The following is a 57671-nucleotide window of genomic DNA, read 5'->3' on the forward strand; positions in this document are numbered from 1 at the left end:
TATATAGCTCTGTTGTTGTTCCGTCAATGTAGTGATGTACTGTGATATTTGCGGCGTTCTTTCTTCTGTAGTAGTAATTTACCACCTGATTTCCCGCATTGTATGTCACTGTAGTATCACCGTTTGCATTCGGTGTGCTTGCACCGCTTGCTCCTGAAACATTTACATTCACAAACTCGTAGTTATCAATATCTGCAGCCTTATTTGTAAGACTCTCAGTCAGTCCAAGCTTTCCTGTTCCGTTAAAGTTTTCGGCAGCAGGTGTTGTACTTCCTGTCGGCTTATAAAGCTGAGTTGTTGTTCCTACTTCGTAGTGATTTACTGTAATGTTTCCTGCATTCTTTCTTCTGTATCTGTAAGTGATTGTCTGAGTTCCGGTCTGATATGTGACGGTTGTAGCTCCTGTTGTGCTTGGAGAAGTTGCACCGTTAGCTCCGGTTACATCGACACTTACATACTCATAGTTATCAATATCTGCAGCCTTGTTTGTAATATTCTCTGTCAGTCCAAGCTTTGCTGTTCCGTCATAGTTTTCTGCAGCAACCGTAGCAGATCCTGTCGGCTTGTAAAGCTGTGTACTTCCTCCCACTTCATAGTGGTTTACGACAATATTTCCTGCGTTGTTTCTCTTATAATAGTAGTAAACATGCTGTGTTCCGGCAGCAAATGTACCGTTTTGATTACTTGGCATTGCTACCAAAGTATAGTTAGGGATACTCAGACTGTTTGTATTATATGGCAATCCAAGTTTATTTGTACCGTTTAAAGGAATATCTGTTACCAACGGTGTGTTTGTACCCTGCTCATAGTGATGTACTATTACATCTCCCGCGTTCTTTCTTCTATATCTATAGATTACAGTCTGCGGAGTATTCTTATGTGTAAGTGTTGTATCACCTGTAGCAGTCGGTGTTGTTGCGCTGTCCGCTCCTGTCACATCTGTACTTACATACTCGAAGTTGGCGATGTCCGCTTCTTTATTTGTAAGGTTTACAGTTGTTCCAAGTTTTCCGGCACCCGGTATGGTTTGGGCACTTGGTGTTGTGCTTCCGGTTGGAGTATATAACTCTGTGCTTCCTCCCACTTCATAGTGGTGCACTGTTATATCCGCAGCGTCTTTTCTCTTGTATCTGTAGGTTACTGTCTGCGGTGCAGTCTGATATGTAACTGTTGTGTCACCTGTAGCACTTGGCGATGTCGCTGAAGGTGCTCCTGTTACATCTGTACTTACATACTCGAAGTTGGCGATGTCCGCTTCTCTATTTGTAAGGTTCTCAGATAGTCCCAGTTTTTCTGTTCCTACATATGTTTCCGCACTTGGCGATGTTGCTCCTGAAGGAGTATACAGCTGTGTGCTTCCACCTACTTCGAAGTGGTTTACAGTTATATTTCCTGCAGTTTTTCTCTTGTACTTTAATATTACGACATTCTGTCCCGGATTTAATGTTCCGCTAAGCGGTCTGCCGTTTGTAAGATCAGGCTCCGCATACTCATAATTAGCCACACCTGTAAGTGTTGTAGGCGGTGTTACCGTATATGGATCTCTAAAACCGTGAACGCTGTCCGTATCGGCCACATTTCCGCTACCGTCATCAAGAGGTATAGGATTGCCTGCCATATCTACATATTTTACTTTCAATGTAGAGTTGCTTGCTTCAAGTGCCGCATTGGTTGTCTTCTTATCGTCACTTGGAGTCAATGTAACACTTGATTCAAATACAGGGCTTGCACCTGAAGTGTTATTTGTAAAATCGTTTCCTATTATAAGTGATGTGGATGTTACGCTTATAGGACTTAGAGTATCTCCGAATCCCGGTGTTACCACAACTTTATATGTACCTGCCTTTGATATATTGTCAAAAGCGAAATTACCGTTTGAATCTGCGGTTGTGACTACCGGATTGCCTGATGCGTCAAGCACAGGATTTCCGCTTGCATCAAACAGTGATACAGTTCTTCCTGCTGCCGGTACGTCGTCGTCTGTAGTAAGGAATTTACCGTTTCCGCTGCCGCCTGCCGGTGGAACATCATAGTAAATCTTACCGCTTATCTTGTATTTCTTCGGTATTACAACATTGCTGAGTGCCTCAAATGCACCTGTGTAGCTGTCTCCTGAAAATCCCGCAAAGGTATTTACAGCCTTATCCGTTGTATCAAGCGGCACTGTATCAGGCATCTTCGCTCTGAATGTAATATCATCCGCCGCTCCGCTTGCCAGCGTATATCCCGATTTCATCTTCATTCTGAACATTGTAACAGCTGACCAATCCGATACCGATGAGCTCCAAGTTGCGCCTGCATAGTTGGCTGCGATGTTTCCTTCTGTAACAGGTGTTGTACTGTACTCATATGTATAATTAGGATTAGGATCAAGCGGTCCTGTAAGTTCAAGTCTGTATGTTGAACCTCTGTCCGCATAATTACCCTGCTGATCAGGTGCTATTGACTTATCACCCACATGCGGCAGGATATCAAAGAATGTAAATCCGCTAACTCCGTTTATAGAGTTATTAAAGATGTTCAGCTTATAGTCTACTATCTGTTCGCTGTCAGGTGTTGTAAGCGATGAATACTGAGCAACATTCGAATCCGCTCTCTTTGATCTCTTTGTAAGGATCAACTCAAGCGGCGGTGAGTAAAGATATGTAGCCTTTTTGCTACTGAACTTCTCTGTGGTGTTTCCGTCATTATCAAGGTCAAGTACATCGTCGTACTTACCAAGTACTTCATTAGAAGCAGCTTCTTCATTGTTGTCCCATGACAAATATGTGTCTATGCTGTTTTGACCGCCTGCCATATTTCTTGTGGTCTTAAATTTCGGACTGAAATACACATACTTATAGCTGTCATTTCCCTCCGGAATATTCAAATCCGGAAGATCCCAGATATAAGCTGTCTTTCCGGTATTCTTAAAGTTATATTCCACTCTGTAGTTACTCATAACGGCAGGTGTAAGTTCAGGATTCTGTCCTATACTCGTCTGAATACCCTTAAACTCAAGACCCGGATCTATAAGCAAGAAGAACTTAGGATTCTTTATTTTTCTGCCGCCCGGCGGTAAGAAGTAATGGAATCTTATATTGTCGGTCATACTGAACTCTTCGTTCAAATACTTGGTTCCGAGGTTTTGATTCTGTGTATCATGCTCATACTCCGCAGCAAATGCCTTTGTCCAGGTAACGTAGTCACTACCGCTGCCTGTCCATGTTCTTCCGGCACCGTTATCTCCGTTTACTGTAACAACATTTCTTGTCTGAACATTACTGCTTGCATTGTTCGGCTTTGATGCCAACTGTGCTTTTGCAGTATTATATGCATTTTCTTCAAAACGGAATCTGTATCTTACATCTATTATTCTTCCTGTAGGCGCCTGAATTTCTATAGGATTTGTAAACCTAAGCTCTATTTTCTTGTAGAATTTAGGAGTCGGAAGCCTTACTTCATCCGCATTACTTGTAATTTGAACATTTGTAGCAATTACTTCCTCACTACCATCATCCTTTACACCCACAAGCTTGTTGTTTGAAAGAGCTGCAAGCTGTGTATTATCAAGAGCCGGTATATTCTGTATATTTCCCGATGTATCTTGAACCTTACCTGTAGGATTAAGAGATCTTATCTGATATCCCACAAGTTCCATATCTGTAGTCGGTGTATCTACCAAGGAGCTTACTCTCGTATGATATGTTCCTATGGTCGGATACTCTTCAGGATTACCGGCATACCAATACCAGCTGAATCCCATGTTATAAACATGCTCTGTTTTATCTCTGTCTGTAAATGTAAATCTCCAAGGACTTGCAGTCTTACTTGCTGTCAAACCTCTGTCGGCTGCAGGAATCCTAGGGAAGGACCAGTATCTTACAGAACTCTTTGACTTCTCAAGCGATGAAGTGTCAAGTGAACCGTCATCGTTTACATACTGCCATGTGATAGGAAATTCCACAGTTACAGGAGACGCCTGTGTACCTACAGTCTGATTGTTATATCTGATATTGAAAGTTGTAGTAGTATAGTTTAGATTACTTTGGTACTCTATATCCTTACTTATAGTATGGTTTGCCGCATTGTACGTCCAAGAAGTATTTAAAGAATCGGTGGTGTCAAAGTTTTCGTTTGCCGGAAGCTGTACTGTGACTCTTGTCTTTCTTCTGTCTCCACCTACAATCTTTGTCTCGGTACCGTGGTATGTACCTGATGCCGGCCAATTGGTTCTTCTTGTATTGAACTGAACAGTGGTAGCCAAATCATTTGCCAGAGTTGTATTGTTTTGCAAACTGCTTGTACCCTGTGCATAATAGTAATCTCTTCTGACGTTGTTGTTCTCATCCGTATAACCTACAGGGTAGGTCTTTGCTGTAAATGTGTTATTTGAACTCTCAAGCAAAGTGTCATTGGCATCATATACCTGATATGGGATTACATAGGTTTCATTGTTTGCCAATGAACGATCCCTCAGTGTTCCCTTAAAAGGTACCGTCTGTGTAGTACCTCCACCCAGGCTGTTGAATTTGAGTGTCACTATATTAAACTCACTGTTTGATGAACTGTCTATAGACAGATAGTTGCTTGCCGGTCTGTTAATCCAAGTAGAGATATTACTTGCACTAACATATGGGAAAACCTTTTTCGGCAAATAAAGTTTTCCGTATGCACCGGGAATACTTCTCGTGGTTGACGATATCGTTATATTTGCATAAAACGGTACTTCCTCACCTACGTAGAAATCGCTGTTTCCCCCTTGCATTTACCGCATTTCTGTCATATGTAACTTCCGCCAATATATCAGGATCGTCCACTAATGCAGGCGGACCTGCGTAAGCCGGAAAAACATCTGCCATTGACAAAAATACCATCACAAATGATAAAATTGCGGCCAATAAGCGCTTCTTTAATTGTTTCATTAAACCTCCTTAATCTTATTATTTAGTAAAGTATCTATAAAACCCTTTTAGGAGTCATCTAAACGATCACTCCGAACTTAGCCTATATTTAATACCTTACCATTCATGTGCAGTATTGTACACGAATTTAATCTTCATGCTCCCCTCCTTATCACTCTTTATCTGCACGATAATATCATAAAGATTCTTTTTATAAAACAGTCTATTTGATTTTGTAAAATTATTTTAATAAAAATTTAATTTCACTTACATCTCTAAGACCGCTAAAAATATCTTTATTAACATATGATTATTATCTTGCAAAGTCACTCGCAGAACATATCATATTTTTCAAAAAAAGTCAGTAACCTTTGTGCCATGTATTTAAAAAATACAAAAAAAGTCGGAATATCATCCCGACTCCATTTTTACAGTATACTTACTACTACTGCTCTCTTTTACTACTCTCACGCTTTTTGTATTTTTATTGTTTTTTACACTGACTGCTCTCACATTTCATTCCGATTTTTGACCTGATTTTGACTACTCTCACGCAAGTCTTAATTTGTGCATTTTTACTTCAAACTACTCTCACACATACTCACGCACAGCTCTAAAACTACTCTCACATCGGCAATAATGTATAAAATTATAACACTTTATAATTATAACCTTTTCAATTTGTCAGTCATCAATGTATAGACGTCTATATTCTTGTCAAATGTATTCTTTATAATACCTGCTATCTCATCCGTATATCCCGGTGCTAATATCACTATCGCTTCAAGCTTTCTTTTTCTTGCATCATCAGGTGAAATGATCTCAATATGTGATGCCGGTGCAAATCTTCCCTGCTTAAAAGGTGCCGAATCTATGATGCAGTCCACATACTTTGCAATACCTATTGTGGAGCAAAGTGTAAATCCTTGGTGTGACGCTCCCCATATTGCTATCTTTGAATAGCCCTTTACCGTATCAAGTACTTCTTTTGCGATATCCGTCTTCTTTGAAATAATACCGCTTATATCAGGAAACTTTCTCTTTTTCACTATCACTTCAATAGTATCTCTGTTGACCGTCCTTGACTCAAGCACTTCAAATCCGCTTATATTTAAAAGATGTGTAAGACTGTCAAAATTGTAGTAAGCGATATGGTCCGGGATTATCTCATAGAAACTGTTCTGCTCCAAGATATACTCAAAACTCGGTACCGTAATAAGTCCATAGCCTTCATCACATAGATTATTATATATTGCTTTTAAGTATGTCCTCGGATGAGGCTGATGCTCCAAAAAATTAAATGACATAAAGGCGTCAAAAGGTCCGTTCTTAAATACATGGTCTTCGCTCTCCGGAAAATCCTCATCCACTCTCAGTCCCGCACCTTTTGCAATTTCTACAAGTTCCTTTTTATGCTCCGTACCGTAGCCTTCCACAGGAAAACCTTTAAGCATACCTAAGAATTCTCCTCTGCCGCAGCCGACTTCTATTATCTTCTTACCTTCAAGTGAAGCAAACTCAATGAAATGTTTGTATTCGCTCTTTCTTAAGTCTTCCATTGTAGTGGAATATCCGCCGGCTCTTATAACATCTCTGTAATAATACACCGCATCATTTTTTAACTGCACCAGATTACAGTCTTCACAAACACAAAGCGATACCTCTATGCCACTATCTTTATCAAGCTCACCTTCACTTGGAATATCCTGTGCACTTGCAGGCATATTTTCAATTTTCATAAGTTCATGTAATGAACCTTTACAACTGATACATCTTTTCAAAACCTTCTCCTAAACTTTATATACAATCTTTTATTCCTTTTTCAAATCCGTAGCTTTCAACAAAGCCTATTCTCTTTAGACGTTCAATATTGGGATTCAGAAAAGGTAATCCCTCACTTGCCGCTTCCTTTTTCTCCACTACTATGTCGCCGGTACTGTTTAACAACTTCTTTATATCTTTTACATAGTCCATCAGTATACGGTTATTCTCTCCGGCTACATTGAATACAAACTCACCTTGCAGGTCTTTTTTGGAAAGCAAGTATACCGCTTCACATAGGTCTTTAATATATATATAATTCCAAGACTGTATACACTCTCCTATATGTACATCTTTATTCTCTTTGAAATTCCTTATACAAGTGGATATAAGCGATGTCTCATGGTCACCGCTTCCAAACACCGAAAAGATACGCATATGTACATACTCTATTCCAAGGCTGTCTCCAAGATTTTTTAGTTTACTCTTCAGCTCCAATTTGGCTTTGCCGTATTCGGACTTAGGGTTTGTAGGCGATTTTTCACTTTGCTTAGGTATGTTGTTTATATCAAAGTCTTTTCCGTACTTTACTTCTATATCTGAAAGAGTCTGCCCGTATTCCGCCTGTGAACCTGCAAACAGAAATCTTTTTGCACCTCTCTCCTTGCAGACTCTCATAAGCTTTACGGCAGCATCTATATTCTCTCTTTGGATATTTTCATCCATTCTTCCTTCTTTGCCGATGCCTCCCCACGCCAGATGTATACATACATCAAATTCCGTATCCAGTCTTTCTATATCTTTCATATCAAGGACTATAAGCTTGAATTTATTATTTGCTTCATACTTTAAAAGCTCATCCCTACCTCTTGCATTTTCTCTTACCAAAGCAAGCACTTCTTCCTCCTTTGAGAGAAAGTATTCCACCAGGTGTCTGCCTAGGAATGATGCGGCCCCTGTAATAAGTATTCTCATATTATTCAACAATCCTCGGTATTATCATATTCTCTTCCATCTCCTCATCCGATAGGAAAGGTGTCAAATCCTCCAGAGGAGGGCTTACCATTCTACCGTCTGCAAGCTGCTTTCCTGATGACTTAGGTTCAAAGTTTTGCTCCTTCGTCACAAATGCCTCACAGATAACAGGGCCGACTGCCTTAAATGTCTTAGATACCGCATCTTCAAGTTCGCTGTTTGTCTTTGCACAAAAATATGTAATACCGTACGCACCTGCAAGTTTTTCCATATCCGGGAATGAGAGATCACCGCTGTCAGGTCCGATACCTACCAGAGGCTCATCTTCAAAGTACTTTGACTGTGTCTGTCTGATACTGTGGTAACCGTCATTGTTTATAAGGAAGATCTTTATATCCATCTTGTGGTGAACTATGGTCTGAAGCTCCTGAAGATTCATCTGTATACTTCCGTCACCGGTTATAAGTATCAATTCTTTTTCATATACCTTACCGTCAAGGTTTGCCATATACGCACCTATTGCGGCAGGTAAATCATATCCCATAGATGCCACTGCGGAGTTTGATATAAATCTCTGGCCTTTTTTAATAATATAGGAATGTCCTCCTACAACACAGGCGGAACCGTTACCCACAACCGTGATTTGATTTTCTCTTGCACTGTCACCGATATCTTTTATAAAGGCGTAGACATTGGCTTTTTTACTGTCGTCATTTTCAAGGAACTCAGGTCTGCATACAGGGTATTTTTTCAGCCAATACTTAACAGTCTCATTCCAGCTCATACCTTTAAGTCCTTCACCGCCTTCAAATACCGGTGTTTTTTCTTTCTTTAACATATCTATAAGCTGTCTCATAAATACCTTACAATCCGCATGAACGGGAATATCTATATGCACGGTAGGCTTTTTCAACTCTTCCTTGTCTATATCGTTTACTATTGTAAAGGCTTCTCTTGCCCATCCCTTGCAGTTAAATCCTACCTGCCTGAGGCTGAGTCTTGAACCTACAGACAACACAAGGTCCGAGTTTTGCACTGTAAAGTTTCCCGGTCTGTCTCCGAAATTTCCCGGTCTGCCTGCATACAGCGGATGGTCTACCCACAGGCAGTCCTCAGAGTTCCAACCTACAACCACAGGAATATTTAAGAGTTCTATAAGTTCCAAAAACTCCTTATGCGCATTTCCTATTCTGATACCGTTACCGGCGTTAAATACAGGTCTTTTTGAACTTTTAATCTTTTCGATTATTTCTTTTAACACTTCATCCGGTACAGGTTCAACTATATCTTTTAAATTAAGCTTTGTTTTTTCATCTATATCAGTCTTGTACGGTGAGTCTGAAGCCCAACCGTCCCCGCCTGCCTCATAACTTTCTTTATCAAAACCTATAAGTTCATTCTCTTCAATATATGCGCCTTGAACATCCAGAGGAATATCAAGCCATACCGGCCCCGGTCTTCCGTTCATAGCAAGGTACATACATTTTTCTATAAGATATCTGATTCTCATAGGCTCTATAACCATTTCACTGTACTTAGTCATACATTCTATAGACTTGCAGATATCAAACTCCTGATCTCCCATAGCTCTGATTCCTACATTTGAATATCTGGCAGTCCAGTCGTATCTTACCTGTCCTGAGAGTATGAACATCGGTATGGAATCAAGCCATCCGCCAAGTACTCCGGTAATTGCATTTGTTCCTCCGGGTCCTGTAGTCACACAAACCACCGCAATTTGATTGTTTATTCTGGCATAAGCTTCCGCAGCCATTGCACAGGCCTGCTCATGGTGATTATAAGTCATTGTAAGTCCGTCTTGGTGACCGAGTCCGTTGTTTAAATGCATTGCACCTCCACCCGTTACGCTAAAGCCCCGGTTTATACCAAGCTCCACAAGTTTCTTTGCAATATAATTGCTCAATTTTATTTTCATAAATTTCTCCCTGATTAAGTACATAAATTTTTATATTAAGCCGGTACTCCGACCGAATTTTCAAAAAACATCAATACTTTGATTATACCATAAGATTAAGAAGTATAATACTTCTTTTATCTTTGCCCTAAAATCTCTTTCTTTTTTCTTACAGTTTCTTACCATTATATATATTCCCTTTTCAAGGGAAAAAAAGTTGTTATAATGTAGTTACAGACTATAAGTTTAGTTTGAATTTTTTGATGGAAAATGAGGTCAGTTATGTTTATTAAAAAATTTATGTCTATGCTATTACTTACTGCCACTATTTCCATGACTGTTGCTGTACCCGGCCATGCTGCCATGAAGATTACAGATGCGAACTCCTACAAGTGGAGTAAGACAGGCAGTGAATGGAAAGTTGTTGACGGTTCAGGCAATCCTGCTTCAGGCTTTATAAGCTACAATGATCAGACTTACTATGTTGACAAAAACGGCATCATGAAGACCGGTTGGATCAAGTCATCGGGTTCTTGGTATTACCTCAATAACAACGGAACATTGGCTCAGGACCAGTGGATTGACAATTACTATGTCGATAGCACCGGTAAAATGACCAAAATACAGTAGGATAACTATAAAGTGGGGCATTGATTATTCAATGCCCCTAGTGGTTTTTATAGACTCTTTTATATTTTTATTAAGCTTATTTCATCTTTTTCATTCTCCAAAGAACTTACCAGTGCTTTTGCCGTATCTGTTGAGGTCAGTACATTCACACCGGTTTCTATCGCATTTCTTCTTATTATAAATCCGTCTTTGCTTCCGGCTATTCCTCTCATAGGAACATCAATTACAATATCTATCTCATGACTGAGTATCAGGTCAAGAATATTCGGTCCCTCTTCTTCAAGTTTTCTTATTACAATCGCATTCACTCCGTTATCATTTAATACTTTTGCAGTTCCCTTTGTAGAGTATATAATATACCCCAAAGCTTGAAACCTCTTTGCGATATCTATGACCTTACTCTTTTCACTGTCTCTGACTGTTATTATCATCTTTTTGTGCTTAGGCAACCTTATACCGGCACCCACAAACGCCTTATATAATGCCTCATTGAAGTTTTTACCGATTCCCAGACACTCACCGGTTGACTTCATCTCAGGTCCGAGCGAAATATCCGCTCCCTTTATCTTTTCAAATGAGAATACCGGCATCTTGACAGCTACCAAATCCGGTTCTCTTAAAATCCCTGTTCCAAATCCCATATCTTTTATGCTCTCCCCACAGATTGCTCTTGTTGCAAGTGATATTATAGGAACACCGGTCACTTTACTGATATACGGAACCGTCCTTGACGACCTCGGATTTACTTCTATTACGTATACATCCTCTCCGTCCGCTATGAACTGTATGTTTATCATTCCCTTTATATGTAGAGCCTTTGCAAGCCTTTTTGTATATTCTACAATCTTAGACTTTACCGTATCACTTAAAGACTGAACAGGATATACACTTATAGAATCTCCGGAATGTACACCCGCTCTTTCTATATGCTCCATAATACCTGGAATAAGTATATCTTTACCGTCACATACCGCATCCACCTCTATTTCTTTACCGAGTATATACTTGTCTACCAGTATAGGGTGTTCCTGTGCAATCCTGTTTATTATCTCCATGAAGCCGTCTATATCATTATCATTTGTCGCAATCTGCATTCCCTGACCTCCCAGTACATAGGAAGGTCTTACAAGTACGGGATATCCGAGCCTGTTTGCCGCTTCTTTTGCCTCCTTTGCCTTGTATACGGTCTCGCCCCTAGGTCTTGGAATCTTACATTCTTCAAGGATTTTATCAAAAAGTTCTCTGTCCTCCGCCGCATCAACATCTTTTGCATCTGTACCGAGTATAGGAACTCCCATCTTCATAAGGCTCTGTGTCAACTTGATTGCTGTCTGTCCGCCAAACTGTACTACGGCTCCGTCAGGTTTTTCTATATCTACAATACTTTCCACATCTTCAGGGGTAAGCGGTTCAAAATAAAGCTTATCCGCTATATCAAAATCTGTACTGACAGTTTCCGGATTGTTATTGATTATAACGGTTTCATATCCAAGTCTTTTAAATTCCCAAGTTGAATGTACGCTGCAAAAGTCAAATTCAATACCTTGTCCGATTCTTATAGGTCCCGAACCGAGTACCAAAACCTTCTTTCTATAAGACCTTTTTGCTTCATTACTTCCGCCATAACATGAATAAAAGTACGGTGTCTGTGCTTTGAATTCTCCGGCGCAGGTATCTACCATCTTATATACCGCCCTTATATCGAGCCTGTATCTTAATGTCTTTATCTCTTCTTCACCTTTATTTGACAGCTTTGCGATAAGACTGTCGGGGAATTCAATTCTCTTTGCTTCTTTTAAGAGCTCTTCGTCCAATATCTCACTTGAGAGTCTGTTTTCCGTCTTTACAATATTTGCAATCTTAGAGATAAACCAAATATCAATTTTTGTTATCTTATGTATCTCTTCAAATGAAATACCTTTTCTGATTGCCTCGGCAATTACCCATATTCTTCTGTCATCAACTCTTTGAAGCTCACTCTTTAAGCTCTCTGTATCAAGCTTACTGTAGTCATAGTCAAGCAGGCTGTTTACATGCTGTTCAAGTGAGCGTATCGCCTTCATAAGTCCGCCTTCAAAGTTATTACAAATACTCATCACCTCACCTGTAGCCTTCATCTGAGTACCGAGTTCTCTCTTTGCGCTGATAAATTTATCAAAAGGAAGCCTCGGCATCTTTATTACCACATAGTCAAGCATAGGTTCAAATGCCGCATAAGTTTTCTTTGTCACGGCATTTTTTATCTCATCCAATGTATAGCCCAGTGCAATCTTTGCAGCCACCTTGGCAATCGGGTAACCTGTAGCCTTGCTTGCAAGTGCCGACGACCTTGATACCCTAGGATTTACCTCTATTACACAGTATTCAAAGCTGTCGGGATTTAGTGCATACTGTACATTGCAACCTCCTGTGATATTAAGCTCTGTGATAATGTTAAGTGCGGAGCTTCTAAGCATCTGATATTCCTTATCCCCCAAAGTTTGACTTGGTGCAACCACTATGGAATCACCCGTATGTACACCCACAGGGTCAATGTTTTCCATATTGCAGACTGTAATCACATTGCCTATGCCGTCACGCATCACTTCATATTCTATTTCCTTCCAACCTGCAATACATCTCTCCACCAAGACCTGACCTACTCTTGAAAGCCTGAGTCCGTTCTCAAGTGTCTCAATAAGTTCTTTTTCATTGTATACAATACCGCCTCCTGAACCTCCAAGGGTATATGCAGGACGAAGTACTACAGGATAGCCTAGAGTTTTGGCGTACTCTACACCGTCTTTTACATTCTCAACCACTTTGGATGCCGCAATAGGCTCAACTATTTTTTCCATAGTCTGCTTGAATGTATCTCTGTCCTCGGCTTTCTTTATAGTAAGTGATGTAGTTCCTATCAATCTTACATTCTCTTTTTTAAGGAATCCCTCTTCAAAAAGCTCCATAGCCAGATTAAGCCCCGCCTGACCGCCAAGTGTCGGCAACAAAGAATCAGGTTTTTCTTTTTTTATTACCTTTTTGACAAATTCGGCTGTCAAAGGCTCTATATACACTTCATCCGCAATATCTTTATCAGTCATTATTGTAGCCGGATTTGAATTGATAAGTACGACCTCTACACCTTCTTCTCTGAGAGCAAGGCAACCCTGTGTACCTGCATAGTCAAACTCCGCCGCCTGCCCTATAACTATCGGTCCCGAACCTATTACTAATACTTTCTTTATATCATTATTCCTTGGCATTTAGTCCTCCATCATCTTTATAAACTTATCAAACAAATATGAACTGTCACGAGGTCCCGGGCAGGCCTCAGGGTGATACTGCACCGTAAAAATCTTTTTGTTTATATATCTTAATCCCTCATTTGTACCGTCATTTACATTTACAAAGGCAGGCACACATATATTCTTATCCAATGTACTTTCATCTACAGCATATCCGTGATTTTGTGATGAAATATATGTTCTGCCGGTTTCAAGATCCTTTACCGGATGGTTACCTCCTCTGTGACCGTACCTTAACTTATAGGTGTTCGCGCCTGTAGCCAATGCTATAAGCTGATGTCCAAGGCATATCGCAAATATCGGTATATCTGTATCGTAAAGCTTTTTTATTTCCTCTATTATATCCACATTCTCCTTCGGATCTCCGGGACCGTTGCTTAACATAATGCCGTCAGGCTTAAGCTTTAAAATTTCTTTTGCCTTTGTATCACATGGCACAACTATCACCTCACAGCCTCTTTTTTGCAGCTGCCTTGCAATATTTTTCTTAGCTCCAAAGTCAATCAGCACCACTCTTTTACCTTTTCCCGGTAAACTGTAAGCCTCTTTTGTGCTTGTTCTTTTTACTACACCTTTTACACTGTACTCCTTTATCCTTTGCAGTATTTTTTCTACAACAAAAGAACTGTCAACAGTTATAAAACCGTTCATAGTACCGTGTTCTCTCAATCTTTTTGTTAAATCGCGGGTATCAATACCGCAAATACAGGGGATATTATTTTTTATCAAGAAATTTTGTATACTGTCTTCATTTCGAAAATTAGATGCGACTTCAGATAATTCACGCACAATCAAGCCGTCTATCCACGGCCTGTCAGACTCCATATCCTCATGGCAAATTCCGTAATTTCCTATCAGAGGATATGTCATCACAACCGCCTGCCCCGCATAAGACGGGTCGGTCATCACTTCAAGATAACCTGTCATTGAAGTGTTAAAAACAATTTCACTTACCGCTTCCCTACTAGCTCCTACATTTTCACCCTCATAAACGCTGCCATCTTCCAAAATAAGATATGCTTTCATCTTAATCCCTTTCTATAAATATTTGGGGTCAAGTCGTTGCCCCCAAGTTACAATCAGTTATTTAAATAACCTCTTATTCTTTCCTGTAACATAGGAACAACTTCTTCCTCAAACCAAGGATTCTTCTTTAACCATATCAAATTTCTCGGTGACGGATGTACAAGCGGCAAAAGCTTCGGCAAATACTCCTTATAAGCCTTGACCGTTTCAGTCAGATTCTTCTTCTCTTTATCACCTAAATAATACTTTTGTGCATACTGACCTATCAGAATAATAAGCTCAATATTAGGCAACTCTTTTAACAGTCTTGGATGCCACTTAGGAGCAAAATCTTTTCTTGGTGGAAGATCACCGCTCTTACCTTTTCCCGGATAATAAAAATCCATAGGAATGATGGCAAAAATATCTGAATTGTAGAATGTATCCGCATCAACGCCAAGCCACTCTCTAAGTCTGTCACCGCTCTTATCAAACCAGTACTTTCCGGCTTCCTGCGCCTTAATGCCCGGTGCCTGACCTACAATCATCACTTTGGCATTTTGCGGAGCTGAAAACAGAGGCTTAATACCTGCATCGGTAAACTCCTTATTCTCCTTGTCCGCCATGATTTCATCGAAAATCTTTTGAACATTTTCTGAAAACATAAAAACTCACACTTCTTTCCTGTGGAGAAACCACAAACTTTTCTCTCTATGATAAACCAAAGCAAAAAAGTTTTCAAACTGAAAAACTTTTCGGTATACTCAAAAAAATATAGCATATTGATTTTTTCCTTGACAATTATCTGCCTTAAGAGTATACTTCTACAGGTATGCGGGTGTGGTGAAATTGGCAGACACGCAAGATTTAGGTTCTTGTGGGAGACCGTGCAGGTTCGATTCCTGTCACCCGCATTTAGCTGTCACAATTGGTGACAGTTTTTTTATTTCTTATAATTTTCTTTATATATATCAAAGTATTTGACTAAACTCCCTATTATTCATTATAATTAAATAAAAATATGACGAGGTTTGAGCCTCAAACGGGAGTTTCTTATGGCATTTTTTAGGGATTACAAAGCCACCGGAACATTAACTTATAAGCAGAGATTTTTATTTATCTCTACGGTCCCCATTTATTTTATGATATTTGCACTGATATTTTCACCTATCAAGGAAATATTGCCCGGACTTTGGCAAATAATCATACAGCCCGACCTTCTTATTACCGACTATATAGTAGTCGGCGGTATCGGTGCAGCCTTTTTCAATGCAGGAATACTTACACTCATCCTGCTGTTTTTGCTGTATCACTTCAAGGTAGAATTTGACAGACATATAGTGGTAAGCTCATATCTTATATTCGGATTTTCACTTTTCGGAAAGAATGTAGTTAATATATGGCTTATACTTATAGGCTTCTTTGTGTATGCCAGACTGCACGGCTACTCACTGAAGAAATATATCTACTACGGTCTGTATGGTACAAGCCTCTCACCTGCCATTACACTTGTAATGCAAATAGGGCACAAAAGCACTGTTTGGCAGTTGCTGCTTGCAACAGTAACAGGACTTATCATAGGATATGTGCTTCTTCCTATATCACTCCATGTAAAATCCGCACACAAGGGCTATTCACTCTACAATGTAGGATTTTCATCAGGTATTATAGCTACCGTACTTGTATCCATATTTAAATCATTCGGTGTAGATATAGAGACCAGACTTATTTGGGACAGTTCACATACAATATTATTTGCCGTTGCACTGTTTGTACTTTTCGGCTATATGGTTGTGGTCGCTCTTATACTGGACGGCAAAGATCTTTTCCCGTCATATATGAGGCTACTTCGCGAAACCGGAGTACACGGTACATACAAACACAATTATTCGGATGCAGTATATATCTTTAATATGTCTATAAACGGTATAATAGCTACAGCATTTGTACTGGCAGCAAAAGGTGACTTAAACGGACCTACCATAGGATCAATTTTTACAATAGTAGGCTTTTCTCCTGCCGGCAAGCATATGAGAAATATACTTCCCGTAATGGTCGGAGTATGTATATCGGCATTTATGAAGCAATGGTATATAAATGAGCCTGCACCTATACTTACGCTTTTATTATCCACCACTTTAGCACCTATTGCAGGTGAGTTCGGAGTATTGGCAGGTCTTATAGCCGGGTTCTTACATTCATCTGTAGCCCTTAATGTAGGTATTGTATACAAAGGCCTGAACCTTTATAATAACGGATTTGCAGGCGGTATAGTCGCCATATTTATGGTGCCCGTTATAGAGGCAATCATAGAAAAAAGAAATAAAATAAAGAACTCGAGGATATTGATGGAAAATATTACAGACAATATGATAAAGAATGAAACTCCTTGGAATGACGGTATCCAAAACGGAGATACGCTAAAGAGAGTCGGTGATTCAAGATGTGAGCAAACCTATCAGGTCAGCGCCAGATACCTAAACGCTTCAGGCAGACTGTTTGGCGGCGATTTGCTTTCATGGATTGATCTTATCGGCGGTATTGCTGCCAAGAGACATTGTAATATGCCTGTTTCCACTGTAGCAATTGACAATATACATTTTTCAAAACCTATGTATACCGGTGATATTGCAGTTTTGGTTGCCAATCTGACTCATGTAGGCAACTCAACGATGGAAGTAAGAGTAAACAGCTATGTGGAAGATCTGGCTACAGGAAAAAGATTCCTTGTAAATACCGCATACCTGGTATACGTTGCACTACAGGATGATAAGCCGCACAGAGTTCCGAGGCTCATCCCTGAGACCGACATTGAGAAGCGTGAATGGTTTGCCGGTGAAACTCGCAACGAAATACGCAAATCTCGTAGAAAAGAGGGAATCTAAAATTGCAAAACTATATTAGAAGCATCGGCTTTTCAATGTACAAGAAGAAAAATGAAGTAAAAGAATTGCTTGATAAAATTCAAAGAGAAAATATCGCCTCGGCAAGAATCAGTGTGACTACAGAAAAGGAAAGACTTTGGGAGATACGTAAAAATCTCTCGGAGTCTGTGGGGCTATGTATATACGGATATCTTGAGAATCTCGGTGTATTTATAAGAGAAGGTTATTTCCCATATGTGAAAGATACTTCTGTAAGCTCCGTCTCAAAATGCAGTATCGAAAAACATATAGACGACTCGGTATTCTCAGGTATGCTTGATGACAACAGGCTTGGAATGTCTTTGATATTCAGACTTTCAAACCCTCTTGACTACGATACAGGTAAGAAGATATCATCTGTCAATCTATTCGGTTTTTGCTCGGACGGCAAGGTCTTATTACCGATAAAAAAGACCTTGGTGGAAATTGAAAGTTCAAAGCAGAGGTCACAGGATCGAACTTTGCTTATAGAAGCCGCCAAGCGAGGTGATGAAAATGCTATAGACACTCTGACTACAGATGAAGCATTGCTGTATTCCACTCTCAATGACAGGATACAGACCGAGGATGTATACAGTATCGTTGATACACTGTTTATGCCTTACGGTATGGAAAATGATATATACAGTATTGTAGGAAATATCTTGGATATAAAAGAAGAAGAAAATATACTCACTAATGAACGACTGTTGATACTTAAAATAGAATGCAGCGATATAGAACTCAGTATAGCCATAAAGAAAGAGGATTTGCAGGGTGAACCTATGGTCGGCAGAAGGTTCAAAGGCAATATTTGGCTTCACGGTAAAATAAATCAGGAATAAAACAAGACTCCCAATTTTGGGAGTCCGTTTTTTATACGAAGGTATTATAGATTACCTAGCATCAAAAGACACATCACTGTATAACCGATATAATACCCTTTATTGTTATAATCAAAGATTACTCGATGATAGATGCAACTCTACCTGAACCTACTGTTCTACCACCCTCACGGATAGCGAATCTAAGACCCTGCTCACAAGCAACAGGATGGATAAGCTCGATAGTCATCTCTACGTTATCACCAGGCATACACATCTCTGTTCCTGCAGGAAGGTTGCAAACACCTGTGATATCTGTTGTTCTGAAGTAGAACTGTGGACGATAGTTGTTGAAGAAAGGTGTATGACGTCCACCCTCGTCCTTTGTAAGAACGTAAACCTGAGCTGTAAACTTCTTATGGCATGTTACTGAACCCGGCTTAGCAAGAACCTGTCCTCTTTCGATCTCTGTTCTCTGAACACCTCTAAGAAGAGCACCGATGTTATCACCTGCCTGAGCCTGATCAAGAAGCTTTCTGAACATCTCGATACCTGTAACAACAGTTGACTTCTTATCCTCATGGATACCAAGAATCTCTACTGTATCGTTAAGGTTAAGTGTACCTCTCTCTACTCTACCTGTAGCAACTGTACCACGACCTGTGATTGTAAATACGTCCTCGATAGGCATAAGGAAAGGCTTATCTGTATCTCTCTCAGGATCAGGAATGTAGCTGTCAACAGCATCCATAAGATCCATGATCTTGTCACCCCAAGGTCCCATCGGATCCTCAAGAGCCTTAAGAGCTGAACCCTGAATAATAGGTGTATCATCGCCAGGGAACTCATACTCGTTAAGAAGATCTCTGATCTCCATCTCTACAAGCTCAAGAAGCTCCTCATCGTCAACCATATCACACTTGTTCATGAATACAACGATATATGGAACACCTACCTGTCTTGAAAGAAGGATATGCTCTCTTGTCTGAGCCATAACACCGTCAGTAGCAGCAACAACAAGGATAGCACCATCCATCTGTGCAGCACCTGTGATCATGTTCTTTACATAATCGGCATGTCCAGGACAGTCAACGTGTGCATAGTGTCTCTTAGCTGTCTCATACTCGATATGAGCTGTTGAGATTGTGATACCTCTTTCCTTCTCCTCGGGAGCCTTATCAATCTTATCGAAGTCTACAATCTTGTTTGTCTCTGAAGGGAATCTTGTTGCAAGAACCTTAGAGATAGCTGCTGTAAGAGTTGTCTTACCGTGATCTACGTGTCCGATTGTACCAATGTTAGCATGAGGCTTTGTTCTATCAAATTTTGCTTTTGCCATTGTTAATTCCTCCTTGAATTAAACCCTAAATTAATAGTAAATTTTGTTATATTATATAGTATTAGCCGAGATTTATCAAGTTAATAAACCGGCTCAACCCGTTTTTTTAAGTTTTTATAATGAAAAACTTTTATAATTAAGCTTTCTTATCGTTAAGTACTTTTTCCTGAACAGACTTCGGAACCTGCTCATATTTTTCAAAGAACATTGAGTAGTTTCCACGACCCTGTGTTCTTGAACGAAGGTCTGTTGAGTAACCGAACATCTCTGAAAGCGGAACGAATGCATTTACCTGCTTACCGCTTGGGATATCCTCCATACCCTCTATACGACCTCTTCTTGAGTTGATATCACCGATAACATCACCCATATATTCCTCAGGCATTGTAACTTCTACCTTCATGATAGGCTCAAGAAGTACAGGGCCCGCCTTGCTCATAGCATCCTTGAATGCCATAGAACCTGCGATATGGAATGCCATCTCTGATGAATCGACTTCATGGTATGAACCGTCATATACATTTGCATGTACACCAAGTACCGGGAATCCGCCAAGAATACCTGACTTTGTAGCTTCCTCGATACCCTCGCCGACAGCAGGTATATATTCCTTAGGAATAGCACCGCCGACAACGGTTGATTCGAACTTGAATGTCTCTTCTCCGTTCGGATCCATCGGTTCGAACTTAACTTTACAGTGACCGTACTGACCACGACCACCTGACTGTCTTGCATACTTGGAATCAACGTCAACAGCCTTAGTAAATGTCTCTTTGTAAGCAACCTGTGGTGCACCTACATTTGCTTCTACATTGAACTCTCTAAGGAGTCTGTCTACGATAATCTCAAGGTGAAGCTCACCCATACCTGATATAATGGTCTGTCCAGTTTCTGTATCTGTCTTAACTCTGAATGTAGGATCCTCTTCAGCAAGTTTTGCAAGAGCATCTATCATCTTTGTCTGACCTGCCTTGGTCTTAGGCTCGATAGCAATATCGATAACCGGCTCAGGGAATTCCATTGATTCAAGTATTACAGGATGCTGCTCGTCACAGATTGTATCACCGGTTGTTGTAACCTTAAATCCAACTGCGGCTGCGATATCTCCTGAGTAAACCTTGTCAATCTCTGTTCTCTTATTTGCGTGCATCTGAAGGATACGACCGACTCTCTCCTTCTTACTCTTTGTAGCGTTAAGCACATATGAACCGCCGTTAAGTGTTCCTGAGTAAACTCTGAAATATGCAAGCTTTCCTACGAAAGGATCTGTCATAATCTTAAATGCCAAAGCTGAGAAAGGCTCTTCATCTGAAGCATGTCTCTCAACTTCATTTCCGTCAAGGTCAACACCCTTTATTGAAGGGATATCAAGCGGTGAAGGCATGAACTCAACGATAGCATCGATAAGCTTCTGCACACCCTTGTTACGATAAGCTGTACCGCAGCAAACAGGAATAGCCCTGTTCTCACAAGTTCCCTTTCTAAGTGCCGCCTTAAGCTGCTCAACTGACGGCTCCTCGCCCTCAAGATACATCATTGTAAGGTCATCATCAAGCTCACAAATCTTCTCAACAAGCTCGCCATGATATAATTCAGCCTCGTCCTTTACCTCGTCAGGTATATCAACGATTGAAATATCATCACCCTTGTCATCATTGTAGATGTAAGCTTTCATCTCAAAGAGATCAACAATTCCCTTGAAATCATCTTCTTTTCCGATCGGAATCTGAAGCATGATTGTATTTTTTCCAAGTCTTGTATGAATCTGCTCAACAGCTGCATAATAGTCTGCACCCATAACGTCCATCTTGTTGATGAATGCCATTCTCGGTACATGATATGTATCAGCCTGTCTCCATACGTTCTCAGACTGCGGCTCAACGCCTTCTTTTGCAGAGAACACACCTACAGCACCGTCAAGTACACGAAGTGATCTCTCTACCTCTACTGTAAAGTCAACGTGTCCCGGAGTATCGATAATATTTATACGATTTTCCTTCTCACCCGGCTTTACTTTGTTAAATTCCTGTAATGTCCAGTGGCAAGTTGTAGCAGCTGAAGTAATTGTAATACCTCTCTCTGCTTCCTGCTCCATCCAGTCCATTGTAGCGGTACCCTCATGGGTATCACCGATTTTATAATTTACACCAGTATAATATAGGATACGCTCAGTAAGTGTGGTTTTACCGGCATCTATATGAGCCATGATACCAATATTTCTGGTTCTCTCTAAAGGATATTCTCTTCCAGCCAATTGGTTTCCTCCTATTAGAATCTATAATGAGCAAATGCCTTATTAGCCTCTGCCATCTTATGCATATCTTCTTTTCTCTTCACTGCAGCACCTGTGTTGTTTGCCGCATCCATTATCTCGTTTGCAAGACGGTCAACCTGTGTCTTCTCGCCTCTTTTTCTTGAAAAGAATGTAAGCCATCTAAGAGCAAGAGCTTGTCTTCTCTCAGGTCTTACCTCGATAGGAACCTGATATGTAGCTCCACCGATTCTTCTCGCTTTTACCTCAAGTACAGGCATGATGTTGTTCATAGCTTCCTCGAAAACCTCTACAGGATCCTTTCCTGTCTTATCGGAAACCTTGTCAAATGCTCCGTACACAATCTTCTGTGCAACACCCTTTTTACCGTCTAACATGATAGTATTTACAAGCTTTGTAACTACCTTGTTATTGTATAAAGGATCTGCTAATACATCTCTTTTTAGTGTATGTCCTTTACGTGGCACGTTTCTTCCCTCCTTAATATTCACTTAGATCTTAGGTACTCGCTTTTTGCGTCCTCGTGCCTATATTTTTTGCAACCAACAAAAAATCGGCACTATCTAATCATGAAAGCTTTGCTTTCGCTAAAGAATTATATTTTGTATCTTTAGTTATTATTTCTTATCTTTTGGTCTCTTAGCACCGTACTTTGAACGGGCCTGTTTTCTGTTAGCGACACCTGCAGTATCTAAAGTACCACGAATAATATGGTATCTTGTACCAGGCAAGTCCTTTACTCTACCTCCACGGATAAGCACAACGCTATGCTCCTGAAGGTTATGTCCCTCTCCCGGGATATAGCTTGTTACTTCGATTCCGTTAGAAAGACGAACTCTGGCAATCTTACGAAGCGCTGAGTTAGGCTTCTTAGGTGTTGCAGTCTTAACAGCTGTACAAACTCCTCTTTTCTGTGGTGAAGAGATATCTGTTGACTTCTTGTGAAGTGAGTTGAATCCCTTCTGAAGAGCAGGAGCTGTAGACTTTTTAACTGAAGTCTGTCTGCCTTTTCTAACTAACTGGTTAAATGTTGGCATTCCTTTTTCCTCCTTTTTTATTGGTTGCTTTACATTTTTGTTATGTGTGAATACCATCGCATATTCACTGTGTGTAAATACCATCGCCTACTTACACAGTATTTAATGTTACTAAAAGAACCGCTCATTGTCAATACTATTCACCTCTGTAATTCTGACGGTTTTCTTACAAAGCATCCTGTTTACCCGGTATTTCAGGTAATATAATAAAAACCCCCGACCTAAGCGGTCAGGGTAAAAGATTTACTTTGTTTTCTTTTTCAGTTTTATCAAAGCCGCTAAAGATATTATAAGCATCATCATATAGATGTATGCCTTATTCTCATCTGCCGTCTTCGGCACAGGCAGCTTTTTGGCTTTGTTCTCATCCTGTGGTACTACCATATTCGCCTTCTTTTTAGGCTCCTGTGTTACAGGGTTTATGTTTGTCGGATTTTCATCCCTCTTATCAATTGTTGCATTGTCTATAAGTTTTATCGTCTTTGCAGGTCTTACGATTGAATCTGATGATGATCCTCCTCTACTTGTATTTGACCTTGTAGCTATTGATGATGTGGCTATTCCCGGTCTTATAATAAAGTCACTGTTCCAGTCTCTAGGGTCTGCTATATTACTTGGTGTCGCCGGTACAGGCTCTCCGGGTGTGATTACTACACTAGGATCTTTTCGGTATACATATGTTATTTCCTGTGCTCCCTCTTTGAATATTCCGTCATTTACACTTTGATCAGGTAATCCGAGTATTCCGAAGTTTACTCCTTCCACCATTGTAAAGTGATATCCTGCAATCTCAGCAGCACTTGTTGTAAACGGCAATCCGAGTTTCTTACTTCCGTCTAAGATATCATCATTCTTTATCCTTAGATGTGCGGTATTTACATAATGAACCGTTACATTTCCTGCGTTCTTTCTTCCATATACATAAGTAACCGTCTGCTCTTCATCGGTAAATACTCCGTCCTTATTTGCAGGCATACTTATAAGGTCATGGAACTCCACATTCTCAGGCTCTGTAGTATATGCAAGTCCAAGCTTTTTATTTCCATCAAGTATCTTAGGCTCTGCAAGGTTAACTCCGCTGTCACCGTCTATATAGAATACTTTTACACTTCCTGCATTCTTTCTTCTGTATACATATGTAACAGTCTGCTCATTCTCACTAAATACTCCGCTTGCATTACCCGGCATACTTACAAGCTCATAGTGAGTTATACTCTTTGCTACTGTATTATATGGCAATCCCGCATTCTCTACTCCCGATAATACTTCACTGTTTGCAAGCTCATTTCCTTCTTCATCCACATATACCGCTTTTACACTTCCTGCATTCTTTCTTCTGTAGATATAGTCTACAGTCTGTGGCAAGGTTGTAAATACTCCGTCTTTATTGGAAGGAATCGTATCTATCTCAAAGTAATCAATATCCGCTGCATTTGTTGTATATGTAAGTCCAAGCTTTCCGCTTCCGTCAAGTACTTCTCTTTGTATAAGCTCGCTTCCGTCATACTTTGAAAGATGACGTACCACTACATCTCCTGCATTCTTTCTTGTGTACTCATAGTTTACTACCTGTTCTCCTACTGTAAAGATTCCGTTTGCATTGGCAGGCACGCTGACCAAATCGTAGAAGTTTATATTCTCACTGTTTGTAGTATAAGCAAGCCCCAGTTTTCTGCTTCCGTCAAGTACACTTGGGCTGTGCAGTACCTCTCCGGTTCCGGCTTCTATATGATTTACTTTTACACTTCCTGCATCTTTTCTTCTGTATACATACTCTACCAATACATTACTGTGTGAGAATGTTCCCGACTTATTGGCAGGGATACTTATCAGGTCGTAGTTATCAAATGTCTTTGCTTCAGTGTCGTAGGCAACTCCCAGCATTCCCACTCCGCTTTGTCCTACAAGCGGATGAAGCTCATGTCCGTCGGCCTCATCTTTATAAGTAGCTATTACGTTTCCTGCAGTCTCCCTTTGATAAAGATATGTGACTATGATATCACTTCCTGCAGTATATACTCCGTTTGCATTGGCAGGTATTCCACCAAACAGCTCGTAGTTTGGAAGGTCTGTAGAGTTCTTTGCCTGTGTGGTGTAGGCAAGTCCAAGCTTTCTGCTTCCGTCCAAGAATTCTTCAGGTGCAAGAGGGGCATTGGTTATTGCATCCAGATGTCTTACTCTTACATTTCCTGCATCCTTTCTTCTGTACTTATATTCTACAAGCACCGAAGTATTTCCGAAGTTTCCACTCTTATTACTTGGAACTGCTGTCAAATCATAGTTGGTAAAACTCTTTTGGTCCGTATCATAAGGCAGGCCAAGCTTTCTTGCTCCGCTTTGCACCTCAGGAGCGTGAAGTGCGGTATTTGTATCAACATCTACATAGGTTGCCGTTACGTCTCCGGCATTCTGTCTTCTGTACTTATATTCTACAAGTATATCTCCCAAAGCAAAGTTTCCTGCTTTATTAGTAGGTACAGCAATCAGGTCATAGTTTACAAAACTCTTTTGATCCGTATCATAAGGCAGTCCAAGTTTTCTGCTTCCGTCCTGTTCTATGGCTGCATGAAGAGTTGCTCCCGTATCTGCATCAACATAGGTTGCAGTTACCTTTCCGGCATCATTTCTTCTGTACTTATATTCTACAAGTATATTTCCTGAAGCAAAGTTTCCTGACTTGTTTGTAGGTAGTGCTATAAGTGTATAATTTGTAAAGCTCTTTACATCGGTATCGTATGCAAGTCCACGTTTACCTGCTCCGTTTTGTACTTCAGGAGTATGCAGTGCGGTATTTGTATCGACATCCACATAGGTTGCAGTTACGTCACCTGCATTCTGCCTCTTATAATAATAAGTGATTGTAATCTGTGATGCAGTATACACTCCGCTGTCATTTGTAGGCAGGTTTGTTGTATCAAGATCATAATATGTAATGTTCTCCGGACTTTCAGAATAGTTAAGTCCAAGCTTTTTCGTTCCGTCCAATACCTTTTGAGCGTGAACAGGATTGTTTGTTCCCGTTTCAAGATACTTGACAGTTATATTTCCCGCATTCTTCCTTCTATAGAAGTAATCCACTATCTGCGGCTGCAAAGTATATGTTCCGTTTTTATTTGTAGGCTGTGCTACCAACTCATAGTTTGTAATACTTTCTTCACCTGTAGTATAGTTTAATCCGAACTTGTTTGCTCCAGGAAGTACCAACGTTGTGGCAAGCTCTGTTGTAGTATTCTCTTCATAGTGATGTACAGTCACATTGCCTGCATTCTTTCTTACATAGTAATAGGTTACCGTAGTGTCGTTATCTCCGTACTCTCCGTCCTTATTTGTAGGCAGCGGTGTCTCAGCCTCATAATAGGTATCCGTTACAGGAGAGGTCGTATAAGGTGTCCACCTTGGCATCCTTACGGTTGTTGTAGGCGATAGCTCAGTGTTGTCCTCTCTTTTTATATGCTTTACTATAAGGTTTGAGTATACTGTCTTTAATCCTAAGTTTTCTATCTTGGTGTTGTCAGTCCTTGTAAGTGATACATCCACCACTGCCCAGTGCATGTTCGGGACAGGATTTTCGTTTTCCTTAAGCTTTGAAGGCAATACCTCATAGCTTGAAAACTCATTTCCTATCTTTGTTACAGTACTTGGATTTAAAGGTCTTATTGTGTCTCCCGGGAAGGTCTCTATATACACCTTATAATCTCCGGCATTACTTATCTTATTCTTAAAGGTATAGTTACCGTTTGCATCTGTAAATACCGTATCCACTACTGTAGGTGCTCCGTTTTCCATCTTTACAAGTCTTACAGGCTTATTTGCTCCTACAAAATCTCCGGTATTGAACTCATTGTTCTCATCCACATCGTAATAGACTTTACCTGATATCAGATATTTATTTATACCCACCTTTGATACGGTTGACTCTGATGCGCCTGTTAAGTTGTTTCCATACCATGACGCTACCGAGTTGTTGGCACTTGCATCCGCATCAAGTTCTTTGGTCTCAGGTATCTTTACGGAGTATGTAAAATCATCCGTATTTCCCGGTGTAAGCCTGTAGCTTGTATTCATCACAGCCTTAAACATGGTGACACTTGACCAGTCTGTAACAGCCGATGCAGGTACCCAGTTTGCGCCTACATTTCCTTCAATCGTTCCTACCGGAGCATCTGTAGAATAGTAAACCGTATATCCGCTCGGTGCGCTTACAGGTCCCTGCAAAACAGGGTACATCTTTGAACCTCGGCTTACATAGTTTCCGCTGTCATCCTTTACTATCGCCTTATCATTGGCATATGGGAGGATGTCCATTATATTCAGTCCGGTGGCATCACCTGTAAGCAGGTTGTTCCACGCCGACAACTTATACTCTACAATATCTCCCTTCTCCGCCTTTATTATACTTCGATAAGTACTCTCTGTAGATAACTTCTGCTTTTTTGTGAGTACAACTGCCCTTGGCGGTACAAAGTTAAACTTAAACTTTAAGTATGAAAGTCTGTCGTTTGTATTCCCGTTATTATTGGCATCATAAACATCCAAGTAGCTTGAGCCTGTAGAAGCATTTACCTGCGCACTTGAATATACCGTATTTGGATCGTTTCCGTTAGCGGCTGTTGAGTTGTTATCCCAACTAAGTATTGACTCCACTGTATGCTCGCCTTCACTAAGAGCGGTTGTAGGCTTGAAGAAGGCAAGTACTCTGTCAAGAGCCCAACTGTCCACATTGGTCTCAGGTAATACAAAGTTTTCAAGCTTAAATACATATGCGGTCTTACCGGTTCCCTTATAGTCATATATCACGTCTGGAGTAGTGTTCAAAGTAAACCTGTAACCTGACTGATACGGCGCATGTTCTACATGATCAAATGTAAGTTCAGGATCTGCCAAAAAAATCAACTTACCGTTGTCCACATTTCTTGGTGCACCTAGGAAGGTAACATATCTTGGCACCACATGGTATGTTATGGTATCACCCAGCTGAACATTGGTCATAGTCTGATTACCGTTTACCTGCTGTGAATGCTTCTCCAAATATATATTTGCATAATCAGGCTTATAATAATTTCTTACCACTGCGCTTCCTATTTCAGTACCGGCACTTGAATATGCATTACCGTAGTTGACTGTCACATCGTTATTTCCAAGTGCAAGCTTACCTTCTATTCTGGAAATCAGTGCAGGTGTATGTTTGGTCTCGGCAAAAAGTCCGACGGCATTTTCACCATATCCCGATACCGCTATCTCATCATTAAAGTCAAGTCTGATAGATTTATAATGCTTTTCGGTCATACTGTGGTCCGTATCCCACTTATAGAATGCATTCACCGTATTGGCAGGAGTATACGCTATATTTGTAGCAATCACCTCTTCAGTATTATCATCATTTACACCTATAAGCTTATTATGAGACAGTTTTGCAAGATTGGCGGCATCAAACATTGACTCCCAAACTCTGATTCCGTATCCCTTAAAAATTACCGCGTCATTCGGTATATCTGCAATGGATTTGAACTTTACTACCGAACCTGCGGCCGGAGTCACTCCGTTACCCCAAAACTGTGATAACCCGATAATATATTTATTTACACCGCCGTTGGCATTCAGATGTACATATTTATCATTGGTATAATAAGCCGATCCGTTTTGCTCAGGCATTACAATATGCTTATATATATTTAATTTCTTTTTGTATTTATAGTTTTTATAAACCTTTGATTTTCTTTCAGTGCTCATATCTAAAGTACCGTTATCATTTATAAGGTAGTTCGTCTGTGGAAAATCAAGTCTTGTCCATGTAGCATCATTAACACTCTGTGTAGAGTTGAACTTTACAGTAAAGTCTAAAAAGAAGTTTCCTCTGTTATTCCTCGGTACATCCTGTGTGATTGTGTGATCTGCGGCATTATAAGTCCAACTTGAGTTATTCGGAAGACTTGGATCCCAGTCAACGCTTGCTGGCAATTTTATTATCGTCCTTACATTCCTTCTGTCCACACCGAAATTGGCAGCGGTTACTTCGGTATCTGTAGTATTCTTCGTGCCGTTATATATAATTGCACGTACCGGGTCCGTTACTCCCGACTTTATATGTGTATGACTTGCATCAGTCTCATCATCAGATACCAATACACTGCCTGTATTTCCGTTGGCCCATCCGTCAATAACTCCGTTATCCGCTCCCGGAACTCCGACCACATTTGTGCTTGACGTGAAGGTCTTTGTCAATGAAGCAAGCTCCGTACCGTCTTTTGTAAAAAGCTTTGTGACCATATTGTAGGTTTCACCGTCGGCAAACACCTGTGATGTAGTTACTCTAAAAGGGTTTGCTATAGGAGGTGCTCCGGCTGTCAGTGAATTGTACGTTATCTTTATCATCCAATTTGTGGAATCCCATGTCACCGATACGGATTTTATCGTTGAAGAACCTGAGACATTACCAACAATGGGCTGTGCAAACTTATTTCTATCCAAATATATTATAGAATACGGCTCTGTATATGTTCCTACAGTTCCGGATATTCCGGCATGCAAATAGTACTGTGTCTGCTGTCCCGAAAGTGTAGTGGTCTGATGTGCATCAACATATGTTATATCCGTTATCGCCGAACTTCCCGCACCTGTAGCTCTTGCTTCATATGGCCGGAAAGCAAAAACTACAAACATCATCAAAAATAACACATATAAAAACAAATTCTTTTTTTCTCTTAATTTCATCTTTTTCTCCTATATTTTTATGTCAACCCACGCTGTAAAATATTTTTATGATTCCACGATCATTCTTTAGAGTTATGTTAAACATAACTTTACATATGTATAATAACATTTTCAAATGTTAAATACCAGTAATAAAGTAACAAGAAATAAACTATCATTAAAAAAGCCGAGACTTTCGTCCCGACCGAATACTTCACAGTTATACACCTACTTATCGTCGTAGTGTCCGCCACATTGGGCTATTTCTATTGCATCATCCGCTACTCTGAATATAAGCCTGTTCTTTTTATCTATTCTTATACTGTAAAATCCTGCCTGGTTTCCTCTCAAAGCTTCGGGCTTACCGATACTGCTATAACCGTTTCTGTCAATACTCTCTATCAAAGTATTGATCTTTTTAAGTATCTTCTTATCTTTGCTTTGCCACTCTTTATATTCTTCCCATGCTTCGTCATGCCAAATCTTTCGCACTACTGCACCTCGATAAGCTCATGCTCTGAAATATTTTTACCTGCTTTTATATCGGCTATTCGTCTATCAAGTACTTCTATATCTTTGGAGGAATAAAACGGGTCTGCAACCAAATCAAACGGTATTCTTCTCTCTTTTCCAAGCCTTTTGAGATAAATTGTAATCGCTGCGGACATTGATATTCCGATATCATCACACACCTGCTCGGCATCTCTTTTTATTTTATCATCAATTCTAAAACTAACCTGCGCCATAGTAATATCTCCTTTTTGATTTTATTGTATTTCAAATGACTATATTTGTAAAGCATAATTAAGTATTATTCTAACTATATATCTTAAAATTAAAAAAGAGGCCACGTTTGTGACCTCATTCTTTTATTTTTTCTTTCTAAACCTTAACAAAGCCGATAAAGATATTATAAGCATCATCATATAGATGTATGTCTTATTCTCATCTGCCGTCTTCGGCACAGGCAGCTTTTTGGCTTTGTTCTCATCCTGTGGTACTACCATATTCGCCTTCTTTTTAGGCTCCTGTGTTACAGGGTTTTGATTTGTCGGGTTTTCATCCCTCTTATCAATGGTTGCATTATCTATAAGTTTTATCGTCTTTGCAGGTCTTAGTGTTGAATCTGATGATGATCCTCCTCTACTTGTATTTGACCTTGTAGCTATTGATGATGTGGCTATTCCCGGTCTTATAATAAAGTCACTGTTCCAGTCTCTAGGGTCTGCTATATTACTTGGTGTCGCCGGTACAGGCTCTCCGGGTGTGATTACCACACTTGGATCTTTTCGGTATACATAGGTTATTTCCTGTGCTCCCTCTTTGAATATTCCGTCATTTACACTTTGATCAGGTAATCCGAGTATTCCGAAGTTTACTCCTTCCACCATTGTAAAGTGATATCCTGCAATCTCAGCAGCACTTGTTGTAAACGGCAATCCGAGTTTCTTACTTCCGTCTAAGATATCATCATTTTTTATCCTTAGATGTGCGGTATTTACATAATGTATTGTTACATTTCCTGCGTTCTTTCTTCCATACATATAAGTAACCGTCTGCTCTTCATCGGTAAATACTCCGTCTTTATTGGCAGGCATACTTATAAGGTCATGGAACTCCACATTCTCAGGCTCTGTAGTATATGCAAGTCCAAGCTTTTTATTTCCATCAAGTATCTTAGGCTCTGCAAGGTTAACTCCGCTGTCACCGTCTATATAGAATACTTTTACACTTCCTGCATTCTTTCTTCTGTATACATATGTAACAGTCTGCTCATTCTCACTAAATACTCCGCTTGCATTACCCGGCATACTTACAAGCTCATAGTGAGTTATACTCTTTGCTACTGTATTATATGGCAATCCCGCATTCTCTACTCCCGATAATACTTCACTGTTTGCAAGCTCATTTCCTTCTTCATCCACATATACCGCTTTTACACTTCCTGCATTCTTTCTTCTGTAGATATAGTCTACAGTCTGTGGCAAGGTAGTATATACTCCGTCTTTATTTGAAGGAATCGTATCTATCTCAAAGTAATCAATATCCGCTGCATTTGTTGTATATGTAAGTCCAAGCTTTCCGCTTCCGTCAAGTACTTCTCTTTGTATAAGCTCGCTTCCGTCATACTTTGAAAGATGACGTACCACTACATCTCCTGCATTCTTTCTTGTGTACTCATAGTTTACTACCTGTTCTCCTACTGTAAAGATTCCGTTTGCATTGGCAGGCACGCTGACCAAATCGTAGAAGTTTATATTCTCACTGTTTGTAGTATAAGCAAGCCCCAGTTTTCTGCTTCCGTCAAGTACACTTGGGCTGTGCAGTACCTCTCCGGTTCCGGCTTCTATATGATTTACTTTTACACTTCCTGCATCTTTTCTTCTGTATACATACTCTACCAATACATTACTGTGTGAGAATGTTCCCGACTTATTGGCAGGGATACTTATCAGGTCGTAGTTATCAAATGTCTTTGCTTCAGTGTCGTAGGCAACTCCCAGCATTCCCACTCCGCTTTGTCCTACAAGCGGATGAAGCTCATGTCCGTCGGCCTCATCTTTATAAGTAGCTATTACGTTTCCTGCAGTCTCCCTTTGATAAAGATATGTGACTATGATATCACTTCCTGCAGTATATACTCCGTTTGCATTGGCAGGTATTCCACCAAACAGCTCGTAGTTTGGAAGGTCTGTAGAGTTCTTTGCCTGTGTGGTGTAGGCAAGTCCAAGCTTTCTGCTTCCGTCCAAGAATTCTTCAGGTGCAAGAGGGGCATTGGTTATTGCATCCAGATGTCTTACTCTTACATTTCCTGCATCCTTTCTTCTGTACTTATATTCTACAAGCACCGAAGTATTTCCGAAGTTTCCACTCTTATTACTTGGAACTGCTGTCAAATCATAGTTGGTAAAACTCTTTTGGTCCGTATCATAAGGCAGGCCAAGCTTTCTTGCTCCGCTTTGCACCTCAGGAGCGTGAAGTGCGGTATTTGTATCAACATCTACATAGGTTGCCGTTACGTCTCCGGCATTCTGTCTTCTGTACTTATATTCTACAAGTATATCTCCCAAAGCAAAGTTTCCTGCTTTATTAGTAGGTACAGCAATCAGGTCATAGTTTACAAAACTCTTTTGATCCGTATCATAAGGCAGTCCAAGTTTTCTGCTTCCGTCCTGTTCTATGGCTGCATGAAGAGTTGCTCCCGTATCTGCATCAACATAGGTTGCAGTTACCTTTCCGGCATCATTTCTTCTGTACTTATATTCTACAAGTATATTTCCTGAAGCAAAGTTTCCTGACTTGTTTGTAGGTAGTGCTATAAGTGTATAATTTGTAAAGCTCTTTACATCGGTATCGTATGCAAGTCCACGTTTACCTGCTCCGTTTTGTACTTCAGGAGTATGCAGTGCGGTATTTGTATCGACATCCACATAGGTTGCAGTTACGTCACCTGCATTCTGCCTCTTATAATAATAAGTGATTGTAATCTGTGATGCAGTATACACTCCGCTGTCATTTGTAGGCAGGTTTGTTGTATCAAGATCATAATATGTAATGTTCTCCGGACTTTCAGAATAGTTAAGTCCAAGCTTTTTCGTTCCGTCCAATACCTTTTGAGCGTGAACAGGATTGTTTGTTCCCGTTTCAAGATACTTGACAGTTATATTTCCCGCATTCTTCCTTCTATAGAAGTAATCCACTATCTGCGGCTGCAAAGTATATGTTCCGTTTTTATTTGTAGGCTGTGCTACCAACTCATAGTTTGTAATACTTTCTTCACCTGTAGTATAGTTTAATCCGAACTTGTTTGCTCCAGGAAGTACCAACGTTGTGGCAAGCTCTGTTGTAGTATTCTCTTCATAGTGATGTACAGTCACATTGCCTGCATTCTTTCTTACATAGTAATAGGTTACCGTAGTGTCGTTATCTCCGTACTCTCCGTCCTTATTTGTAGGCAGCGGTGTCTCAGCCTCATAATAGGTATCCGTTACAGGAGAGGTCGTATAAGGTGTCCACCTTGGCATCCTTACGGTTGTTGTAGGCGATAGCTCAGTGTTGTCCTCTCTTTTTATATGCTTTACTATAAGGTTTGAGTATACTGTCTTTAATCCTAAGTTTTCTATCTTGGTGTTGTCAGTCCTTGTAAGTGATACATCCACCACTGCCCAGTGCATGTTCGGGACAGGATTTTCGTTTTCCTTAAGCTTTGAAGGCAATACCTCATAGCTTGAAAACTCATTTCCTATCTTTGTTACTGTACTTGTGTTTAAAGGTCTTATTGTGTCTCCCGGGAAGGTCTCTATATACACCTTATAATCTCCGGCATTACTTATTTTATTCTTAAATGTATAATTACCGTTTGCATCCGTAAATACCGTATCCACCACTGTAGGTGTTCCGTTTTCCATCTTTACAAGTCTTACAGGCTTATTTGCTCCTACAAAATCTCCGGTATTGAACTCATTGTTCTCATCCACATCGTAATAAACTTTACCTGATATAAGATATTTATTTATGCCCACCTTTGATACTGTCGACTCTGATGCACCTGTTAAGTTGTTTCCATACCATGACGCTACAGAGTTGTTGGCACTTGCATCCGCATCAAGTTCTTTAGTCTCAGGTATCTTTACGGAGTATGTAAAATCATCCGTATTTCCCGGTGTAAGCCTGTAGCTTGTATTCATCACAGCCTTAAACATGGTGACACTTGACCAGTCTGTAACAGCCGATGCAGGTACCCAGTTTGCGCCTACATTTCCTTCAATTGTTCCGGCCGGAGCATCTGTAGAATAGTAAACACTATATCCGCTCGGTGCACTTACAGGTCCCTGCAAAACAGGATACATCTTTGAACCTCGGCTTACATAGTTTCCGCTGTCATCCTTTACTATCGCCTTATCATTGGCATATGGGAGGATGTCCATGATATTAACCGCCGATGCATTGTCAATGGAATTATTCCATGCAGATAATTTGTACTCTACAATATCTCCCTTTTCCGCTTTTATAATACTCTTATATGCAGTATCTGTAGCAAGCTTTTGTTTCTTTGTAAGGATAACCGCTCTTGGCGGTACGAAGTTAAACTTAAAAGAAAGGTATGAAAGCCTGTCATTTCTATTTCCGTTATTATTCGCATCGTATTTATCAAGGAAGCTTATACCCCTTTGTGCGTTATCAACGGTAGAAGAGTAAACCGTATTCGGATCGGTTCCGCTTGCATCGGTTGAGTTGTTATCCCAGCTTAGGAACGACTCCACGGTATGCTCACCCTCACTAAGTGCAGTTGTCGGCTTGAAAGTATAATACATTCTGTCCACACCGCTAAACGTACCCGGAACCTTCGGCAATGTAAAGTTGTTCAAATCAAAGACATAGGCTGTCTTACCTGTACCCTTATAATCATCTATTCTCTGCGGTGTGGTATCTAAAGTAAATCTGTACTTCGCCTGATAGCTATGGTGTAGTGCACTGCTGAACTCAAGCTCAGGGTCTACCAGGAATATAAGCTTGGCATTGTCTACCGTTCTGTCCGCATTCAGATATGAATTATAATTTGTGTATACATGATAAAGTACATTATCTCCTAACTGAACATTTGTGACATTAGGGTTACCGTTGACATTTTGAGAATGCGGAAGCAGTTCAAGTCTCGCATAATTCTTTCCGTAATGTCTTCTAACAAGCTGTGACCTCAAGCTTGTACCGCTGCTTGAGAGCGCTTCTCCGGTATTGTATACGGTGGCATATGTGTTGGTTGTATTTATTCTGTTTTGGATAGCTGTCACCACCGGAGCTGTAAGCTTACTTTCTACAAATAATCCTACTGCATACTCTCCATATCCCGAAATAGTTATATCATCATCAAAATCAAGTCTTATTGACTTATAGTGCTTAGGCGTAATGGTATTTTCGGTATTCCACTTATAATACTCATCATAATTGTTCACGGCGGTATAAGGTATATCAGTAGCAATCACGTCCTCTGTATTGTCATCATTTATACCTATAAGCTTGTTGTGAGAAAGCTTTGCAAGGTTTGCGGCGTCAAACATCGACTCAAACACCCTGATTCCGTATCCTTGGAAATCCACATTCTCATGCGGAGTGTCCTTTATGGACCTGAAACTTGTAGTGGAGCCTGTTACATTACCCGCTCCCCAGTACTGTGATACATTTATAAGCCATTTATCCTTACCGTCATTATCACCAAGATTTGTATATAAATCTCCTGATGCATATGCTTTTAATTGACCGTTTTCATTAGTTTCAGGAAATACGTTTCTCTTAGTAAGATACAGCTTTTGTGTGTACTTATATGACTTATGAACTTTAGTCTTTCTCTCTGTACTGAGGTCCACAGTGCCGTCATCATTTACAAGGTAATTGGTCTGCGGTATAAAAACATCAGTATAACTGTTTTCATTTACAGTTTGTGTACCGTCATACTTTATTGTAAACTTGAACATATAGCTTGGCGAACCGGAATTTGCTATCGTATCTTTTGTAATAGTGTGATTCACCGGGTCATAGGTCCAGTCACTATTGTCAGGCAGACTCGGATCCCATATCATACCCGGAAGCAATGACAAAACGGTTCTTTTTTTCCTTCTGTCCACACCATAGTTATAACCGGTTACCTCAGTATCATTTACATGCTTTTTTCCGTTTTGAGCATAACTGTACCAAGTATCTGTAAACCCGTTCTTTAGATGTGTATGAGTGGCATCTGTTTGGTCGTCTGTTACCTGAACATAAGTGTCACTCCACCCCTTAGTCCAACCTCTTATTGTTCCGTCATCATTACTGTTAATACCAAATACATAGGTCTGTGCTGTAATCTGTTTGCTTGAATTTGCAAGCTCCACACCGTCTTTTGTAAAAAGTCTTGTTTCAATGGTAGCTGTCTCACCGTTTGCAAATTTACCGTTTATCATGGAAATTCTAAACGGATTTCCTATTCTCGGTCCCGGTGAGAGCATATTGTAAACTATTTTGACCTTCCAATATGTGGCATCATTTGTCAATGTGGCACTTTTTATAGTATTGGATCTGAACTGATTGACATCAGGTCTGTCAAATTCATCTCTTTTCAAATACAGTATTGAATACGGCTCCGAATAAGTTCCACCTGATACGCTTACATTAAGCCAAAAAGATTCCAATCTTCCGGGCTCCGATACGGTTTGACCTGTATCGTTGTATACAATCTCCGTTGCAGTAGCTCCTGTACCTGTCGCTTTTGCTTCATTCGGATAAAAAGCAAAGGATGCCAACAGCATCAAAAACAGTACATATAAAAATAAATTAGTCTTTCTTCTCCTTACACTCATCTCTTTCTCCTAATTTTTTAGTACACCCAAGCTGTAATATGTCGTCATATTACCAATAGTTATACTTTACATAACTTCACCTGTATATAGTAACATTTTTAAATGTTAAATACCAGTAAAAATGTACTAAAGAATAAACTTTCATCAAAAAAGTCAAGATTTTCACCTTGACTGAATTTAAGCTCTATTTTAATATACACATTTTTTATATTTGTATTTTAATATATCTTATACACTATATACGTCGTATTATTTTCAAGTATAGTTTTAATATTATATGAGTATACTGCATTGTATTTGAAAGTTCATTCATTTTAGCGGCAATATAATATCTTTGTTCTTAATGTTAACCTATAAGTATTTTTTGTTGACATTATTATATATTTATAATATCATTTTCTTATGCTTGTTAAATACAAATATTTATAAGTATCAAATTTTATTTTTATAGGAGATTATTATGTCAGAGACTTTTTCTGTTAGAAAAATGGCGATAATAGCACTTATGACAGCCGTATTATGTATATTGGCACCGATTTCCATACCGGTATTTATCAGTCCGGTGCCTATCTCACTTGGTGTACTGGCCATATACCTTACAGCATATGTTCTTTCACCTGTAGACTCACTGATTTCAGTAATAATATTTATATTGCTTGGCACATTCGGGCTTCCGGTATTCTCAGGATATTCAGGCGGACTCTCCAAGCTTGTCGGTCCGACAGGAGGTTATATAATAGGCTTTTTATTTACAGTTTATATAAGCTCACTTTTTATACATATGAAAAAAGGTATCGTTTATGATGTAATCGGAATGATAACAGGCTTAGCTCTTTGCTACATCCTCGGCACAATATGGTTTTCACATCAGCAGGGAAAAGGCTTTATTGCATCACTGCTTTTATGTGTTGTACCTTTCCTTATAGGAGATGCCGTAAAGATTGTAGTGGCTGTTATACTTGGTACACAACTAAACAAGAGATTGACTCATCTAACTCTATAAGCAAAAATCCGTACAAAAAAGTACGGATTTTTTTATCTCTCCCTATATCCCAAAGCCTGTTCCAAAACAATTTTCTCTTCATCTGAAAGTACCTGATCTGTCTGGCCGTTCTCAACTATTCTTATATAATTAAAAGTAGTTTCTCTTGAATGTATACTGTTTATTATATATCCTGAGTTTCTGTAGTTTAACATACAGAAAGCAAAGCTTAACTTTCCTCCCATTCCTTCAAATGCATCATACTTAAGTATACCGATTTTCTGATAACATTCTCTTTGTACCTTGTTCAGTTCTCTTATAGCTTCCCTATTCAGTCTGTTCTCATTCTTCAAGCTGCGAATATCTTTTCTCAAAAGGATTATGATATCCTCAAGATTCTTGGCGGTCTTTCCGGTCATAAAATTATCATATGATTTAAAAAGTCTTCTGTATTTTATTCTATGCTTAACCATAGACACAAACAGTATAAAGTTAAAAATAGCTACTACCAGGATAAAGCCAAACAAAATCCTATTATCTATTGTAAAATTCATCATCATTATCCTAATGTCTTAAAAATATCCATTATTCTGTCAAGTTCAACCTGAGAATAATATTCTATTTCTATTCTTCCTTTATTTTTGTCTTTTTGATTTATATGTACCTTGGTACCAAGTACTCCTTGAATACTGTCTTCATATTCTTTATAAAAAAGTGATAAGTCTCTGACGGTATCTTCCTTACTTGTCTCTGTTAAATCTGAAAGCTCTACATTTTTCTTCTTTGACAGTGCCTTGGCCGCTTTTTCAGTATCTCTGACACTTAAACTTCTCTTCATTATATCAAGTGCAAGCAACTCTCTTTTCCCCTCGTCCTCAAGACTTAGAAGTGCTCTGGCATGACCTGATGAAATCTGTCCGTCTATCATATACTGCTGTATATTCTTGCTGAGCTTCAATAGTCTGAGTGAATTGGTGATAGTAGAGCGATTCTTTGAAACTTTGTCAGATAGTTCTTCCTGTGTCAAATTATATTCCTCTATAAGACTCTTATACGCAAGAGCTTCTTCAATAGGATTCAAATCTGTCCTCTGTATATTCTCTATAATAGCAATTTCCTTAGCCTTTTGGTCATCATAATCCCTTACAACTACAGGAACTTCAGATAATCCTGCCGCCTGTGCCGCTCTCCAGCGTCTTTCACCTGCAACGATTTCATATCTGTTTCCGATTTTTTTCACTATAATAGGCTGCAATACTCCATACTGTTTTACCGATTTTGTCAATTCATCAAGGCTGTCCTTATCAAACATCTTTCTTGGCTGATTTCTGTTTGGCTCTACTAATGAAATCTTTACCATCAATTCGCCGGCTTTTTTATTTGTATTATCATCTATATTCTTATCCACTGCCTCATCAATAGCTGTATTGGTTCCATTTATATTTCTAAGAAGAGCATCTGCGCCCTTTCCAAGTGCCATTCTCTTTGCCATTTTTACCTCCCGCTCTTACTTAGTACTTCAGATGCCAACATTCTATATGCCTGTGCTCCTGTTGAAGTAGTATCATATTCCGTTATCGGCATTCCGAAGCTTGGAGCCTCTGCCAATTTTACATTCCTCGGTATTATAGTTTCAAATATATTTTCATTAGAAATAACACTCTTTACACCCTCTATGACCTGTCCGCTCAGATTATTTCTGGCATCATACATTGTAAATACTATTCCCTCTATCTCAAGTGTAGGATTCAGTCTCTCTCTAATCAAATTTACAGTTCTAAGCATCTGATTAAGTCCCTCAAGGGCATAGTATTCACATTGGATAGGTATAACTACACTGTCTGATGCCATAAATGCATTGATAGTGAGCAAACTGAGACTTGGGGGACAGTCTATTATTATATAATCGTACTCCTTATATATCTCACTTATCTTTCTTCTAAGTGTTCTCTCTCTGTCCTCAAGCTCCAAAAGCTCTATCTCTGCACCTGACAGATCCACATTACTCGGTATTATATCGAGGTTTTCCACCTCGGTACTCAGTATCGCATCATTTATATTTTCATCACCTATAATGACTTCATATATAGTCTTTTCAGTGTTCAATTTATCAATTCCAAGTCCGCTTGACAAATTTCCCTGCGGATCGAAGTCTATCGCCAACACACTTTGACCTGCTTCAGCCAAAGCGGCTGAAAGATTTACAGCAGTAGTAGTCTTACCTACACCACCTTTTTGGTTTGCAAATGAAATAATTTTCGTCATAATATTATTCAAGCATTCAGCTTGTTCCTTTCTATTTGTATTTTACAGATATATACTGAGAGCATTTAAAAACTCCTTATCATTTTCAATATGTGGGTACTTGTTAGAGTCATCAATAATAACGGATTCTATTGCCGGATTGACTCTCATATATTCCTTGATTACAGTTGACGCATCCTTATTGTACCTACCTTCAAATATAACAATACTGTTGTCTATTTGAGACAGCTCAAACTTTATGTTTTTCTTGGTGTAGAAGCATACGATACTTGAGTACAATGACTTTGGAGACAACCCTCTATGCGCGGCTTCATAACATTTATCAAGCATATCCTTTGTGAATCTGTCTTTTCTGTAAAAATCGGATCTTACATTATATTTTATATTCCACCTGAACGTAGCTATATTATATAGAAGATTCCCAAGTACCGACATACTCAAAATAGCCTTATAAGTTCTCGCTCTTTTTCCCGGTATAAGCTGACCTTTTGAGAGCTTCTCAGGTGAAATAAGTATTATTTTTTCAAACAATGTACTGTCATTATCGCAAGCGGAAATAACAAAAGCCGAGCTGTTTCCACTTGAAATTACAGTAGTTCTTTTTCCTATTATTGCCTTTATGAAGTCACATATCAACTGTGCAAATATATGATTTGTATATGTCATAAACGGTTTCTCAGATAATCCGCATCCCAGTAAGTCTATACTGTATACTGTATGTGACTCTGACAATACATCCTTTATCTTGAACCATTCTTCTGATGACGATGCTACATCCGGCGAATGTACCAGCAGAATAGGGGTACCATGTCCCTTTTTCCTGTACTTTATATTACCGAACCTCCATTCAAACTCTTTTGTTTCTTCTTTCCCAAGGAGATTCTTTGATATAGCATGCATACTTGTAATTTTATTTATCAGTGATACACCTATCAGTGTAGAAGACGATATCACCATCGCGGTTAAAATCTTTAAGTATTTTTTCACTGTGAAAACCTCTTATTTTATAGGATCTACAAGCCTATACACCCGTAAAATCCTCAAATATTTATTTACTTTTATATTCTATCATACTAATATTTGCTAATCAATGAAATAAAAGGAAATATTTTTAATGTTTCACATGAAACATATACTGTGTTTCATGTGAAACATCAGAATATAATATAATGGTTTTGTCATCGATCTCTAAATATATACTTGATTAAAGCATATTACCGCTATCCTTAATAATAAACCTACAAAACTTATATGCTAACCATAGCAATGTAATAACGTAACGGCGAGTACTGCATATACTTCAATTTAATATCAACGATTGTACATATTGTGAAGTCTTACCGGATGTGTACTGTAGATACTTCTATTTGATATCAAGCATAATAAGATAATACCTTGTAGGTCAAGGTCACCTTCCAATAATATAACTTTATATATGTTCACCTTATTAAATATAATACATCTATCAAGTTTCCATATACGTAAATAAAATCAAGCAGCCCACATCATTAGATATCAATGTAAAACTTATCTATGTATCTTACCTTTCCTTTTATATCCTTTATATCCTTGCCTCACTACATATAACAGATATTTTTAGGTATATAATTATACTATACTAAAATCAGATTAAATCTTCAAAAATATAGCCACTTACTTTACAAATATAAGATACGACTTTAAGTATATTCATATAAAGTTATTTTTATAATGACAGGTAACTTAAAATATATAGTTTCAAATCAATCTAATATGATCGATAAGTATATATAAAAATACTTTATGATTTATTTCCCTATATTATTTTTATCTTATAAATATAATATATACTGTTTTAACAACCAAATTCTTTATATGTTCTCTACCCTAAAATCCCGTTTCCGGTAAATCCACTTATATATTTTGAATATCTAATTAATATTTAATGTTGGCAAGCAGCTTTACTTATTATTTGATGTATTATCTGTAAATAGTAAAAACAATGTACAGTACTTACTTATAAAGTACATAGTAGGCTTCAGAGATAATATCTACAACATACAGTAAATTAAAAGATTACTGACATATCTTTTTGTTTTATACTATAAGAGTTCTTATATAATATATTATTCCAAGATTTTATATAACAATAATTTCATATTCAAAGAACTTTCAATTCTATATACAAACAATACGAATAATATCCGATTAAAATGATTTAACATCTATCATAATATTTATACAAGTATATACCCTAAAAATAAATCAAATCGAATCGTTATACTACAACAGCATATTAAGGAATAAACACTCCAAATACCGCATATCTGATTTACCTATATTCGAACTTTTATAAGTTCATCAATATACACGCACCTCTAAGAACCGGCTCTTTATCCTAAAGCAGATATTGGCGTCTTTATTCATCAATATATAAATATCTAATTTCTATCGGTAATTATAATATTTGGGTATTCACCTGTATCATACACATTTACATTGTGGTTTAGAAACTATAATCAACTATGATATTTCCAAGAAATCCGGTATCATTAAAATTCTTCAATAAAGTTTGATACTATACATAACCGAAACGTCTATAAAGCATATATATCAATTTAAGACTGTGATACTCATAAACTAATATACTTGTAAAACAGAAGTAGCAAAGTACATACTTATAATTCAAGCAGTCATCCGACAACATAATCACAACAAATAAAAAAGCTCTACAGTATGTTCCATATGAAACATTACAGCAGAACTTTTATTCTCATTGTTTCATGTGAAACATGAGTTTATATATTCTTATATTTTATGTAGAATATAAGTCATAAAGCTTTTACTTTTATATGTTTCATGTGAAACATTGTTTGTGTTTTATGATGTTTCACATGAAACATCTACTTTATAGGTTCCTTAGTAGGTAATCCGGCTTTTCTTGGATATTTACCTGAGGTAGACTTTACCTTCTTTATATCCAACAATATTCTTTCTCCATATTCCTCAAGTTCAAACTTTATAGATTCACCTGTTTCACCGCCAAGTACCTGTATTGCTTTCTTTGCATCATTTACTTCTACATCATAACCCTTTGACTTATATGATACAAAACTGCCGCCAACCTTTACCAGAGGAAGACAGTACTCACTTAATGAAGCTAAATTTGCAACTGCTCTGGATACACATATATCAAAACTTTCTCTGTACTTTTTATCTCTTGCTATATCCTCAGCTCTTGAGTGTATTGCAGTCACATTTTTTATATTCAATGTTTCACAAACTTCCTGTATGAATTTTATTCTCTTATTAAGGCTGTCTATCAATGTCAGTTTAAGATTTGGAAATGCAATAGCTAAAGGTATACCCGGAAATCCTGCACCTGTACCGAGGTCTGCTATACTGTAATCTTTTTTTTCAATATCTTTTATCAGCTTTTCCAATGCAATACTGTCTATAAGATGTTTGAATGTAAATTCTCTTATCTCTGTTATGGATGTGAGATTCATAACCTTATTCTTCTCTATTAAAATCTCATAAAATTTATACAGCTTTTCTTTTTGCTCATCTGAAAGTACAATATCCAATATATTATTTTCAGACAAGTATCTGTCCATATCGTTATACATCTTTTTTCTCCTTATAGGTCTCCAGATATACAAGTAATACCGTTATATCTGCCGGTGAAACACCTGATATTCTTGAAGCCTGTCCTATAGAGCTTGGCCTTACTTTACTAAGCTTTTGTACAGCCTCAATCCTCAGACTGTTTACCTTAGTGTAGTCTATATCAAGTGGAATCTTTTTATTTTCAAGCTTTTTAAACTGTTTTACCTGAGACTCCTGACGCTTTATGTATCCCTCATATTTTATATTTATATTTACCTGATCTCTGACATCTTTCTTCAATTCTTTTCTGTCAGGATCCAGCTCTCCGGTAAGATCATAATTTAATTCAGGTCTCCTTATAAGCTCCGCCAGATTTGCCGACGTTTGAAGCGGAGTGGAGCCGTTTCTCACAAGGAAATCCTGTACTGTAGCAGTAGCACCTATATGTATATTTTTTAGCCTTTCAACTTCACAAGAAATCTGTCTTTCTTTTTCTAAAAGTCTTTCATACCTTTCCTCTGATATAAGCCCTACATCATGTCCTATTTTTGAAAGTCTCAGATCCGCATTGTCCTGTCTTAGAAGCAATCTGTATTCAGATCTGGATGTCATCATCCTATAAGGCTCATGACTTTCTTTGGTAACCAGGTCATCTATCAGCACACCTATATATCCCTGATCTCTGCCTATTACCACAGGTTCTCGTCCAAGTACCTTCATAGCGGCATTTATTCCCGCCATAAGTCCTTGTACCGCAGCCTCCTCATAACCTGAACTTCCGTTGAACTGCCCTGCGGCAAACAGTCCTTCCAAGTTTCTAAACTCTAAGCTGTCCTTAAGCTGTCTGGCATCAATACAGTCATATTCTATGGCATATCCGTTTCTGACAATGTTTGCATTTTCAAATCCCTTGATACTTTTTATCATTTCTTCCTGTACATCCTCAGGAAGTGAACTTGATAAACCTGAAAGATACATCTCATTGGTATATAGTCCCTCAGGCTCCACAAATATCTGATGTCTGTCCTTATCCGGAAACTTTACAACCTTATCCTCTATAGACGGACAGTATCTGGGACCTGTACCCTTTATAGCACCTGAAAACAGCGGTGACCTGTCTATGTTCTCTCGTATTATTTCATGAGTATGTTCATTGGTATAAGCAAGATAGCATTTCACCTGTTCTTTCTGCACACTTTCAGGATCGGTTTCAAAAGAAAAAGGTACAATCGGGTTGTCACCATACTGTTCCTGCATCAGTGAATAATCTATACTTCTACCGTCAACTCTTGCAGGCGTACCGGTTTTGAATCTGTTTAAAGATATTCCAGCATCCAAGAGCGATTCCGAGAGATGATTTGCAGACTTTAACCCGTTAGGACCTGTATACTCTGCAACCTCCCCGTATATACATCTTGCCTTCAAATATGTGCCTGTTGCAAGTACTACAGCCTTGGCATAATACTTACTGCCTGATACACTCTCAACACCCTTACATACATTGTCTTTGATAATCAGTTTTGTAATTTCTTTTTGACAAACGGTCAAATTCGGAGTGTTCTCAAGTGTCTTTCTCATTTGCTTGGAGTATTCCTGCTTATCCGCCTGTGCTCTAAGTGAATGCACTGCAGGTCCCTTTGAAGCGTTGAGCATCTTTGACTGTATAAATGTCTTATCTATACATTTACCCATTTCACCGCCCAGTGCATCAAGTTCCTTTACCAGATGTCCTTTTGAACTGCCTCCGATATTCGGGTTACACGGCATCATTGCTATAGAATCTACACTTACCGTAAAAATGATTGCATTAAGACCGAGTCTTGCACTTGCAAGAGCCGCCTCACATCCTGCATGACCTGCACCTACTATAACAACATCATATGTCTTTTCTATTATCATATATTTTCCTTCTATCTATTTACCCATGCAAAACTTTGAGAATATCTCATTCACAACATCATCATCCACAGTCTCTCCGATGATTTCTCCAAGTGCCTCATATGCATTTAATAAATCTATCGTAAAGAAGTCCTCCTCATATCCTTCATCAATGCTTGAAAGACACATCTCAAGCGACTCCATCGCCTCATTTATGATTTCTTGATGCCTGATATTAGTTATAATAATCTGATCGTTAAAGTTTATCTCATTTGAAATAAATTTAGACTTTATCATATTTTCAAGTTCATCCACACCTGTATTGTCCTTAGCGGAAAAGATTATTACCTCCTTATCACTGTATTTTCTTATATCATCGACGCTTACTTTAAGCTCCTTATCCGACTTATTGATAAGTATTATAGCCTGCTTGTCTTTAACACTTTCAAGCAAACTTATATCTTCACTGTCAATAGGTAGCAGTCCGTCTATTACCACCAAATTCAAATCGGCGTTATTACTTGCCTCTATAGCCTTTTTTACACCGATACTTTCCACAATATCATCAGTTTCTCTGATACCTGCCGTATCTGTAATATTCAGACTGATACCTGAGAGCTTAATATTTTCAGTCAATGTGTCTCTTGTAGTACCTGCAATATCTGTGACTATAGCCCTGTCACTCCTTGATAATAGATTTAAGATAGAAGATTTTCCTGCGTTAGGCTTACCGATAATAACGGTATTTATACCTTCTCTTATAATGCTTCCGTCCTTAAACGATTTTTGCAAATATTCTATTCTTGTAATAAGCTTTTTTACAATCTTTCTCAACTTCACACTGTAACCGTCAAGTGAATAATGCTCCGGGTCGTCAAGTGCCGCCTCTATAAAAGCTATTTGCTCCAAAATCTTAGCTCTGATTGTCTTTATATTCTCAGTCAAAGCACCGCTTAGCTGCCTTATACCGGCTTTAAGCGCCAAATCATTCTTTGCCTCTATTATATCTATTACGGCTTCCGCCTGACTTAGGTCCATCTTGCCGTTTAGAAAGGCCCTCTTTGTGAACTCACCCGGAAGTGCAAGCCTTGCACCTGATTTAAGTACCGCATGAAGTACCTTCTCCAAAATAAGTATGCCTCCATGGCAGTTTATTTCCACAGTGTCCTCGCCTGTAAAAGTTCTCGGCGCTTTCATAAGCATTACAAGCACTTCATCTATTATCTCATCACCGAAATATACATGACCGTAATTTATAGTATGTGAGTCAACCTCTCTCAAACTTTTGCTTCCGCTAAATATCTTATCCGCTATCCCTATAGCATCCTCACCGCTGATCCTTATTATACCTATTCCACTTTCACCAAGTGCAGTTGCAATAGCGGCAATAGTATCTGTTTTCTTCATATTCCTCCATAATATACGAAAAGAGGACCATCAATAACTATGTTATCAATAGCCCTCTTTCACAAGACTAGTTTTTATTGCATTTCCCTTTTAGGGCTTCTTTTATTTTGTTTAAAGCTTTTCTTCGGATAGATTGTAATATGTCTGAAAGGCTCCTCACCCACGCTCTTTGTTGACACCATATTGTCACCCTGCAATACTGCATGAATAATTCTTCTTTCATAAGCATTCATCGGCTCAAGCTCTGTAAATCTGCCTGTTTTCTTTACCTTTGATGCTATATTCTTTGCAAGCAACTCCAGCTTTTCTTTTCTCTTTTTTCTGTAGTTCTCTGTATCAAGCTTTATTCTTATATAGCTTTCACTGCTTTTGTTCACTACAAGACTGAGAATATACTGCAATGAATCAAGTGTTTGACCTCTTTTACCTATCAATACACCCAAGTCTTCCTCACCCTCTATTACTATAGAAAGCTCATTAGTCTTAAATGAAAAATTATAATTTGCATGGGCCGGCAAATCCATAGCCTTGAACAAATCATTCAAAAAGCTGTCTACTACGCCTCTGACAGCTTCAAGCTCATCATTGGTAAGTATCTTCTTATTAGAGCTCTCATAGTTGTCTTCGCCATAGAATTTGGTGTACTCATCTACAGCTTCCGTAGAGATTTCTTTACCTTCTTCTTTGGCTTTAGAAGTCTCTACAGGTTCTACCTTAACTTCTTTCTTTTGTGCTACAGGCTCTTTTACAGGCTCATCCTTCTTTTCAATAGGAGATTTTTGTTCTCTTACTTTCTCAGACACCTTAGGAGCTGCACTTGCAGATACATTCTTGGCTACATTTGTATTCTTTTTCTTTGCAACCTCTGTATCTTTAGATTTCTTCACTGTGACCTTAAGTGTCCACGGCTTTACACCGATGATTCCCAAAAATCCGTTTGTGCCTCTTTCAATAATCTCTACATCCACATTGTCACTGGTGGTCCCAAGCTCAATCAATGCCTTTGTCAAAGCTTCATCATAATTTCTTGCTGAAACTCTAGCACTATCCATCTCATTCCTCCTATTTATTTTTCTTAGAATTCTGCTTCTCGTTGTACTTTGCTACCATATTGGCCTTAGAAGCAAGTGATCCCGGCTTTGCATCTTTATTATAATACTCGGTAGAATCTTTTATATTCTTTACATTTACTTCATGTTTCTTTGCTTTATTTTCTTTTTCCTGCTTTTCAATCTCATCCATATGCTTTGCATTCTCAATTACCTTTTTATTGGCACTGAGTGCAGGAAGACCCTGTTTTGCTCTTTTTGCATTTTGCTTTGCAAGATTGTTTTCTACCAATTTATCAATATCCATATCCTTTAACTGATAATTAACAAGCAACTGAATAATTGTTCTTGCAAGTGCTGAAGCAATCCAGTATATACCGATACCTGCAGGAAGAGTGAAGCAGAAGAATACGGACATAAGCGGCATCACGGTGTTCATACTCTGCATCTGCTTTGCCATATCGCTTTCATTACCTGAATTCTGAGGCTGATTTACCGTCATTACCTTAGTAGATAAAAACTGTGTAAGACCGGCAAGTATCGGAATAATCCAAGCGATATTTATATGGTTCATTCCCTGCCAAGGTGCTACAGATAAATCAATTCCCAAAAATGAGTTCATCTGCTTAATAAGCGGAACGCTTGTATTCAATACATCGCTCATACTTGGGAATGTCTCACCAAGTTTGGTCCACTTCTCAGGTGTGAACTTATACAATAAATCTATAACCTTATTTGTAACTGTATAGTCGTTGTTCTCTACAGGAAGTCTGACAGCTTTTGCCAAATCACTGATTTTATTTATATAATCAGGCTGTTGCATAAGAGAATTTGCTACATTCTCAAAAACTCCTCGAACACTTGTAACGTACGCCGGAATTCTATATATAACCTGATACAGACCGAACAATATAGGCATCTGTATAAGAAGCGGAAGACAACCGCCGGTCATACTTGTACCATACTTGCTGTATACGGCTCTGGTCTCGGCATTCATCTTCATTGCCGAATCATTATCTGTTTTGCCTTTGTACTTATCCTGTATAGCCTTTATTTCAGGCTGAATTACAGCCATAAGCTTCTGAGATTTTTGCTGTTTTATAGTAAGTGGAATCATTATAACATTTATCACTATTGTAAATACAATAATTGCGATACCGATATTTGTTATTCCTATATCAAATATCAGATTCATTATAAATCCCAGAATTTCAGCAAACCAACCTATAATAGGCGTACTTGACTTTGTTAATAGTACAATGTCCAAGCTAATACCTCCAATATTTATTAGATTTTCTAAAATAAACTTATCATTTTCTATGGTACAGGGTCATAGCCTCCCTTTGCTAAAGGATTGCACCTTAAAATTCTCCAAATACTAAGCAGTGTGCCCTTTATTATGCCGTGTTTTTTCAAAGCTTCTATGGCATACTGTGAACAGGTAGGAGTATAAATACAATGCGTTCTGACCTTCAGCGGTGACAGAAATATCTGATAGAACCTAATAAGCTTAATCATTCCTGTTTTTATTAAGCTATTTAATTTTTTCAACATCTTCTTTGTCCAGTCTATGTGATTTTAGCAAATGTAAATAGGCACTTTCAAGTTTATGATAATCCTTCACATCTGCACCTACTCGAACTACTACTATTATATCTAATCCCTTTTTCTCTATCTTATTCAGCCTAAAAATCTCTCTAAGCTTTCTTACAAATGTATGCCTGACTACACTGTTGCCATTTTTCTTTGAAACCGATATACCTATTCTGTTATAGGTAAGTTCATTCTTATATACATACATAACAAGAGCTTTATTGGCATATGACTTTCCATTCTTATACACCTTTTGAAAATCAGTATTACTTCTTAAAGACGGAAAATTCTTCACACAAACTCCTTGATGCCTCTTGCATCATAACTGAAAACCGATGTCGGGCAATATATCACACCCGACAATAGTCGTAAACTAAAGGGATAGTCATAAGACTATCCCTAAGTAATCTTCGACAGATAATTTCTTTGCTATAAATTAGCACTCATCTGTTTTGGCCTTTGCCTTATTTTTTTAAGCTGATAATCTGGCTCTTCCCTTTGCTCTTCTGGCAGCTAAAACTTTTCTACCGCCGGCAGAACTCATTCTTGCTCTAAAACCGTGAACCTTAGATCTTTGTCTCTTCTTAGGTTGGAATGTCATTTTCATGGTCTGGCACCTCCTTACTTCTTTTCGTTTGTCTAGTCTTTCTCAAGTCTATGTTCTTCACTTTCTAAAGAACGCACCCTAGTATTATAGTAAAAGAAGCCTTGCAAGTCAATAGTTTTATCGTTCTTCACTGATTTTTAATAATGTTCCGGCTATTGCCAAAGTTAAGATTGCAGATACTATCGCCTCTGCCACTCCCTGTGTACCTATAATACCTACTATTACATATGGTAGCTGTGATACCTCTCTGCCTGTTGCAGAAGCATAATGCTGTCCGAATAAAAAGTAAATACCGCTCATTACCAAAATAGTATTGGTAACAGCCGCCATAGCTCCTGATACCAAAAGTGCAATCTTTATCTTTCCTGTTTTTCTGATTGCATTAAATACAAGTGCAGCTACTATACCTACAAGTATTCTCGGAACAAAACATACAATGACAGATCTTATTCCGCCTGTATATCCCGCTATTGCAGGTGCAAACGGTGAAAAGCAAAATGATGTAGGGTTCGGCATAAATGTATTCTTCCACATACTTCCGAGTGCAAATACAAAACCAAGTCCTGCTCCTTCTTTTACACCAAGTAAAATGGCACCTATAGCTACCGTCACATGAATGATTGTCGCATTCATAATTCCAAGCGGTATAAATCCTAAAATAGGTACCAGTGTCTGGATAATAATGATTGCTATAAAAATAGCCATTATCACCATCTTCTTTGTCTTTTGATAAGAATCTCTCTTCATCTGTTTCTCCTCTCGCTACTATTCCTACTGGATATAATGCACTTAATATTATATCTTTAAACCCCTTTGTTATCAATAATTTTATTATACTTTAATAATTTTCTTTCTGCTGCATGGTAGGCAAAAACGTAACTTTATTTTATCCGTTACTCGGTATCAACATATACGTCTCAAAAGTATCCGGATATTTTACTTTATAATAGGAAGAAAAATCTTTAAAAAATATCCACATCAAAAAACTTTTCAACATAATTATCCACATTTATAACTTCAAAAGCCCTTTTCCACAGTTAACTGTTAGTAATAAACTTATCCACATTTTGTTGATAAGTTGTGGATAAGTTTATATACTATTATGTGGACATCCTACGGAATCCCTTATTTTAAGCCATTTATGTTGTCAACATCGTTTTCCACACTCTGTGTATAACTATACTTATCCACGCTTTTTAGCCACAAAACAGTATGGATAATTTGGGAATATCTTTTTATTCACCGAGTTATCCATATCTTTGTGAACATTTATGTGGATAACTTTGTTTTCCGGCTGTTATTTCCATTGATATGACCACATTTTTTTGCTATACTTTATTCAGTTAGAAGTATCCCAAAGGAGTAAAAAGAATGATAGACAAGATCAAATCAAATTGGGAAAACATAATCACTTTTTTAAGAGACGATTGCGAACTTTCCCCTGTATCATTCAATACGTGGATAAAGCCCATGATTCCGACATCAATTGAGAAGGACTCAAGGGGAAATTTCACACTTATTATCACGGTTCCTTCGATGCCTTTTAAAACTTATGTTACAAAAAAATATTCCTTATATTTGGCGGTCGCCATAGAGGAAATTACCTTCATTAAGTGTAATGTTGTTTTTAAGGAAAAAAACGAACAGGAATCACAAAAAATCCCTAAAAAGTTAATAGACAACAAAAGACATCCGGTAAACAACCTTAAACTCTTAAGTGCCAACTTAAATCCGGCATACACCTTTGACACCTTTGTCGTAGGAAAAAGCAACGATTTGGCACATGCAACAGCTGTAGCCGTAGCCGAGTCGCCCGGAAGCCAAAATCCGGGCGAACACTACAATCCCTTCTTTATATACGGAGGCGTCGGACTCGGTAAAACTCACTTGATGCACTCTATTGCACACTATATTTTAGAGCACAACCCCGATGCCAATATTTTATATGTCAGCAGTGAAAAATTCTTAAACGAATACATTGATGCATTAAAAAACAGCAATCTGGCGGAGTACCGTGCAAAATATCGTAATGTAGACGTACTTTTAATAGACGATATTCAGTTTATCGGAGGCAAGGACGCTATACAGGAGGAGCTTTTCCATACCTTTAACGCGTTGTACGAACAAAAAAAACAGATCATACTTTCTTCAGATAAACCTCCTATGGAGCTGAAAAACCTCGAAGAAAGACTTCGTTCCAGATTCGCCTGGGGTGTTGCGGTAGAGATTTTTTCTCCCGACTTTGAAACCAGAATGGCGATACTTCGAAGCAAAGAAGAACGAGACGGCAAAAACATAGATAATGAAGTAATCCAATTTATCGCTACCAATATAAAGAGCAATATCAGAATGCTTGAGGGAGCCCTCAATAAACTTTATGCAATGAGCAGGCTCAATAAAAATCAGGAAATAGATATAGATCTGGCCAAGTCGGTGCTTAAAGATATGATAACGCCTGATGCACCTACCAAAATCACTTCAGAATATATCGCTACCGTAGTTGCCGATCACTTCAATATAACTGTAGCGGAATTAAAGGCCAAAGGACGAAAAGAACCGGTAGCCACCGCCAGACATATCACGGTGTACCTTTGCAGGAAGATGACCAATGATACACAGACAAAGATAGGCCAATTTTTAGGAGATAGAGATCACTCCACGATAGTCAATTCTGAGGACGTAATCACTAAGAGAATCACCTCGGACAGTGAGCTGAATCAAACGATTGAAACTATCAAAAAAAAGATTTCTCCACAATAATCCAAATTGTATGGGTAATTGTCAAACATAGCGATGTTTACAAAAAATCACAAAAAAGCAAGTGTTTACAAGGCTTTTAAGACTTTTACACTTATCCACACCCTATAATAATACTAATACTAAAATATATTTAAATATTTGACATGGCAAAGCGCCGCATCTTTGCCTTATCCGGAGGAAAAATGAATTTAAAATTTCAAAAAGCACAATTGGTAAATGCACTCAGTATTGTTATGAAAGCTGTATCTACCAAAACATCAAGTGTTATTTTAGAATCAATACTTATAAGTGCATCAAATAACAGAGTTGTTTTAGATGCTACAGATACAGAGCTTTCAATTCAAACAGAGGTTGACGCTGTAATAGTAAAAGCAGGAGGTGTTGTACTTAATGCCAAGCTTTTTTCTGAAATTGTGAGAAAGTTCGACAGTACCGAATCATTGATAGAGTTGGAAGTTGACAATGACTTCAAAACTACAATCAGATGTGAACAGGCTGTGTTTAATATTATGGGCATAGATCCGGTAGAATTTATACCGATGCCTAAGATTGACAGAGATGCTTTTATTAGTTTGTCTCAGTTTAGCCTAAAGGAGGTCATCCGTCAGACCGAATTCTCAACCGCAATAAGTGATATTAACAGAATGATGGGCGGTGAGCTTATAGACGTAAAGAACAATGTTGCAAAGTTTGTGACTCTTGACGGACACAGAATGTCTATCAGAAATATTGAGCTTATGGGCGAATATGAAGATCAAAAATGTGTGGTTCCGATAAAATCCTTACAGGAAGTCATGAGGATAATAGACAGTGATACTCAAAAAAATGTTAATATATATTTTTCAAAGGATCATATACTTTTTGAGTTTGACAGAACGTTGGTGCTTTCAAGGATTCTTGACGGAGAGTTTTTCAGAATCGAGAGTATGTTGTCAAATGACTATGACACAAAGGTAAATGTCAGCAGGCTTAAGTTACAGAGTGCTATTGAACAGTCTATGATACTTATCAGAGAGAATGAGCATAAGCCTATGATACTTGATATTGAAAACGGTATGCTAAAGCTGTCCGTAAATTCATCACTTGGATTTATGGATGCCAAGGTGAATATTGAAAAGAGCGGAAGTGATCTTAAGATTGCTTTTAACCCTAAGTTTTTGGTAGATGCACTTAAAGTTATTGATGATGATTTTGTAAATATATATTTTACAAATGCAAAGTCTCCGTGCTTTATAAGAGATGATAAGAATACATACACATATCTTATATTGCCGGTTAATTTTATCGGATAGGAGTAATATGCAGGAAGTAAGAATTAGAGATGAATATATAAAGCTTGAGCAGGCTATGAAGCTTGCAGGTGCCGTGTCTATGGGCTCTGAAGCCAAGATGGTAATACAGGCCGGTGAAGTTTTGGTAAACTCCGAAGTGGAGCTTAGAAGAGGTAAGAAGCTCAGAGACGGAGATATTTTCACATACGAAAACAATGATTATAGAATCGTTGGAGCTTAAGGACTACAGAAACTATGAGAATTTGGATATAAAGCTTTCAAGCGGAGTGAATATATTCTACGGTGACAACGCACAGGGAAAGACCAATATTTTGGAGTCCATATACATTGCCACCACTTCAAAATCTCATAGAGGAAGTAAGGATAAGGATATCATAAGATTTGGTGCAGGTGAGTCACATATAAAGCTTATGATAAAGAAAATGGATGCGTCTGTCAGGCTTGATATGCATATCAAGAAAAACAAGGCTAAGGGAGTTGCCATCAACGGCATCCCGATAAGGAAGCTGAGTGAGCTTTTCGGTACCTGCAATGTGGTATTTTTCTCACCTGAGGATTTGAATATCATAAAGAGAAGTCCCAAGGAGAGAAGAAATTTTGTAGATATGGAGCTTTGTCAGCTGAATAAGGTCTATGTGTCCGCTTTGGTTACTTACAATAAGGTGCTTGATCAAAGAAACAAGCTTCTTAAGGAAATAGGCTTTAAATCAGGCTTGGAGGACACTTTGGATATCTGGGATATGCAGCTTGTAAAGTACGGAGCGGATTTGATTGCGTACAGAGAAGAGTTTATAAAAAAGCTCAATGAAGTTATCTTAGGTATACATTCACTGCTTACAGGCGGTGAGAAAATAAAAGTGGTATATGAAAAAAACATAGAAAAAGATGCTTTTGAAGTCGAGTTGAGAAAATCAAGGGCAAACGACATAAAGTATAAGACTACCAATGTCGGACCTCACAGAGACGACTTTTCATTTTTCTTAAACGGTGATATGGATTTAAAGAAGTTCGGATCACAAGGGCAGCAAAGAAGTCTGGCACTTTCACTTAAGCTTTCAGAGATAGAACTTATCAAGGAGAAATACGGCGAGTTTCCGGTATTATTGCTTGACGATGTGTTATCGGAGCTTGACGGAAAGCGTCAAAGTCATCTGCTTGAGTCTATAAAACATATACAGACGCTTATTACCTGTACAGGTGTTGAAGATTTTTTGAACAAGTCTTTGGATATAGGCAAGGTATTTAAGGTAACAAAAGGCAGTGTAAAAGAATCCGGATATAAATAATATTGTATACAAGAATTTTGTATATAGAATCGTATTAGTCATAAATGTATTTTACATTATTTGTTGTTGTGCAGTTATAAAATAAGTGATAAAACATATTGATTGTTTAATTTTAATATATTTATCACATTTTTAAGGAATAAATATATAGAAAATAATGTTAAAATCTCTGTAAAACTTAGTTAAAATTTGCACAGTTAAAATTTATGTGATATAGTATTGCTTATAAATTTACGTATGTCGATTTATAAACCTATTTTGGAGGTAATATTTAATGAGCAAAAAGAAGATTAATACATTTATAGGATCAATCGGAGCATTTATCGGAGTTTTAGTATTTTTATCTTATATACCACAGATTATAGCAAATATTGGCGGTGCGAAGTCTCAACCTCTGCAGCCGCTTGTAGCAGCAGTTTCTTGTTTGTTATGGGTAATTTACGGATTAACCAATGAACATAAGATAGATTATATTCTTATAATACCGAACGCTGCAGGTGTCATTTTCGGATTCCTTACTTTTATAACAGCTTTATAAATATTTATTTTAGAGGGGTGCTTTGCACCTCTTTTTTCTTATTATATAGTGGTTTCATATTTCAAAAAAAAATGTTATAATATAATGGCGAAATTTTATTGTAGATGAGGAGCAATCCTAAAGATAAATTAAAGGAGTGTGGTATGAATACAGAGTATGGAGCATCCCAAATACAAATACTTGAAGGATTAGAGGCAGTGAGAGTAAGACCCGGAATGTATATCGGTTCAATATCATCAAGAGGTCTTCATCATCTTGTTTATGAGATAGTAGACAACTCTGTAGATGAGGCTCTTGCAGGATTCTGTACCGAGATAGAGGTCAGTATAAACGAAGACAACTCTATAACGGTAAAAGATAACGGTAGAGGTATACCTGTAGATATTCAAAAGAAAGCCGGATTGCCGGCCTTGGAGGTGGTATTTACCATATTGCACGCCGGAGGAAAATTCGGCGGTGGAGGGTATAAGACCTCAGGAGGTCTGCACGGTGTAGGAGCTTCGGTAGTAAATGCACTTTCCAAATGGCTTGATGTAAAGGTATACAGAGACGGCAAAATCTATCATATGAGATTTGAAAGAGGAAAAGTCGTAGAGAAGATGGAAGTTATAGGTGAGTGCGATCCTCAAAAGACAGGTACCGAGGTAAGCTTTTTACCTGATGATACGATATTTGAAGAGACCGTGTATGACTTTGATATATTAAAAGTACGACTTCGTGAGACCGCATTCCTTACCAAAGCATTAAAGATTACCTTGATTGACAACAGAGAAGAAAAGAAAAAAATGTCTTTCCACTATGAAGGCGGTATCAAGGAGTTTGTTACCTATCTCAATAAGGGAAAGGTGCCTATATATGAGGATGTAATATACTGTGAGGGTACAAAAGAAAAGGTAATGGTCGAAGTTGCAATGCAACACAATGACAATTACTCTGAAAGTATATATACCTTCGTCAACAATATAAATACTCCTGAAGGAGGAACACATCTTTCAGGGTTTAAGAATGCACTTACAAAGACATTCAACGAATATGCAAGAAGCAACAAGCTTTTAAAAGACAGTGACGAGAATCTCTCAGGTGAGGATATCAGAGAAGGTCTTGTAGCCATTATATCCGTTAAGATAGAGGACCCGCAGTTTGAAGGTCAGACTAAGCAAAAGCTTGGAAACTCGGAGGCACAGACAGCCGTAAACTCTATAGTAAGTGAACAGCTCACCTACTTCCTTGAGCAAAATCCGGCTGTTGCAAAGATTATCAGTGAGAAGGCCATTACGGCACAGAGGGCCAGAGCGGCGGCCAGAAAGGCAAGAGATCTTACAAGAAGAAAGTCTGCACTTGACAGTATGAGTTTACCGGGAAAGCTTGCGGACTGTTCAAGTAAGAATCCTGAAGAATGTGAAATCTTTATAGTCGAGGGAGATTCTGCAGGCGGTTCAGCAAAAGGTGCAAGAAGAAGAGATACACAGGCCATATTGCCGCTTAGAGGAAAGATACTCAATGTAGAGAAGGCAAGGCTTGATAAGATATATTCAAATGCCGAGATAAAGGGTATGATTACAGCATTCGGT

39 protein-coding genes, 1 tRNA gene and 1 pseudogene (1 of these 41 running past the window's edge) are annotated in these 57671 nt (G+C 38.4%); 12 read left to right on the top strand and 29 right to left on the bottom strand.

Going from position 1 to position 57671, the window contains the following annotated elements; all coding sequences use genetic code 11:
* From EHW90_RS11370 to EHW90_RS11390, 5 genes are all read right to left on the bottom strand, one after another.
* Positions 1-4747 (bottom strand): MucBP domain-containing protein (locus EHW90_RS11370; protein ID WP_207667057.1); only part of this gene is annotated, 4747 nt, incomplete at its 3' end.
* Positions 4713-4904: a hypothetical protein gene (locus tag EHW90_RS11375; protein ID WP_124952855.1), complete on the bottom strand. Its 192-nt coding sequence runs from the start codon at positions 4902-4904 to the stop codon at positions 4713-4715. The genes EHW90_RS11370 and EHW90_RS11375, both read right to left, overlap by 35 nt.
* Positions 4905-5548: 644 nt before the next feature.
* Positions 5549-6664: a class I SAM-dependent methyltransferase gene (locus EHW90_RS11380; RefSeq protein ID WP_124952856.1), complete on the bottom strand. Its 1116-nt coding sequence runs from the start codon at positions 6662-6664 to the stop codon at positions 5549-5551.
* A gap of 16 nt (positions 6665-6680) precedes the next feature.
* Positions 6681-7619, bottom strand: a complete 939-nt coding sequence (locus EHW90_RS11385) for an NAD-dependent epimerase/dehydratase family protein (RefSeq protein ID WP_124952857.1) — start codon at positions 7617-7619, stop codon at positions 6681-6683.
* Between the two features lies 1 nt (position 7620).
* Entirely contained in the window at positions 7621-9555 is a 1935-nt protein-coding gene (locus tag EHW90_RS11390) for a thiamine pyrophosphate-binding protein (RefSeq protein WP_124952858.1), read from the bottom strand.
* A 285-nt stretch (positions 9556-9840) separates the two neighbouring features.
* On the opposite strand from EHW90_RS11390, the gene EHW90_RS11395 reads away from it, so the two are divergent.
* Positions 9841-10164 (top strand): choline-binding protein A, encoded by a 324-nt coding sequence (locus EHW90_RS11395; protein ID WP_243113995.1) that lies wholly within the window; start codon positions 9841-9843, stop codon positions 10162-10164.
* 59 nt (positions 10165-10223) lie between these two features.
* Here the strand turns inward: EHW90_RS11395 and carB are convergent, their stop codons facing one another.
* From carB to EHW90_RS11410, 3 genes are read right to left on the bottom strand one after another with little or no spacing between them, the layout of a single operon-like run.
* Positions 10224-13406 carry a carbamoyl-phosphate synthase large subunit gene (carB, locus tag EHW90_RS11400; protein ID WP_124952860.1) on the bottom strand — a complete coding sequence of 1061 codons (3183 nt, stop codon included), beginning with the start codon at positions 13404-13406 and terminating at the stop codon, positions 10224-10226.
* A complete protein-coding gene (locus EHW90_RS11405) occupies positions 13407-14474 on the bottom strand; it encodes a carbamoyl phosphate synthase small subunit (RefSeq protein ID WP_124952861.1) in 1068 nt (355 codons plus the stop codon).
* A 53-nt stretch (positions 14475-14527) separates the two neighbouring features.
* A complete protein-coding gene (locus EHW90_RS11410; RefSeq protein ID WP_060931118.1) occupies positions 14528-15118 on the bottom strand; it encodes a uracil-DNA glycosylase family protein in 591 nt (196 codons plus the stop codon).
* Between the two features lie 169 nt (positions 15119-15287).
* Between EHW90_RS11410 and EHW90_RS11415 the strand changes: the two genes are divergently transcribed.
* From EHW90_RS11415 to EHW90_RS11425, 4 genes and pseudogenes are all read left to right on the top strand, one after another.
* Positions 15288-15367, top strand: a tRNA-Leu gene (locus EHW90_RS11415).
* A 141-nt stretch (positions 15368-15508) separates the two neighbouring features.
* Positions 15509-16801, top strand: a pseudogene (locus tag EHW90_RS13740) (DUF1576 domain-containing protein); the annotation flags it as partial.
* A gap of 21 nt (positions 16802-16822) precedes the next feature.
* The gene (locus tag EHW90_RS13840) at positions 16823-17338 is read left to right on the top strand and encodes an acyl-CoA thioesterase (protein WP_242867657.1); all 516 of its coding nucleotides are present in this window, start codon (positions 16823-16825) and stop codon (positions 17336-17338) included.
* Positions 17339-17340: 2 nt separating this feature from the next.
* Positions 17341-18201, top strand: coding sequence for a DUF3881 family protein (locus EHW90_RS11425; protein WP_124952863.1), 861 nt, complete (start codon positions 17341-17343; stop codon positions 18199-18201).
* Between the two features lie 118 nt (positions 18202-18319).
* Here the strand turns inward: EHW90_RS11425 and tuf are convergent, their stop codons facing one another.
* The 8 genes from tuf to EHW90_RS11465 all read right to left on the bottom strand — a co-directional run bounded on the left by tuf (position 18320) and on the right by EHW90_RS11465 (position 36855).
* The gene (tuf, locus tag EHW90_RS11430) at positions 18320-19519 is read right to left on the bottom strand and encodes an elongation factor Tu (RefSeq protein ID WP_008750055.1); all 1200 of its coding nucleotides are present in this window, start codon (positions 19517-19519) and stop codon (positions 18320-18322) included.
* Positions 19520-19655: 136 nt separating this feature from the next.
* Complete coding sequence (fusA, locus tag EHW90_RS11435) at positions 19656-21773, bottom strand: elongation factor G (protein ID WP_124952864.1); 2118 nt, start codon at positions 21771-21773, stop codon at positions 19656-19658.
* 14 nt (positions 21774-21787) lie between these two features.
* On the bottom strand, positions 21788-22258 hold the full coding sequence (gene rpsG / locus EHW90_RS11440; RefSeq protein ID WP_040458303.1) for a 30S ribosomal protein S7: 471 nt from the start codon (positions 22256-22258) through the stop codon (positions 21788-21790).
* Between the two features lie 150 nt (positions 22259-22408).
* Entirely contained in the window at positions 22409-22828 is a 420-nt protein-coding gene (gene rpsL / locus EHW90_RS11445; protein ID WP_007594901.1) for a 30S ribosomal protein S12, read from the bottom strand.
* Positions 22829-23071: 243 nt separating this feature from the next.
* Entirely contained in the window at positions 23072-29539 is a 6468-nt protein-coding gene (locus tag EHW90_RS11450; protein WP_124952865.1) for a MucBP domain-containing protein, read from the bottom strand.
* A 207-nt stretch (positions 29540-29746) separates the two neighbouring features.
* The gene (locus EHW90_RS11455; RefSeq protein ID WP_124952866.1) at positions 29747-30010 is read right to left on the bottom strand and encodes a Txe/YoeB family addiction module toxin; all 264 of its coding nucleotides are present in this window, start codon (positions 30008-30010) and stop codon (positions 29747-29749) included.
* Positions 30010-30264 carry a type II toxin-antitoxin system RelB/DinJ family antitoxin gene (locus EHW90_RS11460; RefSeq protein WP_124952867.1) on the bottom strand — a complete coding sequence of 85 codons (255 nt, stop codon included), beginning with the start codon at positions 30262-30264 and terminating at the stop codon, positions 30010-30012. The genes EHW90_RS11455 and EHW90_RS11460 overlap by 1 nt, the downstream gene beginning before the upstream one ends.
* A 123-nt stretch (positions 30265-30387) precedes the next feature.
* Positions 30388-36855, bottom strand: coding sequence for a MucBP domain-containing protein (locus EHW90_RS11465; protein WP_124952868.1), 6468 nt, complete (start codon positions 36853-36855; stop codon positions 30388-30390).
* A gap of 460 nt (positions 36856-37315) precedes the next feature.
* Between EHW90_RS11465 and EHW90_RS11470 the strand changes: the two genes are divergently transcribed.
* Entirely contained in the window at positions 37316-37858 is a 543-nt protein-coding gene (locus EHW90_RS11470; protein ID WP_124952869.1) for a biotin transporter BioY, read from the top strand.
* A 32-nt stretch (positions 37859-37890) separates the two neighbouring features.
* On the opposite strand, the gene EHW90_RS11475 is transcribed toward EHW90_RS11470, so the two are convergent.
* The 13 genes from EHW90_RS11475 to EHW90_RS11535 all read right to left on the bottom strand — a co-directional run bounded on the left by EHW90_RS11475 (position 37891) and on the right by EHW90_RS11535 (position 50971).
* Positions 37891-38394 (bottom strand): DUF4446 family protein, encoded by a 504-nt coding sequence (locus EHW90_RS11475; protein ID WP_060931989.1) that lies wholly within the window; start codon positions 38392-38394, stop codon positions 37891-37893.
* Between the two features lie 2 nt (positions 38395-38396).
* Positions 38397-39329 (bottom strand): ParB/RepB/Spo0J family partition protein, encoded by a 933-nt coding sequence (locus EHW90_RS11480; protein ID WP_060931990.1) that lies wholly within the window; start codon positions 39327-39329, stop codon positions 38397-38399.
* A gap of 2 nt (positions 39330-39331) precedes the next feature.
* A complete protein-coding gene (locus EHW90_RS11485) occupies positions 39332-40102 on the bottom strand; it encodes a ParA family protein (protein ID WP_060931991.1) in 771 nt (256 codons plus the stop codon).
* Between the two features lie 42 nt (positions 40103-40144).
* Positions 40145-41089, bottom strand: a complete 945-nt coding sequence (locus tag EHW90_RS11490; RefSeq protein WP_124952870.1) for an alpha/beta fold hydrolase — start codon at positions 41087-41089, stop codon at positions 40145-40147.
* A 1895-nt stretch (positions 41090-42984) separates the two neighbouring features.
* A complete protein-coding gene (gene rsmG / locus EHW90_RS11495; protein ID WP_060931992.1) occupies positions 42985-43710 on the bottom strand; it encodes a 16S rRNA (guanine(527)-N(7))-methyltransferase RsmG in 726 nt (241 codons plus the stop codon).
* Positions 43703-45589, bottom strand: coding sequence for a tRNA uridine-5-carboxymethylaminomethyl(34) synthesis enzyme MnmG (gene mnmG, locus EHW90_RS11500; protein WP_124952871.1), 1887 nt, complete (start codon positions 45587-45589; stop codon positions 43703-43705). The genes rsmG and mnmG overlap by 8 nt, the downstream gene beginning before the upstream one ends.
* Before the next feature lie 15 nt (positions 45590-45604).
* Complete coding sequence (gene mnmE / locus EHW90_RS11505; RefSeq protein ID WP_124952872.1) at positions 45605-46975, bottom strand: tRNA uridine-5-carboxymethylaminomethyl(34) synthesis GTPase MnmE; 1371 nt, start codon at positions 46973-46975, stop codon at positions 45605-45607.
* 74 nt (positions 46976-47049) lie between these two features.
* Complete coding sequence (jag, locus tag EHW90_RS11510) at positions 47050-48027, bottom strand: RNA-binding cell elongation regulator Jag/EloR (RefSeq protein WP_124952873.1); 978 nt, start codon at positions 48025-48027, stop codon at positions 47050-47052.
* Positions 48028-48037: 10 nt separating this feature from the next.
* The gene (locus EHW90_RS11515) at positions 48038-49291 is read right to left on the bottom strand and encodes a YidC/Oxa1 family membrane protein insertase (RefSeq protein WP_124952874.1); all 1254 of its coding nucleotides are present in this window, start codon (positions 49289-49291) and stop codon (positions 48038-48040) included.
* Between the two features lie 50 nt (positions 49292-49341).
* Complete coding sequence (yidD, locus tag EHW90_RS11520; RefSeq protein WP_124952875.1) at positions 49342-49578, bottom strand: membrane protein insertion efficiency factor YidD; 237 nt, start codon at positions 49576-49578, stop codon at positions 49342-49344.
* Positions 49559-49912, bottom strand: coding sequence for a ribonuclease P protein component (gene rnpA, locus EHW90_RS11525; RefSeq protein WP_060931998.1), 354 nt, complete (start codon positions 49910-49912; stop codon positions 49559-49561). The genes yidD and rnpA overlap by 20 nt, the downstream gene beginning before the upstream one ends.
* 177 nt (positions 49913-50089) lie before the next feature.
* Positions 50090-50224, bottom strand: a complete 135-nt coding sequence (rpmH, locus tag EHW90_RS11530; protein ID WP_007594921.1) for a 50S ribosomal protein L34 — start codon at positions 50222-50224, stop codon at positions 50090-50092.
* 117 nt (positions 50225-50341) lie between these two features.
* Positions 50342-50971, bottom strand: a complete 630-nt coding sequence (locus EHW90_RS11535; RefSeq protein WP_009446701.1) for an ECF transporter S component — start codon at positions 50969-50971, stop codon at positions 50342-50344.
* A 624-nt stretch (positions 50972-51595) separates the two neighbouring features.
* Between EHW90_RS11535 and dnaA the strand changes: the two genes are divergently transcribed.
* The 6 genes from dnaA to gyrB form a co-directional block, all read left to right on the top strand.
* Positions 51596-52984 (top strand): chromosomal replication initiator protein DnaA, encoded by a 1389-nt coding sequence (gene dnaA / locus EHW90_RS11540; RefSeq protein WP_009446702.1) that lies wholly within the window; start codon positions 51596-51598, stop codon positions 52982-52984.
* 182 nt (positions 52985-53166) lie between these two features.
* Positions 53167-54276: a DNA polymerase III subunit beta gene (dnaN, locus tag EHW90_RS11545; RefSeq protein ID WP_124952876.1), complete on the top strand. Its 1110-nt coding sequence runs from the start codon at positions 53167-53169 to the stop codon at positions 54274-54276.
* A gap of 7 nt (positions 54277-54283) precedes the next feature.
* Positions 54284-54496, top strand: a complete 213-nt coding sequence (locus EHW90_RS11550; protein ID WP_009221218.1) for an RNA-binding S4 domain-containing protein — start codon at positions 54284-54286, stop codon at positions 54494-54496.
* Positions 54471-55562: a DNA replication/repair protein RecF gene (recF, locus tag EHW90_RS11555; RefSeq protein WP_124952877.1), complete on the top strand. Its 1092-nt coding sequence runs from the start codon at positions 54471-54473 to the stop codon at positions 55560-55562. Before EHW90_RS11550 ends, recF begins: the two co-directional genes overlap by 26 nt.
* A gap of 274 nt (positions 55563-55836) precedes the next feature.
* Entirely contained in the window at positions 55837-56100 is a 264-nt protein-coding gene (locus EHW90_RS11560; RefSeq protein ID WP_060932002.1) for a SemiSWEET family transporter, read from the top strand.
* 143 nt (positions 56101-56243) lie between these two features.
* On the top strand, positions 56244-57671 hold the 5' portion of the coding sequence (gene gyrB, locus EHW90_RS11565; protein WP_060932003.1) for a DNA topoisomerase (ATP-hydrolyzing) subunit B. Its footprint extends 486 nt past the window's final position; 1428 of the gene's 1914 nt are visible here — the first part of the coding sequence; its start codon is at positions 56244-56246; its stop codon lies beyond the right edge, outside the window.

Source organism: Lachnoanaerobaculum orale, assembly GCF_003862485.1.
Lineage (GTDB): Bacteria > Bacillota > Clostridia > Lachnospirales > Lachnospiraceae > Lachnoanaerobaculum > Lachnoanaerobaculum orale.

What these genes read in the sequence shown, in the direction of transcription:
- EHW90_RS11375 (WP_124952855.1), bottom strand. Translation starts at nt 4,904, where the DNA reads ATGAAACAATTAAAGAAGCGCTTATTGGCCGCAATTTTATCATTTGTG.
- EHW90_RS11385 (WP_124952857.1), bottom strand. Translation starts at nt 7,619, where the DNA reads ATGAGAATACTTATTACAGGGGCCGCATCATTCCTAGGCAGACACCTG.
- EHW90_RS11390 (WP_124952858.1), bottom strand. Translation starts at nt 9,555, where the DNA reads ATGAAAATAAAATTGAGCAATTATATTGCAAAGAAACTTGTGGAGCTT.
- EHW90_RS11395 (WP_243113995.1), top strand. Translation starts at nt 9,841, where the DNA reads ATGCTATTACTTACTGCCACTATTTCCATGACTGTTGCTGTACCCGGC.
- carB (WP_124952860.1), bottom strand. Translation starts at nt 13,406, where the DNA reads ATGCCAAGGAATAATGATATAAAGAAAGTATTAGTAATAGGTTCGGGA.
- EHW90_RS11405 (WP_124952861.1), bottom strand. Translation starts at nt 14,474, where the DNA reads ATGAAAGCATATCTTATTTTGGAAGATGGCAGCGTTTATGAGGGTGAA.
- EHW90_RS11410 (WP_060931118.1), bottom strand. Translation starts at nt 15,118, where the DNA reads ATGTTTTCAGAAAATGTTCAAAAGATTTTCGATGAAATCATGGCGGAC.
- EHW90_RS13840 (WP_242867657.1), top strand. Translation starts at nt 16,823, where the DNA reads ATGATAAAGAATGAAACTCCTTGGAATGACGGTATCCAAAACGGAGAT.
- tuf (WP_008750055.1), bottom strand. Translation starts at nt 19,519, where the DNA reads ATGGCAAAAGCAAAATTTGATAGAACAAAGCCTCATGCTAACATTGGT.
- rpsL (WP_007594901.1), bottom strand. Translation starts at nt 22,828, where the DNA reads ATGCCAACATTTAACCAGTTAGTTAGAAAAGGCAGACAGACTTCAGTT.
- EHW90_RS11450 (WP_124952865.1), bottom strand. Translation starts at nt 29,539, where the DNA reads ATGAAATTAAGAGAAAAAAAGAATTTGTTTTTATATGTGTTATTTTTG.
- EHW90_RS11460 (WP_124952867.1), bottom strand. Translation starts at nt 30,264, where the DNA reads ATGGCGCAGGTTAGTTTTAGAATTGATGATAAAATAAAAAGAGATGCC.
- EHW90_RS11465 (WP_124952868.1), bottom strand. Translation starts at nt 36,855, where the DNA reads ATGAGTGTAAGGAGAAGAAAGACTAATTTATTTTTATATGTACTGTTT.
- EHW90_RS11470 (WP_124952869.1), top strand. Translation starts at nt 37,316, where the DNA reads ATGTCAGAGACTTTTTCTGTTAGAAAAATGGCGATAATAGCACTTATG.
- EHW90_RS11475 (WP_060931989.1), bottom strand. Translation starts at nt 38,394, where the DNA reads ATGATGAATTTTACAATAGATAATAGGATTTTGTTTGGCTTTATCCTG.
- EHW90_RS11480 (WP_060931990.1), bottom strand. Translation starts at nt 39,329, where the DNA reads ATGGCAAAGAGAATGGCACTTGGAAAGGGCGCAGATGCTCTTCTTAGA.
- EHW90_RS11485 (WP_060931991.1), bottom strand. Translation starts at nt 40,102, where the DNA reads ATGACGAAAATTATTTCATTTGCAAACCAAAAAGGTGGTGTAGGTAAG.
- rsmG (WP_060931992.1), bottom strand. Translation starts at nt 43,710, where the DNA reads ATGTATAACGATATGGACAGATACTTGTCTGAAAATAATATATTGGAT.
- mnmG (WP_124952871.1), bottom strand. Translation starts at nt 45,589, where the DNA reads ATGATAATAGAAAAGACATATGATGTTGTTATAGTAGGTGCAGGTCAT.
- mnmE (WP_124952872.1), bottom strand. Translation starts at nt 46,975, where the DNA reads ATGAAGAAAACAGATACTATTGCCGCTATTGCAACTGCACTTGGTGAA.
- jag (WP_124952873.1), bottom strand. Translation starts at nt 48,027, where the DNA reads ATGGATAGTGCTAGAGTTTCAGCAAGAAATTATGATGAAGCTTTGACA.
- yidD (WP_124952875.1), bottom strand. Translation starts at nt 49,578, where the DNA reads ATGTTGAAAAAATTAAATAGCTTAATAAAAACAGGAATGATTAAGCTT.
- rpmH (WP_007594921.1), bottom strand. Translation starts at nt 50,224, where the DNA reads ATGAAAATGACATTCCAACCTAAGAAGAGACAAAGATCTAAGGTTCAC.
- EHW90_RS11535 (WP_009446701.1), bottom strand. Translation starts at nt 50,971, where the DNA reads ATGAAGAGAGATTCTTATCAAAAGACAAAGAAGATGGTGATAATGGCT.
- dnaA (WP_009446702.1), top strand. Translation starts at nt 51,596, where the DNA reads ATGATAGACAAGATCAAATCAAATTGGGAAAACATAATCACTTTTTTA.
- dnaN (WP_124952876.1), top strand. Translation starts at nt 53,167, where the DNA reads ATGAATTTAAAATTTCAAAAAGCACAATTGGTAAATGCACTCAGTATT.
- EHW90_RS11550 (WP_009221218.1), top strand. Translation starts at nt 54,284, where the DNA reads ATGCAGGAAGTAAGAATTAGAGATGAATATATAAAGCTTGAGCAGGCT.
- recF (WP_124952877.1), top strand. Translation starts at nt 54,471, where the DNA reads ATGATTATAGAATCGTTGGAGCTTAAGGACTACAGAAACTATGAGAAT.
- EHW90_RS11560 (WP_060932002.1), top strand. Translation starts at nt 55,837, where the DNA reads ATGAGCAAAAAGAAGATTAATACATTTATAGGATCAATCGGAGCATTT.